Origin of the sequence: Pseudonocardia sp. Ae505_Ps2 (assembly GCF_001932425.1) — a bacterium.
Taxonomy (GTDB): Bacteria; Actinomycetota; Actinomycetes; order Mycobacteriales; family Pseudonocardiaceae; genus Pseudonocardia.
Map to the genome: position 1 here is coordinate 1,188,416 of NZ_MCIP01000001.1, position 55,417 is coordinate 1,243,832.

Sequence of the window (55,417 nt, forward strand, 5' to 3'; positions counted from 1 at the left end):
GCGTGCCCGCGGGATCGGCGCGGTCCTGGTCAGCCTGGGCGCCGGTGGCGCCCTGCTGGTCGACCGGTCCGGCGAGTACCACGCCCGGACCCCTCCGATCACCGTGCTCAGCACGGTGGGCGCCGGTGACTCCACCCTGGCCGGGTTCCTGGCTGCGGGCGGGGAGGGACCCGACGCCCTGCGCCACGCCGTGGCCTACGGCGCCGCCGCCTGCCGACTGCCCGGCTCCGCCACGCCGGGTCCGGCCGACATCCGAATCGACGACGTCGAACTGGCACCCACGCCGGACGTCACCCTCGCTCTCACCGGAGATGCCGCATGACCGCACTGATCACCGCTGATCTGGTCGACCTCGACGTGCCGTCGGCCGACAGGAAGACCGCCGTCACCGCCCTCGCCGAGCGCCTCGTGCGGGCGGGCCGGGTCACCGACCTGGACACCTTCCTCGCCGACATCGAGGCCCGCGAGGCACAGATGCCGACCGGCCTGGAGGGCGGCATCGGCATCCCGCACTGCCGCTCCGCGGCCGTCACCGAGCCGACCCTGGCCTTCGGCCGGGCTCCGTCGGGTGTCGACTTCGGCGCCGAGGACGGCCCCGCCGACCTCATCTTCATGATCGCCGCCCCGGAGGGCGGGAACACCGACCACATGACGGTGCTCGCCGCGCTGGCCCGTCGCCTGGTCCGTGCCTCGTTCAAGAACGAGCTCCGCAACGCCACCGACCCGGCCGCCGTCGCGACCTTCATCCAGCAGGAGGTGGGAGCATGAAGCTCCTCGCCGTCACCGCGTGCCCGACGGGCATCGCCCACACCTACATGGCCGCCGAAGCCCTCGAGGTCGCCGCCGAGGAGGCGGGGCACGAGATCGTCGTCGAGACCCAGGGTTCGGCGGGCTCGACACCCTTCACCCAGGCCCAGCTCGACGAGGCCGAGGCGATCATCCTCGCCGCCGACGTCGAGGTGCGGGACAAGGAGCGCTTCGCGCACCTGCCGACGGTCACCTCCCCGGTCAAGAAGGCCATCGGCGGCGCGCCGGGCCTGATCGAGCAGGCCGTCGCGAAGGCCACCGCGCAGCCGAAGGGCTCGGCCGCGGCCGCCGTCCCGGCCCAGCGCGACGGGTCCGACCTGGACACCAAGAACTTCGGCTCGGGCTTCGGTTCCAAGCTCCGCGGCTGGCTGATGACCGGTGTCTCCTACGTCATCCCGTTCGTCGCGGCCGGCGGTCTGCTGATCGCGCTGGGCTTCGCGCTCGGCGGCTACCAGATCAACGAGGCCCCCGACGTCGTCTCCTTCGACGACAACGGCGTCGCCTCGGTCGTGTTCGACCCGGGTGCGGTGCAGTCCTGGGCCGCGCTGTTCTTCCAGGTCGGCGGCCTGGCGTTCGGCTTCCTCGTCCCGGTCCTGGCCGGCTTCATCGCCTACGCCATCGCCGACCGCCCGGCACTGGTGCCCGGCTTCGTCGGCGGCATGATCGCCGTCCAGACCCATGCCGGGTTCCTCGGCGGCCTGGTCGCCGGCCTGCTCGCCGGTGCGGTCGTCTACGGCCTCAAGCTGTGGCAGCCGCCGCGCGCCCTGGCCGGGATCATGCCGGTGCTGGTGCTGCCGCTGATCGGCACCGCCGTCGTCGGCGCGATCATGTTCCTGGTCGTCGGCACGCCGCTCGCGGCCGCCACGACCGGCCTGACCAACTGGCTCAACGGTCTGTCGGGCACCAACGCGATCCTGCTCGGCGCCCTGCTCGGCCTGATGATGGCCTTCGACATGGGTGGTCCGGTCAACAAGGCCGCCTACGCCTTCGCCGTCGCCGGGCTGTCCACCGGGTCGGAGACCGCGCTGATGATCATGGCCGCGGTGATGGCGGCCGGCATGACCCCGCCGCTGGCGCTGGCCCTGGCCACGACCGTCCGCAAGAACCTGTTCACGAAGGTCGAGCAGGAGAACGGCCGCGCCGCCTGGCTGCTGGGCGCCTCGTTCATCACCGAGGGCGCGATCCCGTTCGCCGCGGGCGACCCGCTGCGGGTCATCCCGTCGCTGATGGCCGGGTCCGCGGTCGCGGGCTCGCTGTCGATGGCCTTCGGCGCGACGCTGCGCGCCCCGCACGGCGGCATCTTCGTGGTCCCGCTGATCGGCAACCCGTTCGCCTACCTGCTGGCGATCGTCGCGGGCACCCTGGTCTCCGCCGCCCTGGTCGTCGGCCTGAAGTCGGCCCGCCGCACCCCGGCCCCGGCCGCCGTCGAGCAGCCCGCCGCCGCCCCGGCCGCCGCGCCGGTCGCCGGCTGACACCCACCACCCACATCGAGAGGAACACCGACATGGCCGAGCGCCGCGTGAAGGTGGGGTCGTCCGTCGGGCTGCACGCCCGCCCCGCCAACCTGTTCGTCACCGCCGCCAAGGAGCAGGGGGTGAAGGTGCAGATCGGGACCGCCGACGGTGAGCGTGGACCGGTCGACGCCGCCTCCATCCTGTCCGTGATGGGCCTGGGCGTGCAGTCCGGCGAGGAGGTCGTGCTGACCTCCTCCGACGACGAGCAGGGCGAGGCCGCCGTCGCCGCCCTGGCCGAGCTGCTGGAGCAGGACCTCGACGCGAGCTGACCCCGCGTCACCTCGTACGACCCGGACGCCCCGCCACGCCTCCCGCGCGGCGGGGCGTCCGGTCGTCCGCGGCCTGCTCCTGCCGCTGACGCTGCCGCCGAGAGGCACGTTTCCGCCCTCCCAGGGGCAGGAACGTGCGGTTCAGTCCCGGAGGACGGTCACCCCGCGCGGAGGCAGGGTTCCGGCCGGGCCGGCGAGCACCTCCGCCGCGCCGAGCGGCCCCAGGTCGACGGGGGCGTCGGTCCGGTTGACGACGAACCGGAACCCCTCGCGGCGGACCAGCTCCACCCGTCCCACCAGCTCGCCGGGCAGCTCGGACCCGATCCCGGCGGCGGCCAGCAGGCGTCGCAGCAGCGGGGCGCGGTCGGCGAGCCGGGTCGGGACGTAGGTCGCCGACCCGTCCCCGACCGGACGACGGGTCACCGCGGGCAGCCCGGCCAGGTCACCCGCGGCCGGGTCGGTGCCACCGCCGGTCCAGCGGGCGAGCACCTCGACGGCCGGGTCCACCACCTGCACGGCCTCGCTCCACAGGTCGCCGGTGGTGCCGTCGTCGAGCTCGACGACGGCGCCCGGGTCGAGCGGGGCGAACTCCTCGACCCGGATGCCCAGCAGGTCGCGCAGCGCGCCCGGGTAGCCGCCGAGGACGGCGTGCGCGTCGTCGTCGACGGTGCCCGAGAAGTAGGTGGCGACCAGGTGCCCGCCGGCCTCGACGTAGGCGGTCAGCGCGGCCGCGCGGTCCGGGCCGACCACGTGCAGCACCGGGGCGACGACCAGCCCGTAGCCGGACAGGTCGGCGTCGGCCGGCACGACGTCGGCGCGGACCCCGGCGTCGAGGAACGCCCGGTACCAGCCGAGCGCCTCGGCCTTGTAGCGCAGCTCGGTGGTCGGGGTGAACGGCTGCTCGGCGGCCCACCACGACGGCCAGTCCCACAGCACCGCGGCCGGCGCCGGGATCCGCCGCGCTCCGGCGACCGGGGCCAGCTCACGCAGTGTCGCCCCGAGCGCGGTGACGTCGCGGAACAGCGCCGAGGCCGGCCCGGCGTGCGGCACCATCGCCGAGTGGAACTTCTCCGCGCCCGCCGCGGACTGGCGCCACTGGAAGAAGCAGAGCGCGTCGGCGCCGTGCGCGAGGTGGGTCAGCGCGTCGCGGGCGAGCTCCCCGGGGCGCTTCGCGCGGTTGACCGGCTGCCAGTTCACCGCCGACGTCGAGTGCTCCATCAGCCACCACGGGTGTCCGCCGGCGAGGTTGCCGGTGAGGTTGGCCGAGAACGACAGCTCGTCGCGGGCCTCCGGGCCGGGGAACACGTAGTGGTCGTTGGCGACGACGTCGACGTGCGGCGCCCACGTCGCGTAGTCCATGCCGTTCGTCTCGCCCATCACCATGAAGTTGGTCGTCACGGGCACATCCGGGGTGAGCTCGCGCAGCAGGTCCCGCTCGGCACGCAGGTGGTCGAGCAGGGCGTCGGAGGAGAAGCGGGCGAAGTCGAGCTGCTGGGTCGGGTTCGGGTGGGTGCCCGGGCCGGTGCGGCGCGGGGTGCCGATCTCGTCCCACTCGCCGTAGTGCTGGGACCAGAACGCGGTGCCCCAGGCCTGGTTGAGCCGGTCGAGGTCGTCGTAGCGGCGCTGCAGCCAGGCCCGGAACGCGCGCTGCGCGTCCTCGGAGTGGTCGTGGACGTCGTGGCAGCCCAGCTCGTTGGACACGTGCCAGGCGGCGAGCGCGGGATGGTCGCCGTAGCGGCGGGCGAGGCGCTGGACCAGGGCGAGTGCGTGGCGGCGGAACACCGGGGAGGTCGGGCGGTGGTGCTGGCGCCCGCCCGGGGCGAGGATCCGGCCATCGGCGTCGACAGCAAGGATCTCCGGGTGCCGGTGGTGCAGCCACGGCGGAGGTGAGGCCGTCGCCGTCGCGAGGTCGACGGCGATCCCGCCCGCGTGCAGCAGGTCCAGCACGTCGTCGAACCAGTCGAGGTCCCAGCGGTCCGGTGCGGGCTGCAGCAGCGCCCAGGAGAAGACGCCGACGGTCACGATCGTCACCCCGGCCTCGCGCATGAGCGCGACGTCGGACTCCCACACCGCGCGCGGCCACTGCTCGGGGTTGTAGTCGGCCCCGAACTCGATGCGAGGACGGGAGGCACCGGGGGTGCGACGCAGCCAGCGGGTCATGCACACAGTGTGTCCGTGGCGATGTGCGATGTCGTGCGGATGTGTCCGACTTCGTGCAGATCAGGTTTCCCCGCGGTTACGGGCGGCGCCAGAGATGGCCCCGCCCCACGACGGCGGGGGACGATGCCGGGGCCCGACCCCCGTTCCCGACGACGCGAGCGGCCCGTCCCGAACCGCGTCACCGCGCGGAGAACCGGAGAGCCTGCGTGAGCCCCTCGGAGACCACCGCACTCGCCCCCGACTCGCTGGCCGCGCACTCGGGCGTCGTCAGCGAGAGTGAGCAGAAGGCGCTGCGCGCCGACATCCGGCGGTTGTCCACGATGCTCGGTCGGACGCTGTCCGACGAGGCCGGTCCCGAGGTCCTGGAGCTGGTCGAGAAGGTGCGACGGGCGGCCCGGGACTCCGCACGCGGCGAGGCGGGGCCGGACGTCGTCGCGGCCCTGCTCGACGGGATCGACACCGGCACCGCGGTGCTGCTGGCGCGGGCGTTCTCCCAGTACTTCCAGCTGGCCAACGTCGCCGAGCAGCTGCACCGGTCACGGGAGCTGCGGGAGCTGCGGCCGGCCGACGCGCGGCCGCTGCGGGCGGTGCTGCGCCGCCTGGCGACCGAGGCCGACCCGGACGAGGTCGCCGACGTGCTGGCCAGGGCCGAGCTGCGCCCGGTGTTCACCGCGCACCCGACCGAGTCGACCCGGCAGTCGGTGCTGGGCATCCTGCGCCGGGTCGTGGACGCGCTCGACGCCCGGGCGCCCGACGAGGAGCTCGCCGCCCTGGTCGACCTGCTGTGGCAGACCGACGACATCCGCCCCGGCAAGCCGATGGTGATCGACGAGGCACGCAACGTCGCCTGGTTCGCGGCCCGGCTCGGCGAGCGGACCGTCCCGGACCTGCTGGGCGAGTTCGCCAGGGAGGCCGCCGACGCCGGGCTGGAGATCCCCGCCGACGCGCGTCCGCTCGTGCTGGGGTCGTGGGTCGGCGGCGACCGCGACGGCAACCCCAACGTCACCCCGGCGGTGACCCGTGAGGTGCTGGAGCTCAACGCCGACCGGGCGATCCGGATCCACACCGCGCTGGTGGAGAAGCTGGTCTTCGAGCTGTCGGTGTCGACGCGGGTGATGGGGGTGTCGGAGGAGCTGCGCGGCTCGCTGGCCCGGGACCGGCGCGCGCTGCCCGCGGTGCACGACCGCTTCATCCGGCTCAACGCGCACGAGCCGTACCGGCTCAAGCTGTCCTACGTCGCGGCCCGGTTGGAGAACACCCGCCGGCGGATCGCGACCGGCGCCGCGCACGAGGCGGGCGTCGACTACCTGGGGTCGGCCGGCTACCTGGAGGACCTGCTGGTCGTGGACCGGTCGCTGCGCGGCCACCACGGGGCCCGGATCGCCGGTGGCACCCTGGCCAGGGCGATCCGCTCGGCCCGCGCGCTGGGCCTGCACCTGGTCGAGCTGGACGTGCGCGAGCACTCGCAGAAGCACCACGACGCGCTCGGAGCGGTGTTCGACGGACTCGGCGAGCTGGACCGGCCCTACGCCGAGCTGACCCGCGACGAGCGGCGGGAGCTCCTGTCGGCGGAGCTGCGGAACAAGCGGCCGCTGTTCCGTCGCCACTACGGCGTGCCCGAGGCCGCCGCACCGGTGCTGGACCTGTTCGACACGGTGCACGCGCTGCAGCACGAGTTCGGCGAGGAGGTCGTGCGGACCTACATCGTCTCGATGGCCCGCGACGTCGACGACCTGCTCGCCGTCGCCGTGCTGGCCCGCGAGGCGTACATGGTCGAGATCGGCGACGACCCGCGCTCCTCGATCGACCTCGTGCCGCTGTTCGAGACGGTCGAGGAGCTGTCCCGGGCCGGGGAGCTGCTGGAGGGGCTGCTGTCGGACCCGGGGTACCGCCAGCAGGTCCGCAACCGCGGTGACCTGCAGGAGATCATGCTGGGGTACTCCGACTCCAACAAGGGCGCAGGGATCACCGCGTCGCAGTGGCAGATCCACCGGGCCCAGCGCCAGCTGCGTGACGTGGCCGCCGAGCACGGGGTGCGGCTGCGGCTGTTCCACGGCCGCGGCGGGTCGGTCGGGCGCGGTGGCGGTCCGGCCGGCGAGGCGATCGCGTCGGCGCCGTTCGGGTCGGTCGACGCCACGATGAAGCTCACCGAGCAGGGCGAGGTCATCTCCGACAAGTACTCGCTGCCCAGCCTGGCGCACGACAACCTGGAGATCCTGCTGGCGTCGATGCTGGACGCGTCGCTGCTGCACCAGGCGTCCCGCTGGCCCGCCGAGACCCTGAAGCACTGGGACGAGGTCATGGACTGCGTGTCGGAGGCCGCCACCGCCACCTACCGGACCCTCGTCGACGACCCGGCCCTGCCGCTGTTCTTCACCGCGGCGACGCCGGTGGAGGAGCTGGGGCGGCTCAACGTCGGGTCGCGGCCGTCGAAGCGGCCGGGGCAGGGCGAGCCGACGCTCGACGACCTGCGCGCGATCCCGTGGGTGTTCGGCTGGACGCAGACCCGGATGGTGGTGCCCGGCTGGTACGGCCTGGGCTCGGGCCTGCGGGCGGCCCGCGAGGCGGGCTACGCCGAGGAGCTGGCCGAGATGCGGGAGTGGGCGTTCTTCCGGAACCTGATCGGCAACGTGGAGATGACGCTGGCCAAGACCGACCTGCGGATCGCGTCGAACTACGTCGCGACGCTGGTCGACCCGGAGCAGCAGGGACTGTTCGCGCAGATCCGCGCCGAGCACGAGCTGACCCGCCGCGAGCTGCTCGCGGTGACCGGCGAGGACCAGCTGCTCGCCCGGCACCCGGTGCTGCGCGGCACGCTGTCGGTGCGCGACGCCTACCTGGAGCCGCTGCACCACCTGCAGGTCGAGCTGCTCGCCCAGCGCCGGGCCGCGGGGAACGACCCGGACCCCGACCTGGAGCGCGCCCTGCTCCTGACCATCAACGGGATCGCGGCCGGGATGAAGAACACCGGCTGAGCCGCATCCCGCAGCACCGGAGGTGGCCGGGTACGTTCCGGACATGGAGCACGATCGGAACACACCCGGCCCCGAGGGCCCCGCGACCCGCCGGGTGGTGGCGTGGGTGCTGATCATCGCGCTGGCCGGGCTCCCGCTCAGCTACCTGGCCGGGACTGCCGGACCGCAGGTCGTCGGCGCGCTGGTGGTCGTCGCGCTGCTGGTCGGCGGCGTGGCGTTCTGGCTGCACCGCCGCACCCGCTGACCGGCCACCCGCCGGAACCGGTGCGGCCGCGGGCTGCTGGACTTCCCGGGTGCAGTACCGCCACGCCCCGGCCGCGAACCATGCGGCGCTCGACGCGGTGCTGGCGTCGGCACCGGGCCGCCCGACCCTCCCGGTCCGCCTGACCGTCGAGCTCGCCGGTCGCGCCCGCGCCCATCTGCCCGCCGACGCGCCGCTCACCGTGTGGGACCCGTGCTGCGGCGCCGGGGTGACCCTCACCGTGCTGGGCCTGCTCGTGCCCGGCATCACGCGTCTGGTGGGCACCGACGCCGACCCCGAGCCGCTCGACCTGGCCCGCCGCAACCTCGCCCTGCTCGACCCCGGCGGTCTCGCCGCCCGCGCCGCGGACCTCGACGCCCTCGCCGCCCGGCACGACAAGCCGTCCTACGCCGACGCCGCGACCGCCGCCCGGACCCTGGTCCCGGCGAGCACCCCGGCCTGGTCGGTCGCCGTCGCCGACGCCAGGGACACCGCCGCCGTCCGCGGTGTCCTCGCCGAGGCGTCCCCGGACGACGCCGGCCCGGACCTCGTCCTGGCCGACCTGCCGCACGGGATCCGGACGACCTGGGCCGCCGCCCCCACCCGGCCCGCCGGCGCGGCCGCCGACACCCCGGCCCCCGACGCCGGGCCCGCCCGCGCCGCCGCCGCCGACCAGGCCCAGGACCAGGCCCCCGGGGTCGAGTTCCTGCGCGCGGTCGCGACCGTGCTCCGCCCGGACGCCGTGGTCGTGGCCGTCGGACGTGGACGGACGGTGGCGTTGCCGCCGGGGGTCCGTCCTCTCGAACGGGTCCGTGTGGGACACCGGGCCGCCGTCCTGGTGCGGGCGGGCGCGCTGCGGGACGACTGAGCTGGACAGGGGCTGCTCGCCACCCTCGCGCCGGGGCCGGGCCGCACGACAGGGGTGCCGGCGGGGCGACGCGTCTCCGTGCCGGCGCGAACCGGTCCGCCGGCACCCTCCTTTCGAACTCGCTTACCGGGTAAGCGAGTTCGGAGAACCAGCACCCCGCGCGGCGCCGAGCGGGGCCACCGCCCCGCAGGCTCGGAGGCCGCCGGCGCGTGCCCGTCCGGGGCGCGCCCCGGACGGCGGCGGTCCGGGCGTGGCGACCCGATCCCGGTCACACTGGACCCCGACCCGACCCGACCCGAGGACGCATCCGTGAGCACGATCGACCTGAACGCCGACCTCGGCGAGTCCTGGGGCCGGTGGACCCTCGGCGACGACGAGGCGATGCTCGGGCTCGTCACCTCGGCGAACGTCGCGTGCGGGTTCCACGCCGGGGATCCCTCGACGCTGCGGGGCACGACCGCGGGGGCTGCCGGGGCGGGGGTCGTCGTCGGGGCGCAGGTGTCCTATCCGGACCTGCGCGGGTTCGGGCGCCGGTTCCTCGACATCGAGCCCGACGCGCTGACCGACGACGTGCTCTACCAGATCGGCGGGCTCGAGGCGCTGTGCCGGGCCGCGGGCACCCGGGTCCGCTACGTCAAGCCGCACGGCGCGCTCTACAACGCCACGCGGACGCACACCGCGCAGGCTCGCGCGGTCGTCCGGGCGGTGCTGGCGTACGACCCGTCGCTGCCGGTGCTCGGCCTGCCCGGGTCCGCGCTGCTCGCGGAGGCCGAGCGCGCCGGGCTGCGCGCGGTGGGCGAGTTCTTCGTCGACCGCGGCTACACCCCCGAGGGCGGGCTCGTCCCGCGTGGCGAGCCGGGCGCACTGCTCGACGACGCCACGGAGGCGGCCGAACGACTCGTCCGCATGGTCGGGACGGGGACGGTGCGCGCGGTCGACGGCAGCGAGGTCGCCGGCCGCGCCGAGTCCGCCTGCCTGCACGGCGACTCCCCCGGTGCCGTCGCGACCGCCCGGCGGGTCCGTGACGAGCTCGCCCGGACCGGGATCGCCGTCGCACCGTTCGTGTGAGCGATGATCGGGCCATGACGAACGACCCGCACGCCTGGCTCGAGGACGTCACCGGCACCGAGGCCCTGGAGTGGGTGGCCCGGCGCAACGCCCGCACCGAGGCGCGACTGACCGGCACCCCGCTGTTCACCGAGCTGGAGTCGGGGATCCGCGAGGTCCTCGACTCCCGCGACCGGATCCCGTTCGTCACCGCCCGCGGCGGGTACTACTACAACTTCTGGACCGACGAGCAGCACCCGCGCGGCCTGTGGCGGCGCACCACACCGGAGTCCTACCGGAGCGCCGACACCGAGTGGGAGGTGCTGCTCGACGTCGACGCGCTCAACGAGGCCGAGGGCGAGAACTGGGTCTGGCACGGCGCCCGGTTCCTGCGCCCGGACCTCGACCGCGCCCTGGTCGACCTGTCCCGCGGCGGCGCCGACGCCGACGTCACCCGCGAGTTCGACCTGCCGACCCGCACCTTCGTCGAGGACGGGTTCTCCCGCCCCGAGGCGAAGGGCGGGATGAGCTGGATCGACCGCGACACCGTCTACCTGTCCACCGACCTCGGTCCGGGCACCATGACGACGTCGGGCTACCCGCGCACGGTGCGCCGGCTGCGCCGCGGCGAGGCCCTGGAGTCCGCCGAGCTGGTCTACGCCGGCGAGGAGACCGACCTCAGCATCTCGGCGTTCCGCGACCACACCCCGGGCTTCGAGCGGGACTTCCTGCGCCGGGCCCTGGCCTTCTACGCCGACGAGCTGCACCTGATCGGCGCGGACGGGAGCCTCACCAAGATCGACGTCCCGGACTCCGCGACGACCGACGTGCACCGCGAGTGGTGCACCGTCGAGCTGCGCGAGGACTGGGGGTCGTTCACCGCGGGCTCGCTGCTCGCCGCCCGCTTCGACGACGTCCTGACCGGCACCCCGGACTGGGAGGTGCTGTTCGAACCCACCGACTCCTCCTCGCTGGCCGGGTACACCTGGACCCGCCACCACCTCGTGCTCGACGTGCTGGAACACGTCGTCGACCGGCTCGTCGTGCTCACTCCCGGCGAGCAGGGCTGGGAGCGGTCACCGTTCGTCGGGGCGCCGGAGTTCGGGAGCGTCACGGTCGCCGCGGTCGACGCCGACGAGAGCGACGACGTCTGGCTGATCGTCACCGACTACCTGACCCCCTCGACGCTGTCGATCGCCACGGTCGGCGAGGCACCCCGGCCGCTGCGCAGCGCGCCCGCGTTCTTCGACGCGTCCCGCCACGTCATCGAGCAGCACTTCGTGACCAGCGACGACGGCACCCGCGTCCCCTACTTCCTGGTCCGGCCCACGGACCTGCCCTTCGACGGCTCCGCCCCGACCCTGCTCTACGGCTACGGCGGCTTCGAGATCCCCCTGACACCCGGCTACTCCGGCGCGACCGGCCGGTCCTGGCTGGAGCGCGGCGGTGTGTACGCGGTCGCGAACCTGCGCGGCGGCGGCGAGTACGGGCCGCGCTGGCACCGGGCGGCGCTGCGGGAGAAGCGCCCGCGCGCCTACGAGGACATGGCCGCCGTCGCACGGGACCTGATCGACCGCGGCATCACCTCACGCGCGCACCTCGCCGTGCAGGGCGGCAGCAACGGCGGACTGATGGCGGGGAACATGCTGGTCCGCTACCCCGAGCTGTTCGGTGCGGTGGTGATCCAGGTGCCGCTGCTGGACATGAAGCGCTACAGCCACCTGCTCGCCGGCGCCTCCTGGATGGCCGAGTACGGCGATCCGGACACCGACGACTGGGAGTTCATCCGGACGCTCTCGCCGTACCACCTGATCGACCCGGACGCCGACTACCCACCGACGATCCTGCTGACCTCCACCCGCGACGACCGGGTGCACCCCGGCCACGCCCGCAAGTTCACCGCCGCGCTGGAGGCCGCCGGCCACGACGTCACCTACTACGAGAACATCGAGGGCGGGCACGGCGGCGCCGCGGACAACGCGCAGGCCGCGAGGATGGCCGCACTGGCCTACGGATTCCTGTGGGAGAAGCTGGCATGAGCGACGTCGTGATCCGGGTGCGGGGCGAGCACGAGCGGCAGGTCCCCGCCGAGCGGGGTACCGCGCAGGTCGTCGTGGAGGCGCAGGGGCCCGAGGCCGCGGCGGTGCGGTCCGAGGTCGAGCAGGGCACCGCGGCGCTCGTCGCCGACGTGCGCACCCTGCACGACCCCGGCGCGGGTCCGGTCCGGCGCTACGTCGTCGACCAGGCCCGCAGCTGGGTCGAGCAGCCGTCGTTCGAGGGCCGGCCGCAGCCGCCGGTGCACCACGCGTCGGTGTCGGTGTCGGTGGAGTTCGACGACGTCGCCCGGCTCGGCGCCTGGCTGTCCGGGGTGGGCCGGTTCGCCGGCGCGCAGGTGCAGGGGATCTCCTGGGACCTGGCTCGGGAGCACCGCCGCGAGATCGAGCGGTCGGCCCGCCAGGACGCGCTGCGCCAGGCCGTCGAGCGCGCCCAGGACTACGCCGACGCCCTCGACCTGGGCCCCGTCGCGCCGCGCTCGGTCGCCGACACGGGCATGCTCGGCGCGCACCAGCCGGTGGGGGTGAGCTTCAGTGCCCGCGCGATGTCCGCGCCGGGCGGGTTCGCCGAGGCCGACGGTGCTCTCGGCACGCTCCTCGCCCCGGACGACATCACCGTCCGGGCCGAGGTCGAGGCCGAGTTCGTCGTGCGCCGGGAGGGCTGAGCCCCGCTCAGCCCTCCCGGGCCGCGATCTCGCCGTGCTCGGTGCGCAGCTCCCGCTTGAGGATCTTGCCGCTGGGGTTCTTCGGCAGCGCGTCGGCGAACACCACGTACTTGGGCCGCTTGTAGCCGGCGAGCTTCTCGCGGGCGTGCGCGTCGACCTGCTCGCGGGTCAGCGTCACGCCCTGCTTCGGCACCACGACCGCGGTGACGGCCTCGATCCAGTGCGGGTGGCTGACGCCGAACACGGCGACCTCGGCGACACCCTCGAGCAGGTAGAGCGCTTCCTCCACCTCGCGGGAGGCGACGTTCTCCCCACCGGTCTTGATCATGTCCTTCTTGCGGTCGACGACGGACAGGTACCCGTCGGCGGTCATCACGCCCAGGTCACCGGAGTGGAACCAGCCACCGGCGAACGCCTCGGCGGTCTTCTCCTCGTTCTCGTAGTACCCCAACGTCACGTGCGGGCTGCGGTGCACGATCTCGCCGACCTCTCCCGGACCGACCTCGTTGCCCTCGTCGGCGACGACGCGCGTCTCGACGTTCAGCGACGCCCGCCCGGCCGACCCAGCGTGGCTGAGCTGCTCGTCCGGGCCGAGCAGGGTGGCCAGCGGGGAGGTCTCGGTCTGGCCGTAGAAGTTCCACAGCCGCACCTCGGGGAGCCGCCGGGACAGCTCCTGCAGCACCTCGACCGGCATCGCCGCGGCACCGTAGTAGCCCTTGCGCAGGCTCGACAGGTCCCGGGTGTCGAAGTCCGGGTGGCGCAGCAGCGAGATCCAGACCGTCGGCGGGCAGAAGAGCTTGGTGACCTTCTCCCGCTCGATCGTCTCCAGCAGCCGGGCCGGGTCCGGTGCCGGGAGGATGATGCTGGTGGCGCCGAGGTAGACGTCGACGGACAGGAAGCAGTCCAGCTGCGCGCAGTGGTAGAGCGGCAGCGAGTGCAGCTCGACGTCGTCGTGCTCCATGCCGCCGTCGACGACGCACGACACGTACTGGGCGATCAGCGATCGGCTGGGCAGCATGACGCCCTTGGGCCGCGACTCGGTGCCGGAGGTGTACATGAGGCGCAGCGGGTCGTCGTCGGCGATGTGCACGTCCGGCTCGCCGGGGTCGCCGTCACCGTCGATCCAGGCGTCCAGGTCGGCCCAGTCCCCGGTCGGCGCCTGCCCGGACAGCCCGATCCAGGCCCGGACCGACGCCGGCTCCGAGGACTGCGCGAGCGCCTTCTCCCCGGTCGCGGCCAGCGCGTCCTCGACGACGAACGCCGTCGCCCCGGAGTGGTCGAGGATGAACGCGATCTCCTCGGCGTTCAGCATGAAGTTGATCGGCACGAGCACGACGCCGAGCCGCGCGGTGGCGTAGACGAGCACCGCGAACTGGCGGCAGTTGTGCGACAGCAGCGCGAGCCGGTCGCCCTTGACCAGGCCCTGCCCGGCCAGTGCGGCGGCGCAGCGGTTCACCGCGGCGTCGAACTCGGCGAAGGTCCAGCGGGTCTCACCGTCGACGACCGCGGTCTTGCCCGGGTACCGGACGGCCGTCCGGTGCAGCAGGTCCCCGAGCGTGTGCCGGCGCACCCGCCGGATCGACGCCGCGGTCAGCTCACTGAACTCGGTAGCACCGTTGCCCATGGGCGCATCCTGCCCGAGGACACCCCCGTCGTCACCTACGACCGTTCTCCGCGGACCCGACGACGTCGGCGGGGTCCGTGGCTTCCGCGCTGTCTTTGCCGTCCGCGCTGTCTGTGCCGTCCGCGGCGTCCCGATCGTGCCCGGCCGGGACCCAGATCCCGGTCGGCTCGTCCCGCCCGCGCAGCGTCACCGACTCCGATGCCCGCCACCGCGCGGCCTCGCTCCCGGCGGCGTCGACGGCCCGGGCGGCCGCGACGACCCGCCCCGGCACCGACTTCGCCAGCTCGGTGAGCCGCGCCGCCTCGTTCACCGGGTCGCCGATCACGGTGTACTCGAAACGGCGCGGGTCGCCGATGTTGCCGGCCACCGCGTCGCCCGCGGAGACACCGATGCCGGCCTCGATCTCAGGCATCTCCTCGGCGAGGCGGGCGCCCAGGCAGCGGGCGGCGCTGAGCGCGGCGCCGGGGGCGTCGTCGAGGTCGAGCGGGGCGCCGAACACGGCGAGCGCGGCGTCGCCCTCGAACTTGTTGATCCACCCGCCGGCCTGCTCGACGCACTCGACGACCACCCCGAAGAAGCGGTTCAGCACCGCCACGACCTCCTCCGGCGGTCGGCGGGCGGCCATCGTCGTCGAACCGACGAGATCGACGAACAGCACCGCGACTGGCCGCACCTCGCCGCCGAGCCGGATGCCGTCACCGCGCGCCGACGCGGCCTCGGCGACGTCGCGGCCGACGTGGCGGCCGAACAGGTCACGGATCCGCTCCCGCTCGCGCAGCCCCTCGACCATGCTGTTCGTCCCGGCCTGGAGCTGCCCGAGCTCGGTGTTGTCGTAGACGGGCAGGCTCACGTCGAGATCACCGTCCTGCACACGGGCCAGTGCACGGCGCACGGCCAGCACCGGGTCGGCGATGGCGCGGGCGGCCCCGAGCGTCGTGATCAGTCCGACCCCGATCGCCGTGCCCCCCAGCGCGAGCATGGTGACCGCGAGCTGGGTGGGCGAGGAGTCCCCGAACACCAGGGCGACGAGCCCTGCCAGCATGATCCCGGAGATCGGGACCGCGGTGCCGAGCGCCCAGAACCCGACCGAGCGCAGCATGACCCCGGTGATCAGGCGACGCCGCTTCGGCGGCCGCCCGGACAGCACTCGGGCCGCGGCGCGGCGCAGGATCCGCTCGACCAGCAGGTAGGACAGGGCCGAGGTGGTCACGCCGCCGATCAGCACGGTGGCGGTGACCGAGAAGCCCAGCCGCCCGGAGTAGCGCAGGTTGAGGAAGCAGAACAGGACCGCGCCGACCACCCACAGCAGGGCGACCATCGACGAGATGCGGGCGGGTGCCCGCAGCACCAGCTGCCGCTCGTCGGCCTGGGGGTCCCGCGAGGAGCGACGCACGGTCAGCTTCCGGCGGCCGAACCAGATCCCGACCGGGACCGCGACGAGCAGGTAGATCGCGAGCACGACGAGGTTGACCAGCCGGATCTCGACGGCGTCGAGCAGCTGTTCCCGGGGCAGCACGAAGGCCGCGATGACCAGCACCACGGCCGCGCCGATGACGTTCGCCGACGCCACGACGAGGGCCAGCAGCGCTCGTACCGGCAGGCCGACGACCTGGCGGCCCGGCCGCGTCGCGGGTCGCTGCGCATCCATGCGGCGAGTCTAGGCCGATCGAGTGAGCCCGGTCGCCGGAGACGGGAGGACGCCCGCCACCACGGTGCTGCGCAACAGGATGGCCGCCCACCCTCCGCACTCCTCCCACTGGGCCGAACATGCGACATCCCCTCCCCGATCGCGTGCTCCCGCCGGGCCGACGTTGTGGCCCGCACCTCACGGGTACTGGCTCCGGGTAGGACGCACGTCACCGACGGCCCGGCTCGCGCCGGGTCGTCACACAGAGGGGAACACCGGATGACCAGCACGTACGGCAGGACCGCGGGCGGACCGGCGGAGCACGCGGGCGCGGTCGCCCCCGGGCACGCCGACCCCGCGCACACCGACACCCTGCACACCGAGCACCGGCACGAGCACTCGACCGTGGACCCCCGTACGGGCGGTGTCCACCACGCGGGCGGTGTCCCGATCGCCGGCGGCCCGCGGCTGGACCGCATCCGCTGGGGCGCGGTGTGGATCGGCGCGCTGACCACGTTCGCGGTCAACATCGTCCTGCAGCTGCTGTTCTTCGCCTTCGGCTGGCTCACCATCGGTGGCGCCCCCGGCACGACGACGGCGGCCGTGGTCTCGGTGGTGATCGGCCTGCTCGCGTTCTTCCTCGGCGGGATGGCGACCGGCTCGTCGACGGTCTGGGACAACCCGGCCGACGGCGTGGTCAACGCCCTGGCCGTCTGGGTCCTGACCACGATGCTGCTGGTCGGGCTGGCCCTGGCCGGGGGCTGGTCGGTCCTGGCGATGGGCGTCTCGGCCGTCGCCGCGGCGATCGGTGGCGCCGTCGGTGCCCGCATGTGGCCGGGCGCCGCGCAGCGGACCGCCCGCGTCTGACCCGCCGGTCGCCCTCCGCGGCGGCCCAGGCACGTCGACCGCCCCCGCCACCGTCGCACCGCGACGGGGACGGGGGCGTCGTCGTGTCCGGGCGGCGAGGTGGAGCCCGGATCTCCACCCGGGGTCGATCCCGGGGTGGATCCGGCGGGGGCCCTCGCGCGGGAGTGTCGGAGAGGTCCGACCCCCGCGACGGCAGGAGCCATCCGATGACCACGACCACTCCCCCGACCGCGCCTGCGCCCGCCGCGGGCCGTGGCACCGTGCTGCGGCAGACGGCGATCTCGCTGCTGGTGGACGCGGGGCTGCCGTACCTGGTCTACGTGGTGCTGACCGAACAGGGCATGTCCGACGTCGCCGCGCTGGCCTGGTCCGCGCTGCCGCCCGCGCTGAACGTCCTGGTGCAGGCGGTGCGGCACCGCCGGCTCAACCCGGTCGGGGTGATCGTGCTAATCACCATCGCGGCCGGGCTGGTGACGTCGCTGCTCAGCGGCGACGCCCGGTTCGCCGTCGCCCGCGACGCGATCCAGAGCGTCGCGTTCGGACTCCTGCTCGCCGGGTCGCTGGTGGTCGGGCGTCGCCCGCTGATGTTCCACGTGTGCCGGTTCTTCGGCGGCGCCCAGCGCCCCGACCTGCCCGCGCTGATGGAGCGCCAGTGGGACGCCAACCCGGTGTTCCGCCGGACGCTGCGCCGCGCGACGGGGGCCGGCGCCCTGGTCATGGCGCTGGAGGCGGCCCTGCGGATCACGCTGGCCTACACACTGGCGCCGGTGGTGGCGCTGCCGATCCTGTCGGTGCAGTCGGTCGTGGTGTGGACGGCGCTGTCGGCGCTGCTGGTCCTCAGCGTGAAGCGGGCGGTGCGGGCGGGTCGCTGACCGGCCGAGCGGGCAGCTCACCGCCGGAGACGGCGGCGCTCACGGCCGGAGCCCCGCGAGCCGCTCGGCGGCCTGCTCCAGCACCTCGTCGCGCTTGCAGAAGGCGAACCGCACGTACGGCCGGTGCGCCGCGGCGGCCTGCGGCGACGGGCAGAACACCGACACCGGGACGGCCGCGACCCCGCACAGGCCGGGGAGCTTCCAGGCCAGGTCGACGCCGTCGTCGTAGCCGAGCGGGCGCGGGTCCGCGGTCACGAAGTAGGTGCCGCGCGGGGTGAGCACGTCGAACCCGGCCGCCCGCAGCCCGTCGGCCAGCAGGTCGCGCTTGCGGGTGAGATCGGCCGCGAGGCCGGTGTAGAAGTCGTCACCGAGGCCGAGAGCGTGCGCGACGGCCGGCTGGAACGGCGCCCCGCCGTGGAAGGTGAGGAACTGCTTGACCGCGCGCGGGGCGGCGACCAGCTCGGACGGGCCGTGCACCCAGCCGACCTTCCAGCCGGTCACCGAGAAGGTCTTCCCGGCCGAGGAGATCGTGAGGGTGCGGTCGGCGAGGCCGGGCAGCGACGCCATCGGGACGTGCTGCGCGTCGTCGAAGACCATGTGCTCGTACACCTCGTCGGTGACGACCACCGCGTCGTGGGCGACCGCGAGCTCCCCTACCCGGGTCAGCTGGTCGCGGGTGAGCACCGCGCCGGTCGGGTTGTGCGGGGTGTTGACCAGCACCACCCGGGTGCGGTCGGAGAACGCGGCGGCCAGCGCGTCGTCGTCGAAGCCGAACCCGGGCGGGAGCAGCGGCACGGTGCGCAGCGTGGCGCCGGCCAGCGCGACGGCCGCGGCGTAGGAGTCGTAGGCCGGCTCGAACGCGACGACCTCGTCGCCGGGTCCGCAGAGTCCGAGCAGGGTCGCGGCGATCGCCTCGGTCGCACCCGTGGTGACGACGACGTCGGCCGGGTCGACCTCGAGGCCGTACCAGCGGTGCTGGTGCGCCGCGACGGCCTCGCGCAGCGCGGGTACGCCCGGACCGGGCGGGTACTGGTTGCGGCCGCGCTCGGTGATGTTGGCGGCCGCGTCGGCGAGCAGCGATGCCGGACCGTCGGTGTCCGGGAAGCCCTGGCCGAGGTTGATCGCACCGGTCTCGACCGCGAGGCGGGAGATCTCGGTGAAGATCGTCGAGGTGAACGGGCGCATGCGCTCGACCAGCATGGGCCCGACACTATCCGGGTGTGCGGGTGGCGCAGCTCCTGATCGAGGTTCTGCGCGAACCCGTGCCGGTCCACGGACGCCGGTGGGTTCCACCGCGCCGGGAGGAGCTCCTCCGGTGACCCGGTCGAGTCCGGCTCAGTCGAGTCCGCGGACGATGTGGGACTCGTCGTCGTGCTGCTCGTCGTTCTCGATCGAGATGTCGTCGTTCATCGCATGGCCTCCTCACGGATGTCGGGTGAAGAATGATGGACACACGGGGAGACGTTCGTCATCGGGGAGACGTTGCTGAACCGGCCTGTGGACCGATCCAGAGCCACCCGATCGGGTGAGCAGACCTGCCCACCCGATCGGGTCGTCCCGCGTCGTCGTCCCGCGTCCATGCCTCCGGTCTACCCGCTGATGCGGCCGACCAGGTGCAGCTTTTCCGCGTCCTTGGCGCTGCGCAGCGCCAGACCCCACGCCCCCTTGGCGTCGGACCCGGTCACGAGCTCGACCTTCGCCGGGAGCAGCACCGGCTTGCGGAACACGACGTCGTAGGTGCAGGCGTCGGGGATCCGGCCCTCCAGCGCGGCGACGGCGTGCGCCGCGGTCCACATGCCGTGCGCGATCGCCCGCGGGAAGCCCATCGCCTTCGCGGTGAGCGAGTGCAGGTGGATCGGGTTCACGTCACCGGAGACGGCCGCGTAGCGGCGTCCGATGTCGCCCGGGACCCGCCACAGCGCGTTCGCCGGCCCGGTGGGCACCGGCGGCTCGGCGATGTCCGCCGTGCCGGCCGTGTCGGCCGTGTCGTTGCCGCCCGCCGGGCCGTCCGGGGCCTTCGCCCCGCGGGCCAGATAGGTGCTGCGGCCGGACCAGACGGTCTCCCCGTCCGCGGAGACCTCACCGACCAGGTCGACCTGCGCCCCCTTGGGGTGCCGGGTGAACCGCTGCGCCCACACCCGGACGTCGAGGGTCTCGGTCGGGGCGATCGCCCGGTGCACGGTGATCCGGTTGGCGATGTGCACCAGACCGGGCAGCGGCAGCGGGAACGACCGGCCGGCCATCAGCACGACCTGCAGCGGGAACGTCAGCATGTGCGGGTAGGTCACCGGCAGGGCGTTGCCGACCCGGAACCCGCAGACCCGGGCGTAGTCGGCGAGGTGTCCCTGCTCGACCGTGACGCCGCGGCGGACCAGCTCGGTCGCGGGCAGCGACCGGCCGGAGCCGCCGGGGAGCGCCGCCCGGGCGGCCGCGGAGGCGTAGTACTGCCCCAGCGACGGCGGCCCGGGCAGCTCCGTGACCTTCCGATCCTCGGTCACGGTCATCAGGCCCCCAGCATCGACTGGCCGCAGACCCGCACGGTCTGCCCGTTGAGCCCGCCGGACTCGGCGCGGCCGAACCAGCCGATGGCCTCGGCGACGTCCACCGGCAGCCCGCCCTGCTTGAGGGAGTTGATCCGGCGGCCGCCCTCGCGGGTGGCGACGGGCATCTTCGCGGTCATGTCGGTCTCGATGAACCCGGGTGCGACGGCGTTGATCGTCGCGCCGCGCTCGGCGAAGCGCGGGGCGAGCGCCCGGACCATGCCGATCACACCGGCCTTGGAGGCGGCGTAGTTGGTCTGGCCGCGGTTGCCCGCGATGCCCGACTGCGAGGACACGCAGACCACGCGGCCCGACTCGTGCAGCGGGGAGCCCTCGGCCAGCAGCGCCTCGTTGATCGTCAGCTGGGCGCCCAGGTTGACCGCGAGCACCGAGTTCCAGCGGTCGGCGGTCATGTTCGCGAGCAGCTTGTCGCGGGTGATGCCCGCGTTGTGCACCACGATGTCGACGCCGTCGTGCCGGTCGGCGAGGTGGCCGAGCAGCCGGTCGGCCGCGTCGGGGGCGGTGATGTCCAGCTGCAGCGCGGTGCCGCCGGTGCGGTTCGCGGTGCGGGCCAGTCCCTCACCGGCCGCCGGGATGTCGACGGCGACGATCGTCGCGCCGTCGCGGGCCAGGGTGTCGGCGATGGCCGCGCCGATGCCGCGTGCCGCGCCGGTGACCACCGCGATGCGCCCGGCGAGCGGCTGCTCCTCGGCACGCGGGTCGTCGACCTCGGCCGGCTCCTGCGGGGTCCCGACCGGCGCCGCGACGCGCGCGACCTGGCCGTCGACGTAGGCGGAGCGGGCCGACAGGAAGAACCGGACCGACGAGTCGATCGCGGCCGGGGTCACGTCGGAGGCCACGACGAGCAGGTTCGCCGTCGCGCCGAAGCGCAGCTCCTTGCCGATCGAGCGGACCAGGCCGTCGAGCGCCTGGGCGACGGCGGCCGCCTCCGCACCGGACGCCTCGCCCGGCTCGGCACCGATCAGCAGCACCCGGCCCGACGGGCCGAGCTTCTTCACCGCGGGGGTGAGGATCTGCTGGGCGGCGGCGAGGTCGGCCAGCGTCGTGGCACCGGACAGGTCCAGGACGACCCCGTACAGCCGGTCCTCGCCGGCCGCCGCGAGCGCGGGGACACCGTGGCTCTCGACGAACGCGGTGAGCGCCTTGGCGAACCGGCCCTCGCCGACGGCCGCGACGAGCACCGGGCCGGCCAGCAGCGGGTCCCCGGGGCGGTGCCGGCGCAGCGTCGGCACCGTGGGCAGCCCGAGCTGCTTGGCGATCGGGGTGTTGGACAGGGTCGCGAGCAGGTCGCTCATGCCGTTGCCTCCAGGATCGCGACGACGCCCTGGCCGCCGGCGGCGCAGATCGAGATCAGGCCGCGCTGGTTCTTCTTCTCGGTGTCGGCCTTCTCCCGCAGGAGCTTGGCCAGGGTCGCGACGATCCGGCCGCCGGTCGCGGCGAACGGGTGCCCCGCGGCGAGCGAGGAGCCCGCGACGTTGAGCTTGTCGTCGTCGATCGCGCCCAGCGGCGCGTCGAGGCCCAGGCGCTCCTTGCAGAAGCGGGGGTCCTCCCAGGCCTTGCGCTGCACGAGGACGACCGAGGCGAAGGCCTCGTGGATCTCGTACAGGTCGAAGTCCTGCAGGGACAGCCCGTTGCGCTCCAGCAGCCGCGGCACGGCGAACACCGGCGCGGTGAGCAGCCCGTCCGGGCCGTGGACGTAGTCGACGCCCGCGGTCTCGGCGTCCACGACGTGCGCCAGCACCGGCAGCCTGTGCTCGGCGGCCCACTCGTCGGAGCCGAGCAGGACCAGGGCGGCACCGTCGGTGAGCGGGGTCGAGTTGCCCGCGGTCATCGTGGCGTCGGGGCCCTTGCCGAAGACCGGCTTGAGCTTCGCGAGCTTCTCCACCGAGGAGTCGGCGCGCAGGTTGTTGTCCCGGGTCAGCTTCAGGTACGGCGTGACCAGGTCGTCGAAGAAGCCGCGGTCGTAAGCGGCGGCCAGGTTGTGGTGGCTGCGCACGGTGAGCTCGTCCTGCTCGGTGCGGCCGATGCCCCACTCCAGGGCGGTGCGCGCGGCGTGCTCGCCCATCGACAGGCCGGTGCGCGGCTCGGAGTTCTCCGGGATGTCCGGCACGATCTGCCCCGGGCGCAGCTGCCCCACCAGCTTGAGCCGGTCCACCGTGGTCTTCGCCGCGTTGAGCTTGACCAGCACGCGCCGCAGGTCGTCGTTCAGGGCGATCGGCGCGTCGGACGCGGTGTCCACGCCACCGGCGACACCGGACTCGATCTGGCCGAGCGCGATCTTGTTGGCGACGGCGATGGTCGCCTCCAGACCGGTGCCGCAGGCCTGCTGCACGTCGTAGGCCGCGGTGGCGGGGCTCAGCCGGGAGCCGAGGACCGCCTCGCGGGTCAGGTTGAAGTCGCGGGAGTGCTTGAGCACGGCGCCGGCCACGACCTCACCCAGGCGCTCGCCGGCCAGCCCGAAGCGGGCCACCAGACCGTCGAGCGTCGTGGTGAGCATGTCGAGGTTCGAGGCGCCGGCGTAGGCACCGTTGGCCCGCGCGAACGGGATGCGGTTGCCACCGATGACGGCGGCGCGCCGGGTGCTGGCTGGCATGGGGATCGTCCCTCCTGGGTTCGGGTCCCGCCCCACCCGATCGGGGTGACCACGCTGCGCGCGGGCCCCGGTGGGCGGAGCATCGGGTCGTGGTTCGTCGTTACCACGGGGTAGCCGGTACTCAAGGTACACGGTACTATGGGTTTCGTGAAGGCCGGACGGGACAAGCGCGACAGCCGATGGGACGCCCACCGCGAGCAGCGGCGGGCCGCACTCGTGGGCTCTGCGATCGGTGCCATCCGCCGGCACGGCGCCGGCATCGGGATGGACGAGATCGCCGCGTCCGCCGCCACCAGCAAGACCGTGATCTACCGGCACTTCGGCGACCGGACCGGCCTCTACACCGCGATCTGCGAGTCGGTGGCCGGGGTCCTGCTCGCCGAGGTCCGCCGGGCCACCGCCGCGGCCCTGGCCGACTCCGGCCGTGGGCCGCGCGCCGCCGTCGCCGCCGGCATCGACGCCTACCTGAGACTCATCGAGATCGACCCGGAGCTGTACCGGTTCGTGGTACAGCGCCCGCTGCTCACCCAGGGAACCGCACGCCGCAGCCCCGCCACCGACGGCGGGCACGACCCGGTCAACGACCTCGTGACCGTGATCGGGGACGAGGTGGCCGCGGTCATCGCCGGCCACCTCGGCGACCCGGCCCCCGGGGAGACCGACCGGCGGGCCGCGGCCCGCATCTGGGGCCACGCGATCGTCGGACTGGTGCGCGGCGCCGCCGACGACTGGCTCGCCCGCCCCGACGGCACCCCGCGCGAGCAGCTCGCCACCCATCTCACCGACCTGGCCTGGTCCGGACTCTCCGGCCTGGCATCGCACGTGCAGGAGGTTCACCCGTGAACGCCCAGACCAGCACCCTGCCCACGCCCGACCGGATCCCCGCGGAGACCCTCCGCACGGTCGTCGACGGACGGTGGGCGCACGTCCGGCAGCAGACCCGCGAGCAGCTCGCGGCCAACGCCGACATGCGCGCGGACCCCGACCTGTCCTCGGCCGACTACCGCGGGCGCATCACCGACTCGCTCAAGTTCCTGACCTCCTCCGGCCGCCCACACACCGGCTTCGACCCGTCCGTCGGCGGCGAGGGCGACGTCGGCGGCGTGGTCACCGCGTTCGCCATGCTGGCCTACGGCGACCTGTCGCTGCTGGTCAAGGCCGGTGTCCAGTGGGGACTGTTCGGCGGCGCGGTCCAGGTACTCGGCACCGAGCGCCACCACGAGCAGTACCTCCGCAAGATCATCGACGGGGAGCTGCTCGGCTGCTTCGCGATGACCGAGTCCGGCCACGGCTCGGACGTGCAGCACCTGCACACCACGGCCACCTACGACGCCGCGGCGGGCGAGTTCGTCGTCCACACCCCGTACCCGCAGGCACGCAAGGAGTACATCGGCAACGCCGCGCGCGACGGCCGGATGGCCGTGGTGTTCGCCCAGCTGGTCACCGGCGACGAGAAGCCCGGCGTGCACGCCTTCCTCGTGCCGCTGCGCGACTCCGACGGCAACGCCCTGCCCGGCGTGACCATCGGCGACGACGGGCGCAAGGCCGGCCTGAACGGCGTCGACAACGGGCGGCTGACCTTCGACCACGTGCGCATCCCGCGCGAGAACCTGCTCAACCGCTTCGCCGACGTCGCCCCGGACGGGACGTACTCGTCGTCGATCGAGAACGAGACCGCCCGCTTCTTCACCATGCTCGGCACGCTGGTCCGCGGCCGGATCTCGGTCGCCGGCGGTGCCGGCGGGGCCGCGCAGAAGGCGCTCGCCCTGGCCGTGCGCTTCGGCGAGCGCCGCCGCCAGTTCGCCGACCCGGCGACCGGCGAGGAGATCGCCGTCCTCGACTACCTGGCCCACCAGCAGAAGCTGCTGCCCGCGCTGGCGACCACGTACGCGCTGCACTTCACCCAGGACGACCTGGTGAAGCGGATGCACGACATCCAGGCACCCGGTGCGGGCCCGGTCGGCGCGCGCGAGCAGCGCACCCTGGAGCAGTCCGCGGCGGGCATCAAGGCGATCGCCACCTGGCACGCCACGCACACCATCCAGACCTGCCGCGAGGCCTGCGGCGGCGCGGGCTACCTGGAGGAGAACCTGCTGCCCGCGCTCAAGGCGGACACCGACGTGTTCACCACCTTCGAGGGCGACAACACGGTCCTGCTGCAGCTGCTGGCCAAGGAGCTGCTGTCGGACTACGGCCGCACGATCAAGAAGGGCAACCCTCTCGAGATCGCGCCGCTGCTCGGGCGTCAGCTCGCCGGGGTGCTCGCCGAGCGGACCGGCGCCGCGTCGCTGACCCGGCGGATCCCGTTCCGCGGGATCGACCTGACCGACCGCAGGCGCCGCCGGGAGCTGTTGGAGATCCGCCGCGCGGACACCCTGGCCGCCGCGATCCGCAACCTCGCCCCCGCGATGCGCAAGGGCAACGACGAGTTCACCGTCTTCAACTCCGCGCAGGACCTGCTGCTCGTCGCCGCGCGGGCGCACGTGGACACCCTCGTCGAGCGCTCCTTCGCCGACAAGCTCGCCACGATCGACGACCCGGCGGTGCGGGCGCTGCTGGAGCGGGTCTACGACCTGCACGTGCTGAGCGTGATCGACCGCGAGCGCGCCTGGTACCTGGAGACCGGGCGGCTCACCGCCGCCGAGTCGCGCTCGATCCGGCCGCTGGTCAACGGCCTGTGCCAGGAGCTGCGGCCGTACGCCCGCACGCTGGTCGACGGCTTCGGCATCCCGGACGAGTGGCTGGCCTGCCCGATGCTGGACGACGAGGCCTGGGCCCCGGCCTCCGGGCGACCGGCCGAGCCGCTGACCGAGCAGGTCGAGGCGGGCTGACCCTCCCCCGACCCGACACGACGACGGCCGGCCCCGGTGACCCGGGGCCGGCCGTCCGTCGTCGGGCCTGGGTCAGGCCGCGAGGCCCAGGGCGTCGAGGACCGCGCCGAGGGTCGACGACAGGTCGGCGACGGTGCTGTCGACGACCTCGGCGATCGGGGTGATCTCGGCCGCGCTGGCGGTGCCGGTGAGACCCAGCATCAGCAGCGGGGCGGCGACGGCAGCAGCGGCCAGACCGGCGATACGACGCTTGTCCATGGTGGTTCCTTCCTTCGGGGGGCTTTCGTACGGACCGACAGTGAAAGACCGGTGCACCCGATTTCCAGGTTCGGGCGGTACCTGTAACTGACCGCTTACATCGATGCGTTTGCCGTCATCTGTCGGACACACTCGCCGAGACCATGATCACTTCGATTCCTGGACATCTCATATCCAGGATGTGTAGTGTCCAGATCATGCGGATGGGACAGGGCGTCGAATGGGCGCTGCACTGCTGCCTGAACCTGGCCTGGGTCGGCGACGCGGTGCCCGGCGCCCGGCTCGCCGGGTTCTACGACCTCCCGGCCGCGTACCTGAACAAGCAGCTGCAGACGCTGGTCCGGGCCGGGATCTGCGAGTCCGTCCCGGGCCCGCGCGGCGGCTTCCGGCTCGCCCGACCGACGGAGCAGGTGTCACTGCTCGACGTCGTCGTCGCGGTCGAGGGACCGGAGGACGCGTTCCGCTGCACCTCGATCCTCGGAGCGGCACCGGGCGGCGACCCGGCGCTCGACTACTCCGGCCACTGCGCGATCTCGCTGTCCATGCGCTCGGCCGAGCTGGCCTGGCGCCGGGAGCTGGCCGGCCGCTCGCTCGCCGACGTCGCCGCGGACGTCGTCCGCACCACCCCGGAGGCGCCGCAGCGCGTCCGGGCCGCACTCGCACCGTGACCGCACCGGCCACGGCCACCACCCACCCGGAGGAGACCCTCATGGAACCGCGCATCACCCGGCCCTACCGCCACGTCCCGGACGGCTACCGCGCGCTGCTCGCGCTGGAGTCCTCCACCCGCGACGACACCGTCCTCCCCCGCGCCCTGCAGGAGCTCGTGCGGCTGCGCGCCTCGCAGGTCAACGGCTGCGGGTTCTGCGTGGACATGCACTCCCACGACGCGCTCGACGCCGGGGAGAGCGTGGAGCGCCTGCTCTCCGTCGCCGCCTGGCGGGAGGCCCCGTGGTTCAGCAGGGCCGAGCGCGCCGCGCTCGCCCTGACCGAGGAGCTCACCCGGCTCGCCGACCGCACCGACGCCGTGCCGGACCCGGTGTGGGACGAGGCCGCCGCCGTCTTCGACGAGAAGGCCCTGACCCAGCTGGTCCTCTCCGTCGCGACCATCAACGCCTGGAACCGGATCAGCGTCGCCACCCGGCAGGTGGCGGGGAGCCACCGCCGCGCCGCGGCCGCGGCGCGGCCCTGACCTTTCCCGCGCATCCGCGGACCGGCTGGTCGTCACGTCCCACGGCGGGGCAGCATCGTTTCCCTGCCCCGCCTCCGTGGGTAATCTGGCCCGTTCCGCCGTCGTTGTGTTCCAGATGAGGTGCCCGTGTCCCCCACCCCGGTCAACAGCGCCCCGATCCACCCCCCGGTCGACACCGAGGAGTCCGATCTGCGCGTCTCGGAGCGGAAGACCTCCGCCGCCGGGGCGAAGGCCGTTGCCATCTCCATGAAGCGCTCCCTCGCCGAACAGGGCGTCGTGAAGTCCGCCAAGAACCTGCTCACGATGAACCAGGTCGACGGCTTCGACTGCATGAGCTGCGCCTGGCCGGACCCGGCTCCCGGCGAGCGGCACACCGCCGAGTTCTGCGAGAACGGCGCGAAGGCCGTGGCCTGGGAGGGCGACAACCGTCGCGTCACCCCGGAGTTCTTCGCCGAGCACTCCATCGCCGACCTGCGGGAGCGCAGCGCGCACTGGCTGGAGAGCCAGGGCAGGCTGACCCATCCGATGGTCCGCCGGGCCGGCGGCACGCACTACGAGCCCATCTCGTGGGACGACGCGTTCGACCTGGTGGGGACGCACCTGCGCGGCCTGTCGAGCCCGGACGAGGCGCTGTTCTACACCTCCGGCCGGGCCTCGAACGAGGCCGCGTTCGTCTACCAGCTGTTCGCCCGTGCCTACGGCACGAACAACCTGCCCGACTGCTCGAACATGTGCCACGAGTCGACCTCGGTCGGGCTGGCCGAGGCGATCGGCATCGGGAAGGGCTCGGTCTCGCTGCAGGACCTGCACGACGCCGACCTGATCGTCATCTCCGGGCAGAACCCGGGCACCAACCACCCGCGCATGCTCTCGGCACTGGAGATCGCCAAGAAGAACGGCGCGCGGATCCTCGCCGTCAACCCGCTGCCCGAGGCCGGGCTGTTCAAGTTCGACAACCCGCAGACCGTGCGGGGCATGAGCGGCATCGGCACCCACCTGGCCGACGAGTTCCTGCAGATCCGCTCGGGCGGCGACCTCGCGCTGTGGCAGGCGTTCGGGCACCTGCTCCTCGCCGCCGAGGACCGCAACCCGGGCAGCGTGCTGGACCGCGACTTCATCGAGCGCCACACCCACGGCTTCGAGGCCTACGCCGCGCACGTGAAGGACCTGGACCGCGACGCCGTCGTCGCCGCGACCGGGCTCACCTGGGGCGAGATCGAGAAGGCCGCGGAGATGCTCGCGACCTCGAAGCGGATCGTGAACTGCTGGGCCATGGGCATCACCCAGCACCGCAACGCCGTGGCCACCATCAAGGAGTTGGTGAACGTCGCCCTGCTCCAGGGCATGATCGGCAAGCCGGGCGCGGGCCTGTGCCCGGTCCGCGGCCACTCCAACGTGCAGGGCGACCGCACGATGGGCATCTGGGAACGGGTCGCGGACAGCTTCCTCGACGCGATCCGCGACGAGTTCGGCTTCGAGCCGCCCCGCGAGCACGGCTACGACTCGGTCGCCGCGGTGCAGGCGATGGCGGACGGGCGGGCGAGCGTCTTCGTCGGGCTGGGCGGCAACTTCTCCCAGGCGATGTCGGACACCGGCGTCACCGAGCCCGCGCTGGAGCGCTGCGCGCTGACCGTGCAGATCTCCACCAAGCTGAACCGGTCGCACGTCGTCGCCGGGACCGACGCGCTGATCCTGCCCACCCTCGGCCGCACCGAGAAGGACCTGACCGGCGGCCGGGCGCAGCGGGTCACCGTCGAGGACTCGATGTCGGCGGTGCACGCCTCGCACGGCCGCTCGGAGCCAGCCGGTGAGCTGCTGCGGTCCGAGGCCGACATCCTGTGCGGGATCGCGCGGGCCACCCTCGGCGCGGACCACCTCGTCCCGTGGGCCGACTTCGCCGCCGACTACGACCGCATCCGCGACCGGATCGGCCGGGTCGTCCCGGGCTGCGAGGCCTACACCGAGAAGGTCGCCCGCTCCGGCGGGTTCACCCTCCCCCACCCGCCCCGGGACAGCCGCACCTTCCCGACGGCGTCGGGCAAGGCGGAGTTCACCGTCAGCCCGCTGGAGGTGGTGACCCTGCCCGAGGGCCGCCTGGTCCTGCAGAGCCTGCGCAGCCACGACCAGTTCAACACCACGATCTACGGCCTGGACGACCGCTACCGCGGCATCCACTCCGGTCGCCGGGTCGTGTTCATCTCCGACGCCGACCTGCGCGAGCTGGGCTTCGCCGACGGTGACCGGGTGAACCTGGTCAGCGAGTGGACCGACGGCAGCGAGCGGCGCGCGGACGACTTCCGGCTGGTGTCCTACTCGACGCCGAAGGGCTGCATCGCCGCGTACTACCCGGAGACGAACCCGCTGATCCCGCTGGAGTCCTACGCGGAGTCGTCGCGGTGCCCGACGTCGAAGTGGGTCCAGGTCCGGCTGGAGCCCGCCACCCGGTGATCGACGTGTGAGCGCGCTCACCCGCCCGGTGACGCCCGGGCGGAATCGGCGTCACCCCTCGCGAGGTTGCACCGTGCGGCCACACGAGGGGGGACACACCGGTGACCACGACCGCAGTCACGGCGCCGAGCCGGTTACGGATCGCGCTGATCCTGGGTGCGTTGATCGCACTCGGCCCGCTCACGATCGACACCTACCTGCCCGCACTGCCCGACGTCGGGCGCGACCTCGTCGCGTCCGAGCCGGTCGTGCAGCTGACGCTGACCGGCACGCTCGCCGGGCTGGCGCTCGGCCAGCTGGTGATCGGCCCGCTGTCCGACGCCTACGGCCGCCGCAGGCTCCTGCTTGCCGGCACCGCCGTGCACGTGCTGGCCTCGGCGCTGGTCGCCCTCGCCCCGAGCATCGAGGTGCTGGCGGTGCTGCGGGTCCTGCAGGGCGTCGGCGCCTCGGCCGGCGCGGTGATCGGCCTCGCCGTGGTGCGCGACCTGTTCACCGGCCGGGCCGCGGCGACCATGCTCTCGCGGCTGATCCTGGTGATGGGCGCCTTCCCGGTGCTCGCCCCGACCCTCGGCGCGGCCCTGCTCAACTGGGTCTCCTGGCGCGGGGTGTTCCTGTTCCTGGCCGGCTACGGCCTGGTCATGCTGGCCGTGGTCACCTCGGGGCTGCCCGAGACCCTCCCCGTCTCCCGACGCCGGTCGGCCCGGTTCGGCGCCACCGTGGCGACCTACGGCGGGCTGCTGCGCGACCGGACCTTCGTCGGGCTGGTGCTCGTCGCCGGGCTCGCGATGGGCGCGCTGTTCAGCTACGTCTCCGGCGCCGCGTACGTCTACCAGCAGCAGTTCGGGATGGACCAGCAGACGTTCGGCATCGCCTTCGGCGCCGGTGCGATCTGGCTGGTCGTCGGCACCCAGCTCAACCCGGTGGTGCTGCGCCGGGTCGAGCCCCGCCGGGTGATGTCGATCGCCGTCGCCGCCGGGGTGCTCGTCGGGCTCGTGCTGGCCGTGCTCACCGCGACCGGCACCGGCGGGCTGCCCGCCGTGCTCGCCGGCGTGTGGGCACTGCTGCTGGCCTGCGGCTTCGTCCTGCCGAACGCGCCCGCGCTGGCGCTGGCCCGGCACGGCGAGTCCGCCGGGACGGCGTCGGCACTGCTGGGGTCGCTGCAGTTCGGGATCGGCGCGGCGACGTCCCCGGTCGTCGGGCTGCTCGGCAACGACGCGGCCGCGATGGGCACCGCGATGTTCGGCGCGATCGCGCTCGCCGGGATCGCGCTGGTCGCCGTCGCGCGGCCGTGGACGCTGCCGGACCTGAACGAGGAGCCCGAGCTCGCGACCGCCTGACGGCCGACTCTTGGCCTGAAGTCAGCTTCAGATCATAGCGTCCCGCACCATGGACGCGAGCACCTGGACGGCCCTGCGCACCGCGAGCACCGAACCTGGCAGGCGCACCCGCCCTGCGGGGGAGACGGCCCGCCGGATCCTGGACTTCGCCCGGCCGCACCGGCGGCGGATCGCGGCGTTCCTCGCCGTGAGCACCGCCGCCGCGGTGCTGACGGTGGCGGTGCCGCTGCTCGCCGGGCGGGCCACCGACGCGGTGACCCGCGGCGAGCCGCTGTCGGTGCTCGCGCTGCTGGCCGGTCTGATGGCGGCCGTCGCGCTGGTCGAGGCGGCGCTGTCGATGCTGACCCGCTGGTACTCGGCGAACCTCGGCGAGAGCCTGATCCACCAGCTGCGGACCACCGTGTTCGACCACGTGCAACGGATGCCGGTCGCGTTCTTCACCCGCACCCGCACCGGCGCCCTGGTGGCCCGGCTGAACTCCGACGTCCTCGGGGCGCAGCGGGCGTTCTCCGACACCCTCGCCGGGGTGGTGTCCAACGTCGTCGTGCTGGCGCTGACGCTCGCCGCGATGCTGGTGATCTCCTGGCCGGTGACCCTGCTGGTGACGCTGCTGCTGCCGGCGTTCCTGGTCCCGGCCCGGCTGATGGGACGGCGGCTGGCCGCGCTGGAACGGGCGGCCGCGGACCACAACGCGGCGATGAGCACCCGGATGACCGAGCGGTTCTCCGCGCCCGGCGCCACCCTGATCACGTTGTTCGGCCGCCCGGAGCAGGAGTCCGCGGAGTTCGCCGAGCGGGCCGACCGGGTCCGCGCGATCGGGGTGCGCTCGGCGATGCTGCAGTGGACGTTCGTGACGGCGCTGACGCTCGCGTCGTCGCTGGCCGTGGCCGTCGTCTACGGCGTCGGGGGCGGGTTCGCGCTGGCCGGGGCGCTGTCCGCGGGGAACGTCGTGGCGCTCGCGCTGCTGCTGACCCGGCTCTACCAGCCGCTGACCGCGCTGGCCGGGGCCCGGATGGAGATCATGACGGTGCTCGTGCGCTTCGAGCGGGTGCTCGAGGTCCTCGACCTGGAGCCGATGATCACCGACGCGCCGGGCGCGCGCCCGGTGCCCGACGGGCCGGTCGGCGTCGAGTTCGACCGGGTGTCGTTCGCCTACCCGAGGGCCGACCAGGTGTCGCTGGCGTCGCTGGAGGAGGTCGCGACGCTCGACACCCGCGGCGGTGAGCAGGTGCTGCACGACGTGTCGTTCACCGCGGCACCCGGGGCGATGGTGGCGGTCGTCGGGTCGTCGGGGGCCGGGAAGTCCACCGTCGCCCAGCTGCTCGCCCGGCTCTACGACGTCACCTCCGGGGCGGTCCGGATCGGCGGCGTCGACGTGCGGGAGCTGACCGCGGCGTCGGTGCACCGCGCGGTCGGGTTCGTGACCCAGGACGGGCACCTGCTGCACGACACGGTGGCGGCGAACCTGCGGATCGGGGCACCGGAGGCGACGGACGCCGAGCTGTGGGCGGCGCTGCGCCGGGCCCGGCTCGACGGCCTGGTCGCGTCGCTGCCCGACGGGCTCGCGACGGTCGTCGGGGAGCGGGGGTACCGGCTCTCCGGCGGGGAGCGCCAGCGGATGACGATCGCCCGGGTGCTGCTGGCACGCCCGCGGATCGTGGTGCTGGACGAGGCCACGGCGAGCCTGGACACGACGTCGGAGGCCGCGGTGCAGGCGGCGCTGGCCGAGGCGCTGGACGGGCGGACCGCGCTCGTCATCGCGCACCGGCTGTCCACCGTCCGCGACGCCGACGAGATCCTCGTGCTCGAACAGGGCCGGATCGTCGAGCGCGGGGGCCACACCGCGCTGCTGGCCCGGGGCGGGCGCTACGCCGAGCTGTGGGCCGGGGCGCCGGCATCGGCCGTCCAGGTGTGATGGCCGGGGTTGGACCACCCGGACCGTGGCCGTCCCGGTGACGGCAGGTGGGTCGGGCGGCGGAGGCGGTCGTGGTTCGTCCCGCCCCGGACCGAGCAGCTCACCCGGTGCGGGGAGGCGAGCCCCCCGCAGCCGCCGACCCGACCGCGGACGGGATGGCGGGCAGCACGATCTCGGTCCCGGCGAGGCCGGCGAGCACCTCTTCGAGCGAGTCCGAGGCGGACGGCGCGTAGCCGCGCGACCGGCGCAGATCGTCGCTGATGACGAGCACCTCCAGCGCGAACGCCGCCGTGAGCCGCACCGAGAGGTCGCTCGCGGGACGCCCCATCCGGGTCGCCAGGGCGGCCTCCAGCTGTGTCCGCGCGCTCAGCTGGAAGTCCCAGAGCCGCGCCCGGGGAACCGGGGCCACGTCCACCAGCTGCCGGATCTCCGGTATACGCAGGTCCGGCGCATCGAAGTCGGCCGCGGCCTCGCGCAGCACCGCGGTCAACGCCTCGCCGACCGGCTCGCCGGGGGGCCGTTCCCGCAGGCGCTCCCCGAGGTCCATGCCGCGCACGACCCGGTCGAGCAGCAGCAGGTCCTTGGTCGGGAAGTACCGGTAGAGCGTCGTGGTGCCGACCTCGGCACGCTCGGCGATCTGTTCCATCGTCGTGTCGTCGTAGCCCTGTTCGAGGAACAGCTCCACGGCGACGTCGATCATCCGCTGCCGGGCGCGCGCCGCCTTGATCTCCCGCAGACCCATGGTGCGATCGTACCCGGTTCGACTTCCGATCGGGCTTGACACCTGACAGGGTGTCACCACAATATGGTAGTTACTACCAATCAGTTCTCACTACTCATAGCTCGGCTCTGCACGGGGACTCGCCTGCAGCGAGCAGGCCGGCATGACGGGCCCCCACGAGAGGAAACCCGATGAGCATCCTGTCCGTGTCGTCCTTCAGCCTGCGTGAGCAGCTCGGACCGATCGACCTCACCGTCGTCGCTCCCGAGGGGCGCGAGATCCGGTTCAGCACCGACTTCCCGGCGCTGTTCGACATCGCCGAGTTCCCCCGTCTGGCGGCCGCCCGGTTCGGCGGCGCGGGGGTGGAGACGGTGGCGTTCCAGTTCACCGGCCCGGAGGACCCCCGGCTCGACCGGTTCGCCGCGGAGGCGGCGGCCGCCGGCACGCGGTTGCTCAACGTGGCCGTCGACGTCGGCGACCTGCTCACCGAGGACCCCGTCCGGCGTGCCGACGACGTCGCGACCCTGACGACCTGGATCGACCGGTGCGCGGCACTGGGCTCGACCTTCGTCCGGGTGAACCCCGGCTCGCCGCTGAGCCCGAACCACGGGATCACCCCGCCGGAGCACCTGGTCGACGCGCTGTCCGTGCTCGGCGCCCACGCCCGTGACCGGGGCGTGCGGCTGCTCGTGGAGAACCACGGCGGACCGTCCAGCAACGCCGTCTGGATGACCCGGCTGCTCGACGCCGTCGGGCAGGAGAACCTGGGCCTGCTGCTCGACCTGGGGAACTTCGACGTGATCACGGGGCCGATGACGGCCGCGCTCACCGGTGACCCGGACAGCCCGCCGCTGCCGCTGCGCGGGAGCGCCGCGCTCGAACCCGTGTACCGGGGGATCGAGGCGCTCGCCGGGCGTGCCGAGCTCGTCCACGTCAAGGCCCACGCCGTCGACGACGACGGGTCCGTCGGGCTCGTCGACCTCCCGCGGGCGTTCGCGATCCTCGCCCGGCACGGCTACCGGGGCCCGTTGACGGTCGAGTACGAGGGCACCGGCGGCGACCCGTGGGCCAGGACCCGGCAGGTGCTCGACCTGACCGCCGCGGCGTTCGCCACCACCCGCTGACCCGCACCGGCCCACCCCACCGACCTCGCAGAGGACCGAGATGACCTCCATCGACGCCGACGACCCCCGGGTCGACGTGCTCGTGATCGGGAGCGGCCCTGCCGGCTCCACCTACGCCCGGACCATCGGGGACGCCGTCCCCACGGCTCGGATCCTGATGGTCGAGGTCGGACCGGCCGTCCCCGGCGCCCGCGGCGACCACACCCAGAACATGTCCGACGACGACCGGGCCGCGGCCCAGCTGCTCACCCAGGGCCCGGACACCGGCGTCGAGCGGGCGGCGGCGTTGTCCGACGTCGCCGACGGCATCGACCCCAGCCTGGAGTTCCGGCACACCATCCTGCCGGGCCTGTTCTTCGCCGACCCACGGCCGTCCCCCGCCCCGGGCGAGGTCGGGCTGCCCGCGGCCAGCATGGCCAGCGGGGTCGGGGGGATGGGGATCCACTGGGGCACCTCGAGCCCCCGCCCGCAGCAGTCCGAACGCATCCCGTTCGTGCCCGCCGCCGAGATGGACGCCGCCCTCGACCACGCCGAGCGGCTGCTGGGCGCCACGACCCCGCCGACGCCGGGCCACGGGCTGCCCGAAGCGGTCCGGTCGGCGCTGGCCGAGGAGTTCGACGGGCCAGGGCTGACCCCGACCGGGTTCATGCCGACCGCCACCCATTGGGAGGGCGACACGCTGCGGTTCAGCGGGACCGGCAGCATCCTGGGCGACCTCGAGGCCACGGTGCCCGGCTTCGAGCTGCGGACCGAGACCCTGGCTCGGCGGGTGCTCGTGGAGAACGGCACCGCGGTGGGCGCGGTGCTGGAGGACCGACGGTCGGGACGGACCTACGAGGTCCGGGCCCGGCACGTCGTCGTGTGTGCCGACGGGCTGCGCACGCCGCAGGTCCTGTACGCCTCGGGCATCCGCCCGGCCGCCCTCGGGCGCTACCTCAACGAGCACTTCCAGGTGACCTCGTTCGTGTCCCTGGCCGACGAGTTCGACCCGGCGCTGTTCCCGCCCGAGCCCCGCAACGTCCGCTCGGTGCTGACGCCGTTCTCCGACGCCCGCCCCATGCAGGGCGGGGTGATGCTGCTCGCGAACTCCGCCTACCGGATGAGCCTGGGCGGCGGCGACCCGACCGACGGCGCCGGCGCCTCCGCCCGGCTCGCGGTCCTGGCCTGGTACGGGGCGAAGGACCTCCGCGCCACCGACGCCGTCGAGTTCAGCGACACCGAGACCGACTTCTACGGCATGCCGCGGATGCGGATCCGCTACTCCCACACCGACCGGGACCGGGCGACGATCGAGCAGATGACGACCAACTCGGTCCGCGCGGCACGCCGGATCGGCACGCTGCACGAACCCCCGGCGCTCGCCGCCGGCGGGTCCTCACTGCACTACCAGGGGACCGTCCGGATGGGCGAGGCCGACGACGGCTCGTCGGTCTGCGACCCGTGGCTGCGGGTCTGGGGCGTCGACAACCTCCACGTCGGCGGCAACGGCGTCATCCCCACCTCGACCGCGTCCAACCCGACGCTGACGACGGTGGCGCTGGCGTGGCGGGCCGCGACCGCGATCGCCCGGAGCCTGACCTCGACCCGCAGCGCCACCCCCGCGGCCACGGCGTAGACCGGGCGACCCCGAACCACGAAGGAGCACGTCATGGCCACCCGTACGACACTGGGCGTCGGCATCGTCGGCGCCGGATTCATCGGCCGCTTCCACGTCCGGTCGTGGCAGGGCGTCCGCGACGGCGACGTCGTCGCCACCGCCTCACGCAGCCTCACCTCGGCCGAGGCGCTCGCCCGGGAGGCCGAGGTGCTCGGCGTCGGGTCCGCCGTCACCGCCTACGACGACGTCGCCGCACTCGTCCGGGACCCCCGGGTCGACGCAGTCTGGGTGCTGGTACCCAACCACGCCCGGCTCGAGGTCGTCCGCGCGATCTGCGAGGAGGTGAGCGCGGGGCGGGCGCAGCTGCGTGGGATCGCGATCGAGAAGCCGCTCGGGCGCACGGTGGCCGAGGCAGCCGAGGTGCTGGCGCTCGTGACCGGCGCCGGTCTGCTGCACGGCTACCTGGAGAACCAGGTGTTCGCACCGGCCATCGTCCGCTCGCACGCGCTGGTCTGGGGCCGGGCGGTCCCGGCGGCGGGGACGCCCTACCTGGCACGCGCGGCCGAGGAGCACTCCGGCCCGCACAGCACCTGGTTCTGGAACGGCGAGCAGGAGGGGGGCGGCGTGCTCAGCGACATGATGTGCCACTCCGTCGAGGCCGGCCGCTACCTGCTCACCCCGCCCGGGACCGACCCGGCGACATGGCTCACCCCGGTCTCGGTGTCGGCCTCGATCGCCTCCCTCAAGTGGGGCCGCGCCCGCTACGCCACCGAGCTGCTGGAGCGGTACCCGGGCGTCCCCGACTACCGGCATACGCCGTCGGAGGACTACGCGCACGCCGTCTTCGAGTTCCGCAACGGTGACGGCGAGCCCGTGGTCGTCGAGGCCACCACCTCGTGGAGCTACGTCGGCGCGGGGCTGCGGCTGTCGTTCGAGATGCTCGGCCCCGAGTACTCGATGTCCGCCGACACCCTCGACACCGAGGCCAAGGTCTTCCTGTCCCGCAGGCTGGAGCAGGACCGCGGCGAGGACCTGCTGGAGAAGCAGAACGCTGAGCAGGGTCTCATGCCGATCGTCCCCGACGAGTCGGCGAGCTACGGCTACACCGCGGAGAACGCGACCTTCGCGACGGCGTTCCTGCGCGGCGAGCAGCCCCCGGAGTCCCTCGCCAACGGACTGGAGGTCGTGCGACTGCTGATGGCGGCCTACGCCTCGGCCGAACAGGGCCGCACCGTCTCGCTGGAGGACGACCTCGCGGACTTCGTCCCCGCCGTCGCCCGCGGGGCATGGAACCCGCGGGCCGCCGCGTCCCGGGACGCGGGATCGTGAGCCCGGCCTGGACCGCGAGCTGGACGCAGGCCGTCACCGACGTGGGGGTGGCCGACCTCGAGCTCCGCGACGTGACGGTGCGGATCGTGGTGGAGGCGGGCGTCGGTGGTGACCGGCTTCGGGTGAGCCTGAGCAACCGCTTCGGGACGGCCCCCCTGCACATCGGCCGGGCCGCGGTGCGGGTGGCCGGGCGCGCCGGCCCGATGCGTTTCGGCGGGCAGCCCGCGGTGGAGGTCCCCGCCGGGGAGGACCTCACCTGCGATCCCGTGGATCTCGCGGTCCTCGCCGGCGACACGGTCGAGGTGGACCTGTACCTGCCGGACACCTGGCGGTACGCGACCGCGAACGTGTCCACCGCGACGTGGCGTCCGTCCGCGCCCGGCAACCACGCGGGGGCCGACGAGTTCCCCGGCCGGGACACCCCGGTGCTGGCGCTGCCCGACGGTTCCGAGATGGACCTGCCCGCGCCGTTGCTGCGCGGCGTCGACGTGCTCCGCACCGTCCCCGCACCGGTCGTGGTCTGTCTGGGGGACTCGATCACCGCCGCGGGATGGCCCGAGCGCACGGCACGACGGCTGCGGGACCGGCAGGTCGCGGTCGTCAACCGGGGCATCGCCGGGAACCGGCTCCGGCTCGACGGGGCCGGTCCCTTCGGGCCGCTCTTCGGGGCGGCCGGCCGGACCCGGTTCGACCGGGACGTGCTCGCGACCGCCGGCCGGACCCACCTCGTCGTCGCACTCGGGGTCAACGATCTCGGCCATCCGGGGACGATGGCCCCCGCGGACCAGCTGCCGACCGCCGGGCAGCTGATCCGGGCGCTGGACGGGATCGCGAGCCGCGCCGACGACGCGGGCCTGCCGGTGGTGCTGGCGACACTGACGCCGTTCGACGGCGCCGAGGGTTTCGACCGCCGGCGTGAGCTGTGCCGTGCCGAGGTGAACGCGTGGATCCGTGGCCCCGGCAGCGGGCGCACCGTGGTCGACTTCGACGCCGCACTGAGCGCCGGGCCGGGTTCGGTCGCGCTCGACCCGCGCTTCGACAGCGGGGACCACCTGCACCCCGGCGACGAGGGCCTGGACCGTATGGCGGTGGCCGCGGCCGAGGTACTCGGCCGGCTCGTGTGACGCCCGCCCCGCAGGTGTCGCGCCGCATCGTCACCCGACCACGCGCGCGGTGACGCGCCCTAGCGGAAGTCCTCCGGAGACACCTCGTCGATGAACTCCCGGAACTCCTGCATCTGCTGCTCCGGTGGGGCGTCCGCCGGACCGGCGGTGGCGGCGCGGGCCTGTGCGGCGGCGCCGGTGGTGTCGTCGCCGTCGGGGGGCAGGACGTCGTCGACGGCCTGGCCGACCTCGTCGAGGACGTGCTCGGCCATCCCGATCGGCAGCCCCTCGCGCACGGCCAGCGCCAACGCGTCCGAGGGGCGCACCACCAGCCTGGTGTCGCCGTCGAAGACCAGCTCGGCGGTGTAGACGCCGTCGACGAGGTCGGAGATCTCCACCCGTTCCAGGGTGCGCCCGAGCGCCTCGACGACCGGGAGCAGCACGTCCTGGGTGAGGGGGGTGCCCTCGTCGTCCCGCGGACCGACGGCGATGACCTCGGCCTGCGGCGGCCGCAGGAACACCGGCACGCAGCGGTCGCCGTCGGCCTCGCCGAGCAGCAGCACCGGCTGGCGTGATCTGGCGTGCACGATCAGGCGCAGGACGTGCATCGTCCGGGTCATCTGCCCAGTGTCCCCCGCGACACGGGGTGACGGAAGTCTCAGAACGAGACGATCCTCAGCCGCGGGCGAGCCAGGGCATCGTCGTCGCGGCGATCGTCAGGAACTGCACGTTCGCCTCCAGGGGGAGGCCGGCCATGGAGACCACGGCGTCGGCGACGTGCCGGACGTCGAAGGTGGGCTCGGGCCGGACCGAGCCGTCGGCCTGCTTCGCGCCGGTGGCGATGCCCGCGGTCATCTCGGTGGCCGCGTTGCCGATGTCGATCTGCCCGCAGGCGATGCCGAACGGACGGCCGTCGAGGGAGAGCGACTTGGTCAGCCCGGTGATCGCGTGCTTGGTGGCGGTGTAGGGCGCGCTGCCCGGCCGGGGGACGTGCGCGGAGATCGAGCCGTTGTTGATGATCCGGCCGCCCTGCGGGTCCTGTCCGCGCATCGCCCCGAACGCCGCCCGGGCGCAGAGGAACGAGCCGGTGAGGTTGACCGCGACGGCCGCGTTCCAGTCGTCGACGGAGATCTCGTCGACGGTGCCGCCCGCGCCGAACGTGCCGGCGTTGTTGACCAGCAGGTCGACCCGACCCCAGCGCTCGTGCACCGCCGCGAACAGGGCCTCGACCGACCGGGGGTCGGTGACGTCGGTGGGGACGACGAGCGTCCCGTCGCGGCCCGCCGCGACCTCGGTCAGTGCCTCGCGCCGACGACCGGCCAGCGCGACCCGCCAGCCGGCGTCGAGCAGACCGCGGGTCACCGCCTTGCCGATGCCCGACCCGGCCCCGGTCACCACCGCCACACCGCTCATGGGCCCACCCTGCCACGGCCCCGGCCGGTGCCCCCGGACGCAGATCGTCACGCGGCCGGCTCGGTCGACGCCACCTCGGGCTCTCTCCGGTCGTCTCGCGCCCGCACTAGAGAGCCGCAGACGACCCGAGCGCGCGGGCACACGTAGCGCCCTCTAGCCCTGTCTCGGATCAGTCCGAGAGAAGCGCAGACGAGCACATCGACCGTCGATCCAACTCTGTACCGCTCTCTCGTCCATGAGCTAGACAGCCCCATACGGCGGCATCGACACGCGCACATGCCACCGCATACCGCCGTCTAGGACGGTCGCGAGAGATCCGGATACGAGACGATCGACTCGATGCACTGCTCCTCTCCTGGCGGCGTCGTCGCAGCGTAGCAGGCCTGTGTCGAACGTGTGTGCGAGGGTCCGGGGTCAGGTTCGGAAAGCGGCCAGGGCATCGGCCGTGCCTGCGAGCCCGTGTCGGCGCACCCGTCCGGCGGGTTCCCCCACGACGCGGGCGAAGGCCCGCGCGAACGCCGCCTCGGAGCGGTAGCCGAACCGGTGGGCCGCCTGCGCCACCGTCCCACTCCCCCCTGACAGGAATTCGGCGGCCGCGTGCATCCGCCACCGGGTCACGTAGCTCATCGCGGGCTCGCCGACGAGCTCGGTGAACCGGGCGGAGAACGCCGAGCGCGACATGGCCGCCGTCGCGGCGAGCGCGGCGACGGTCCAGTCCCGCTCCGGCTCGCGGTGCACCGCGGCGAGCGCGCGACCGATCCGGTCGTCGGCGAGCGCCCCGAGCCAGCCGGTGCGGGTGGCCGCGTCGGCCTGCAGCCGGCCGCGCACCGCCTGCAGGACCAGGACGTCGGCCAGCCGGGTGATCACCGCGTCGCTGCCGGGGCCACCGTGCTCGACCTCCGCGGCCAGCAGCCGCAGCGTGTCCTGCACCCGGTCCCCGATCGGCGACGGCTCGACCCGGACGAGGTCGGGCAGGCTCGCGACGAGGTCGCCCGCGGCGGGGTGGGAGAACCGGACCGCGCCGCACACCATCCGGGTCACCGGACCGTCGCCGCCGTGCCGGAGCAGGGCGTAGCGCCCGTCGAGCATCGGGTGCGGGATCGACCGGATGTCCGGAGCGAGCACGCCGGGCGCGCTGCGCAGCGCGTGCCCGGTCCCCCGCGGCACGACGACGAGCTCACCGGGCCGCAGCTCGCGGTCGGTCCCGCCCGCCGTCCCGCCGGCAGCGCCGTCGGCAGCGCCGTCGACGGTCAGCCGGCATCCGCCGGAGGTGACGACGTGGAACCAGAGACAGCCCGGCGTCGCCGGCAGCGTCATCCCCCACGGTTCGCCGAGCTCGGAGCGGCAGTAGAAGACGCCGTCCATGCGCAGCACGTGCAGCGCCTCCCCGAGCGGGTCGGCGGCCGGGAACGGCGGCGCGGTGGACACGGTGCACAGCATGACAGTTCGTCCACAGCTCATCCCCAGCTGTGGACGGATGAGCATCATCTGTGGACACACAGCCATTCTGCGTCCGCTCGTCGGCGGTAATCGTGGACGGACACCGACGAGAGGAGTTCGACATGATCACCGTGCTGGGGGCGACCGGGAACGTGGGAGCACAGGTCGTCCGGGAGCTGACCGCGGCCGGGGTGGACGTCCGTGCCGTCGCCCGCCGCCCGGCCGTCGCCGCGCCGGGGGTGCGGCCGTGGCCGGGCGACCTCGGCGACCGGGCGTTCCTGCGCCGGGCGTTCGACGGAGCGGCCGCCGCCTTCGTGCTGCTGCCCTTCGAGGTCACCGCGCCCGACCACGCCGCCCACCAGGCCCGGCTCGGGGAGTCCGTCGTCGCCGCGCTGCGCGACGCGGCCGTGCCCCGGGTCGTCGCGCTGAGCTCGCTCGGGGCGGAGGTCCCGGGCGGCCCGGACCTCGCCGTGACCGGCTACCTGGGCAGCCTGCACGACCAGGAGGCCCGGGTGGCGACGCTCGACGCCCACGTCACCCGGGTCCGGCCGGGCCTGTTCCTGGAGTCGTTCCTGTGGTCGCTCGCCGCCATGCGGGCGCACGGGGTGCACGCGGACTCCGTGGACCCCGACGTCGCGCTGCCGATGGTCGCCACCCGCGACGTCGGACGGGCCACCGCCGCGGCGCTGCTCGCCCCGGACGCACCGGAGGTCGTCGAAGTGCAGGGCGCGGCGGACCGGACGGTGCCCGAGGTCGTCGCCGCGCTCGGGCCCGCGCTGGGCCTGCCCGACCTGACCTACGTGCGCGTCCCGGACGAGGAGATGGAGCAGCTGCTGCGCGGGGCCGGGATGCCGGCGGACGGGGCGCGGCTGCACGTCGCGATGAACCGGGCGTTCAACCGCGGGGAGATCCGCGCGCACGAGCCGCGGGGCGCCGTCGACGACGTGCTGACCGTCGAGCAGTGGGCGGCGGGGGTGGCGGGATGACCGGGTTCCTCGACGGCGCCGCCGCCACCGGGGCGGGTCTGCTCGGCGGGATCTACCTGGCGTTCTCGGTCGCGGTGCTGCCCGCCCTGCGCCGTCGTCCCGCGGCGGAGGCGGTCGCGGTGATGCGCGGGGTGAACCGGGCGATCGTGAATCCGCTGTTCGGGACACTGTTCGCCGGCACAGCGCTGCTCGCCTGCGCGGTGACGGTGGCCGGGGTGCTCGGCGGGCAGCCGCTGCGGATCGCCGGCGGGGTCGCGGTGCTGGCCGGCTTCGTCGTGACCGCCGCGGTGAACATCCCGCTCAACAACGCCCTGGAGCGCGACGGCGACTGGGCCGCCTTCGCCCCGCGCTGGAGCGCCGCGAACCACCTCCGGGGAGCGGTCTCGACACTCGGCGTGGCCCTGCTGCTGCTCTGAGTCGAACGTGTGTGCGACATCTCGGGGACCCGCCTGGCGCCGGCCGGGGAGGGCGGGGCACGCTGGTCGCCGCGCCCGCTCCCCCGGGTGCGGACCGGCCGTCGTCCGCGACGGCTCCGCGACGACGACCGGGGGAGCATGAACATCCACGAACGACAGCGACTGGCCGCCCTGCGCACCGACCGCGAGACGGTGCTCGCCGCCGCGGCGGCCCTGCGACACGAGGCCGTGCAGGCGCACTACGCCGGGCTCAGCCGTCCCGAGATCGCGTTCGGGCTGGCCTCGGTGCTGGAGATGCTGGCGCTGCGGATCGCCGACCAGCCCCCGGACATCCGCGCGCACGTCGTGCGGATCGCCCGGGAGATGGCCGGCGACACGATGGACTCACCGACGGTCCGGCGCACCCGTCGTCGGTGACCCACCGGAGTTGTCCACAGGGCTGTGCACAGCTGGGGACGGATCGAACCGGTGTTCGATCAGGACCTAGCGGACGCCCTCCATCAGCACCTTCAGCTTCGGCACGAGCGCGACGACGACGAGGCCGACCACGATCGCCGTCACGCCGGTGATGCCGAAGTAGGCCGCCTCGGCGGCCTCGCTGTAGAGCTCGGCCAGCAGGCCGGAGAGCACCGTGCCCATCGAGACCGACAGGAAGAACAGCGCCACCATCTGGGTCTGGAACGCCTGCGGCGCCAGCTTGGTCGACAGCGACTGCCCGACCGGGGAGGTGAACAGCTCCGCCAGGCAGAACACCAGCAGGATCCCGACGAGCGCGAGCAGCGGCGTGCCGTTCGCCCCGGTGCCCGCGAACGGCACGAACAGCAGGACCGCGAAGCCGATGACGACGGTGCCGATCGCCATCTTCATCGGCGACGACGGCTGGCGCGGCCCGAGCACGGTCCACACCGTCGCGTAGACACCGGCGAGCAGGATCACGAAGACCGGCTCGATCGACTGGGCCCAGGTCACCGGCATCTCCCAGCCGAGGATCGTGCGGTCCAGACGCTTGTCGGCGTAGATGGTGAGCACGGTGAAGATCTGCTGGAAGATCGCCCAGAACATCACCGAGGCGAGCCACATCGGCACGAACGCCAGCACCCTGCGGCGCTCGACGCGGTCCACCTTGGGACTGGTCAGCATCAACGTGAAGTAGGAGACGGTCGCGACCAGGACGATTCCGAACACGATCCACTTCAGCCGGTCGGCGGTGATCACGTCGGTGGCGATCAGGACACCGATGACGACCAGCAGCACGACCGCGCCGATCCCGGCCCGGGTCCGGGTGGCGGCCGGGAGCGGGTTCGGGACGACCCAGCCCGACGCCGGGAGCGCGCGCCGGGTGAACCAGTACTGGACCAGTCCGATCGCCATGCCGATCGCGGCGGCGCCGAAGCCGATGTGGAAGCCCCACGTCGACTGCAGCACGCCGGTGAGCAGCGGCCCGCTGAAGGCGCCGATGTTGACGCCCAGGTAGAAGATCGAGAACCCGGCGTCGCGACGGTCGTCGCCCGGGCCGTAGAGCGAGGCCAGGATCGTCGAGGCGTTCGCCTTGATCCCGCCGCTGCCGAACGCGACCAGCACCAGGCCGACCGCGAGCCCGGCCGCACCGGGGACCAGGGCCAGCGCGATGTGTCCCGCCATCACCGAGACGGCGCTGCCGAACAGCACCCGCTCGGGCCCGAAGAGCCGGTCGGCGGACCAGGCCGCGAGGATCGTCGAGAGGTAGACGGTGCCGCCGTAGGCGCCGACGATGCCCGCCGCCACCCCTTCGTCCAGCCCCAGGCCGCCCTGGGTGGCCGAGTAGTACATGTAGATGAGCAGGATCCCCTGCATGCCGTAGAAGGAGAACCGCTCGAACATCTCGACGCCGAAGAGCGTCGCGAGCTGGACGGGGTGGCCGAGAAAGGTCCTCTCCCGGCGCTGGGGGGTGGTCGTGGTGTCGGACACGCCGTTCGGTCTACTCCGCGGCGCAACGATCGTAAAGCGCGTGACCGGTGACCGTCACCGCATCGCGACCCGTCAGAGGGACGCCGGCCCCTCTTCCGGGATCATCCCGATCCGGTCCGCCACGGCGGCCATGACGTCCTGGACGGCGACGGTGTCCGCCAGCGGCATGACCGGGCTCTCCGTCTCCCCCGCCGCGACCCGCCGGGTCACCTCCTCGATCTCGTGGCTGTAGCCACGCCCGGTGGCCGGCAGCACGAGCTCCTCCGGCTCGGCGCCGTGCCGGTGCACCACGATCCGGTCCGGGTGGTGGAACCGCGGCGGCACCTCGATCCAGCCCTCGGTGCCGATCACCCGGGCCGAGCCGGGCATCGCGCACTGCAGGCTGACCTGCAGCGCGGCGCTGCGGCCGTCGGGCCAGCCGAGCAGGATCGACTCCTCCAGGTCCACACCGGACGGGGTGAGCGCGCCGCTCGCGGCGACCGTGCTCGGGCTGCCGAGCATCATCTGGGCGAAGGAGACCACGTAGACGCCGAGGTCGAACAGGGCACCGCCGCCCAGCTCCGGGGAGAAGAAGCGGTCGTCGTCGGCGGTGCGGTTGCGCACCCCGAGGTCGGCCTGCACGGAGCGGACCTCACCGATCGCGCCCTCGGCGACGAGCTCACGCAGCCGGACGACGGCGGGGAAGAACCGCGTCCACATCGCCTCCATCACGAACACCCCCCGGTTGCGGGCGGCCGCGGCGATCTCGCGGGTCGCGACGGAGCTGACGGTGAACGCCTTCTCCACCATCAGCGCCTTGCCCGCCTCGATCGCGGCCAGGGCGATCGCCCGGTGCTGCGGGTGCGGGGTCGCGACGTAGAGGACGTCGACGTCCGGGTCGTCGAGGATCGCCCGGTACCCGGTGTGCACCCGCTCGATCCCGTGCCGGCGGGCGAACTCCGCGCCGCGTTCCGCGGAACGTGACGCGACGGCGACGAGCTCGGCGCCGGGCACGTGCGCGAAGTCCGGCGCGACGGCGTCGGCGATGCGGCCCGGACCGATGATTCCCCACTTCACGCTCATGGCCCCGATCCTGCCCGGCCCCGGCGGGAAGTTCCCGGCGGCCGACCGATGAGTCCGGTCACCGCGCGCGGTCCACCCCTTCGAACGGCACCGGAACCCCCGGAGCCAGATCCACACAGGAGCCCGCGATGCCGAACATGATCTTCGTCAACCTGCCGGTCGCCGACCTCGCCGCGGCGAAGGCCTTCTACTCCGCGCTCGGTTTCGGGCTGAACGAGCAGTTCTCCGACGAGCGCACCGCCTCGTTCGTCGTCAGCGACGCCATCGTCGTGATGGTGATGACCCAGGACCGGTTCCGGGAGTTCACCGAGCAGCCCGGCGTCGCCGACCCGCGGACCGCCCGTGAGGTCATCAACGCCTTCGGCGTGGACAGCCGCGACGAGGTCGACCGGCTGATCGAGGCCGGTCTGGCCGCCGGCGGCACCCTGTCCGGCAAGACCGAGGACCACGGCTTCATGTACGGCCGCGGCATCGACGACCCGGACGGCCACCACCTCGAGTTCGTGTGGATGGACCCGTCGGCCGTCGCCGGGGAGTGAGCCCGGTCGGTCCTCCGCCGCGCGCGGGGTGCGGCGGCAGACCAACCAGCACGAGTCAGACCGCGCGCAGCGGGCGCACCTTGCGGACGAGTCCGTCGATCGCGAGCGCGTAGCCGTCGATGCCGAACCCGACGACGATCCCGGCCGCCACCGGCGAGACGAACGAGTGGTGCCGGAAGGTCTCACGACCGTGCACGTTGGAGATGTGCACCTCGACCGTGGGGAGCTCGGCGCCCTCGATCGCGTCGTGCAGCGCGACCGAGGTGTGGGTGTAGGCGGCGGCGTTGAGGACCAGGCCGATCGCGTCGCCGCGCTTCACCGCGGTACCGGCCTCGTGGATCCAGTCGACGAGGACGCCCTCGTGGTTGGTCTGGCGGAAGTCCAGCTCGAGGTGGTGCGCGGCGGCCGACTCCCGGCACAGCGCCTCGACGTCGGTGAGCACGGTCGTCCCGTACACCTCCGGCTTGCGGGTCCCGAGCAGGTTGAGGTTCGGGCCGTTGAACACGAAGACGGTGGTCACACCCGTGATCCTCTCAGCCGCGCCAGCCGGGGCGGACCAGGCCCGACTCGTAGGCCAGGACGACCAGCTGCGCGCGGTCCCGCGCACCCAGCTTGGTCATCGTGCGGCTGACGTGGGTCTTCGCCGTCGTCGGACTCATGTGCAGGCGGGCGGCGATCTCGTCGTTGGACAGCCCGGCCGCGACCTCGGCGAGGACCTCCCGCTCGCGGTCGGTGAGCTCGTCGAGCCGGACGGTGCCGTCGGGGCCGCCCCGCGAGCGCGCCGCGAACTCGGCGATCAGGGTGCGGGTGACCGCCGGGGCGAGCAGGGCATCCCCGCTGTGGACGACCCGGATGGCGTGGATGAGGTCGGCCGGTTCGGAGTCCTTGACCAGGAAGCCGCTGGCACCGCCGCGGATCGCGTCGAAGACGTAGGAGTCGTCGGTGAACGTGGTCAGGACGACGACCCGGGTGCCGGCGAGGTCCGGGTCGCCGGTGATCTCCCGGGTCGCGGTGATGCCGTCGGTGCCGGGCATCCGGATGTCCATGAGCACGACGTCCGGGTGGTGGTCGCGGACCGCGGCGACGGCCTGCGCGCCGTCGGCGGCCTCGGCGACCACGTCCAGATCGGGCTGGGAGCCGAGCAGCGCGCGGAACCCGGAGCGGACGAGCGCCTGGTCGTCGGCGAGCAGGACACGGATCACCTGTCGGCTCCCGGGGTCGTGGGGTGGTCGGCGGCGGGGCCGGCCGGGGGTGCGGGCAGGTGGGCGTGCACCCGGAACCCCTGCTCCGGGCCCGGCCCCGCCGCCAACGCCCCGCCGACCGAACGCGCACGCTCGCGCATGCCGGTCAGCCCCGTGCCGTCCACTGCGCCGGGGGCGGGGCCGGCACCGTCGTCGTCGACGGTCAGGTCCAGCGCGTCGTCGCCGAACCGCAGCGTGACCACCGCGGTGCCCGCCCCCGCGTGCCGACGCGTGTTGGTCAGCGACTCCTGCACGATCCGGTACGCGGCCAGGTCGACCCCCGTGGGCAACGGCCGCGGGGTCCCCTCGGTGGCGCGCCGCACCGGCAGCCCCGCGGCACGCACCTCGTCGAGCAGCGCGTCGAGCCGGTCCAGACCGGGGGTGGGCGCACGCGGGGCCTGCTCGTCGACCCCACGCAGCACCCCGAGGGTGGAGCGCATCTCGCGCAGCAGGTCGCGGCTGGCCCGCTTGATCTCGGTGAGCGCGGTGCGGGCCTGCTCCGGATCGTCGTCCATCAGGTAGAGCGCGACCCCGGCCTGCACGTTGATCAGGGAGACGTGGTGGCCCAGCACGTCGTGCAGCTCCTGGGCGATGCGCAGCCGTTCGGCGTCGGCGTTGCGCCGACGTTCGGCCTCGGCGGCCCGCCGGGCCTGCGCCGTGCGCTCGCGCCGCACCCGCCACAGGGCACCGGCCGCGACGAGCGCCGCCAGCCAGGCCAGCACCGGGGCGGTCGCCGGCCACGGGATCGGCCGCCCGGTCACGAGCAGCCACCCGGCCAGCACCGCCGCCGCGACGACCACCACCGCGAGGGCCCGATGGTGGTGCCCCGCGGCGACCGCGGACACCAGCGCCACGGCGAACGCGAACCCCAGCGGCCCGATCAGCGGGTACCCCAGACCCAGGTAGACGACGACGGCGGCCGCGCACACCGCGAGCGCCACGACCCGGTCCAGGTGCCGCAACAGCAGCGCGACCGGCCCCGCCGCGAGGAGCACGACGGCGAGCACGTCGAGCGGGAGCGCCGTCGTGCCCGGGTCCGGGTACCGCGCGTTGCGGGCGACGGTGAACGCCGTCCCGCCCGCGGTGAGCAGGCCGACGACCAGGGCAGGGACGAGGACCCGCGCGATCGGACCCCACCTCGGACGTCGGTCGGCGGGCACGCGGGACACCGTAGACCGGGGAACCGACAGCGGGCGTCGTCCGGACGATGACCGGTGCCCTACCCCCGAGGGAGTACGCGGAGGGGCGCTCCTCCCCCTGTGGGGGCAGCGGGATCGGCGACCGCGGGGGGACGCGCGCGCCCCCCGGCACGGCGACGCTGGCCGTCATGACAGCGACTCCGGACACCCGTCCCGCACCCGGACCGGACACCACCCCGGCACCGGCCACACCGGCCACGCAGGGCCCGGCGACTCCGCTCCGGTCGGACGCCGTGCTCGCCTCCGACTCCGAGCGCGAGCACGTCACCGCCCGGCTGCGGACCGCCGCCGTCGAGGGGCGGCTGACCCTCGCCGAGTCCGACGAGCGGCAGGCCGCCGCCTACGCCGCCCGCACCCGCGACGAGCTCGTCCCGCTGCTCGCCGGGCTGCCCCGCCCGCCGCGGCCGCGGCACCCCCGGCGTGGTCCGCTCACCCCCCGCGCACGGCGCAACCTGCGAATCCACGCCGGGGTGACCGTCGTCGTGCTGCTCCTGCTGGTCCTGGGCGCGGCGCTCGGGCCGGCGCCGCTGTTCGCGCCGATCGGGCCGGCGTTCTGGCTGGGACTGATCCTGTTCGTGCACTCCCGGCGGGCCGAGCGGGAGGTCTCACCGGACGAGGAGCTGCCCGAGGAACTGCGGTGACCGCCGTCGCCGAGCAGGCCGGGCGGGCGGTGCACGTACTGCTCGCGGTCGCCTGGACCGACGACGATTGACAGGCAACCAAATAGTTGCATAATTGGTCGCGTGGCCGACCTGGACGCCGTCTTCCGCGCACTCGCGGACCCGACGCGACGGCGCATCCTCGACCGGTTGCACGAGCAGGGTGAGTCGACGCTCGGCGCGCTGTGCGAGGGGTTGGACATGAGCCGGCAGGCCGTGTCCAAGCACCTCGCGCAGCTGGAGGCCGCCGGACTGGTGACGACCCTGCGGCGCGGCCGGGAGAAGCTCCACCACCTCGACCCGGTCCCCATCCAGGAGATCCACGACCGGTGGATCGGGAAGTTCGAGCGCAGCCGGGTGCAGGCGGTCACCGCCCTGCGCGCGGCGCTGGAGGAGAACGATGAGTGAGCGTCGCTACGTCTACACGACCTACATCCGCAGCACCGCCGAGCAGGTGTTCCGGGCGCTGACCACGCCGGAGTTCACCATGCAGTACTGGGGCGGCGCGGAGCTGACCTCGGACTGGCGCGTCGGGAGCCCGCTGGAGGCGGTCCACCCCGACCACGACGACTTCATCGGCGAGATCCTCGCCGTCGAGCCGCCGCACCGGCTGTCCTACACCTTCACCGGCCGCGCCGAACGGGCCGCGGGGCGGCCGCCGACCGTCGTCGAGTTCGCGCTCTCCCCGTTCGGCGACGAGGCGGTGAAGCTGCAGGTCGTCCACACCGGTTTCACCGACGACGAGCAGGGCGCACGGGACGCCCGCGACGTCGGCGAGGGCTGGCCCGCGATCCTGTCCGCGCTCAAGACGCTGCTGGAGACCGGCCGTCCGCTGGCCTCCCCCGGCCACTTCGCACCACGGACACCGGCGGCGCCTGCCCGGTGAGGCCGCGCCCGGACCTGCTCACCGTCGGCCCGGACCGCCGACCGGGCCCGGCGACGGCCCGGTCCCGGTGGCCGACGGGCGCCGTGAGCGACGGTCTCAGCGGCCGAACAGGCGGGCCCACCAGCCGCGGGACCGTCTTCCGGGCTCCGACCCGGTGCCGGGCCCCACCGTGGCGGGCCGGGCGGCGGCGCGGCGGCGCTCCCGGGCCGCGTGCCACCGCGCGACGACCTCGTCGGCGTCGAGCCTGCGGATCGGGACGCGCGGGCCCATCGGGTGGCGCATGTGGTCGACGACCCGGGAGTTGACCTCCTCGACGTGCTCGCGCACGCGGCGCTCGTCGACGAAGCGGGTGACGGTCTCGTCGATCCGGTCCAGCTCCTTGCGCAGCTGGAGCGACGGCGGGAGCAGCGCGTCACCCGGGACGCCCTCCCGCTCCAGGTAGCCGCGGATCCACCAGTTCTCGTCGACCGGGCCGATCCGTCCCGCGCCGGGCAACGGCTTGCCCTTGCCGGGCAGGTCGTCGAAGTCGCCCCGCTCGACGGCCTCCCGGATCGCCCGGTCGACCGGCGACTCGAACCGCGGGTCCACACCGTTCATGGCTGCACCACCCCACCGCGACGGTACCGGCGGGCACCAATTCCTGTCGGTGCCCGGGTGCACACTCCCGGCCATGACGACGACCTCCTCGACGACACCCACCACCGATCGTTCCCGCGCCCTCGACCTGGCGCGCCACTACCCCGGCCGGCGGGCCGGGCACGTCGCGGCGCAGCAGCGGAGCGCGGGGTTCCCCGACCGCAACTGGCGCCTCGGAGCCGACGGGGAGCAGCGCACCGCGCACCTGCTGACCGCGCTGACCGGGCGGACCCGACGGGACCGGCTGCTCGGCAGGCCCGCGGCGTGGCAGGTCCTGCACTCGGTCCCGCTCGACGGCGGCGCCGCCGATCTCGACCACGTCCTGATCGGACCGCCCGGCATCTGCGTCATCGACACCCGCCACCACCGGGGCCGCTCCCTGCTGCTCGACGGCGAGCGGCTGGTCGTCGCCGGGACGGCCACGGACGCCGTCCCGCGGGCCCGGGCCGAGGCGCAGCGGGTCCGTGAGCTGCTGCTCCCCCGTCTCGGGCCTGCCGCCGCCTCGACGCCGGTCCGCCCGGTGGTCGCGCTGGTCGGGGCGCCGATCCGGGTGCGCCGCTGGCCCGACGACGTCGTGGTCGCCACCGAGGGCGCGCTGGTGCACGCCCTGCGCGGGCTGACACCGGTCCTCGACCCGTGGGAGGTGGACCGGATCCACGCCGTGGCACGGCGCCCGGAGAGCTGGGGGTGAGGCGTGCGCCGGGTCACGGCACCTTCCCCGCGCGGGGGCGGATCAGCATGCTCTCCCGGTGACCTCGACCGCACCGGCCCGGACCGGGCTGCACCGTGTCCCGATCCCGGCGGACGTCGCGCCGTCCGGGGTGGCGGCGGCGGTGCGCCGGCTCGCCCACCGGCCGCGGCTGGTGGCCTTCGGCGGGAGCTGGTCCTGGGGGGCGCTCGTCGCCACCGACCCCGTGCTCACCGCGCCGGCCGGGGCCGACCCGTTCGCCGTGCTCGACGCGCCGCCGCGGTCCGCGAGTCCGCAGGCGACCCCGGGCGCGCCCCGGGACGCGGGGGCGGACACCGGAACCGGCACCGGGACCGACGCAGGGATCGACGCAAGCATCGACACGGCTGTCGGGGGCGGCTGGTTCGGGCTGGTGGACCACGCCCCGCCCGGCGTGCGACCGACGGCGGCGCTGTCCTGGTACCGCGACGTGCTGCGCCACGACGGCGAGCGCTGGTGGTTCGAGGCGCTGGTCGCCTGCGGCGCCCCGCTGCCGGGCCTGCCCGACCACCCGCGCGCGGTGCACCCCGACACCTGCTCGGCCGAGCGCCGGTACGCGCGGCTGTGCGCCGACCTCGCCCGACCGGCGCCGGAACGGACGGCCCGGATCGCGGTCACCCGGTGGCCCGACCGGGACGCGCACCTGGCCGCGGTCGAGCGGTGCGTCACCGAGATCCGGCGCGGCGAGATCTTCCAGGCCAACATCGCGACCCGGCTGGAGGTCCGGCTCGACGGCGACCCGCACGAGGCGTGGGCCCGGCTCGTCGAGCCGGTCGCGCCCGCCCGCGCCGCGCTCGTCGTGACGCCGGAGCGGGCGGCGGTGGGCGCGAGCCCGGAGCTGTTCCTGCGCCGTGCCCGCGGCCGGGTCACCACCGCACCGATCAAGGGCACCCGACCGCGCACCGGCGGCGACGCCGACGACGCCGAACGTGCCCGGCTCGGCGCCTCGGTGAAGGACGCGGCGGAGAACGTCATGATCGTCGACCTGATGCGCAACGACCTCGCCCGGGTGGCGCGGCCCGGCGGGGTGCGGCCGGGGCGGCTGCTCGCCGTCGAACCGCACCCGGGGGTGTGGCACCTGGTGTCGCGGGTGCACGCGACCCTGCGCGAGGACGTCACCGACGCCGACCTGCTCACCGCCACGTTCCCGCCGGGTTCGGTCACCGGGGCGCCGAAGATCCGGGCCTGCGAGGTGATCGCCGACTGCGAGGACGGCGACCGCGGACTGTTCACCGGCGCCGTCGGCGGGGTGAGCCCGCTGGCCGGACTGGAGCTGAACGTCGCGATCCGCACCCTCGACCTCGGCCCCGCCGGGCCCGACGGCAGCCGCACCGGCCGGCTCGGGGTCGGTGGGGGCATCACCGTCGACTCCGACCCGGCGGAGGAGTTCGGCGAGGTCCTGACCAAGGCCGCCCCGGTCCTGGCCGCGCTCGACGGCCCGCCACGGCCGGTCCGGCCGCACGTCGGACGGCCCGCCGACCGGGCCGCGGGCCTGTTCGAGACGCTGGCCTGCGTCGACGGCCGGGCCCACCGGGTCGGCGAGCACGCGGCCCGGCTGCGTCGCTCCTACCTCGCGGTCACCGGCCGCCCCCTCGACGCGCGGGTCGAGGCCGAGGTCGCCGCGGCCGTCGCGGGGGCTGCCGGGCACCACCGGGTCCGGGTCGAGGCGGCGCCGGACGACCCGTCGCGGGTCACGGTGCGCGCGGTCCCCTGGCCCGGGCCGGTCCCGCTCGACGCGCAGGGCGGTGTGGTCGCCGTCGTCGGGCGCAGCGCCGACGGCGAGTCCCACAAGTTCGCCGACCGGCGGTGGCTCGACGCCCACGAGGCCACGACGGCGGGTGGGGACGGCACGCCGCTGCTGTGCGACCCGACGGGGCTGGTGCTGGAGACGACGCGGTCCGCCGTCGCCGCCGTACACCGGGGGCGGCTGTGGGTCCCCCCGCTCGACGGCCGCATCCTCCCGGGCACCGGCCGACGCGCGTTGCTCGACCTGGTGGGCCCCGACGCCGTGCGCATCGCGCGGCTGCCCCTGGCCGCGCTCGCCGAGGCCGACGGGTTCCTGCTGGTCAACGCGCTGCGCGGGGTGCAGTGGGTGCGCCGGGTCGACGGCGACGGCCGCACCGTCGCGCGCTGGGACGGCCCGGACCCGCTGACCCGCCGCCTCGCCGAGGCCCTGCCGGGCTGACCGCCCCGCCCGACCTCGCACGCGTTCCGGACACCTCGTAGCCCCGCGGACCGTGCGAGTCACCACGAGGTGTGCGAGGCCGGCCCGCACCGGCAGGATCGGGTCGTGAGCACCGACCGGATCGCCACCGAGCTGCGCCGCCCCCTGCGCTGGGTCCCGCCGCTCCCGCTGCACCGCCCCCGGTTCCTGCGCCTGCTGCAGCGACTGTCCCGGCGCGGCAGGCCCGCCGCCGTCGACGGGGTCCGGTCGACCACGCATCCGGGCCCGCCGCTGCTGCGCGTGCACGTCCCCGACCACCGCACGACGCCCGCGGCGCTGCTGTGGTTCCACGGCGGCGGCCTCGTGCTGGGCTCCCCCATGATCGACGACGAGCGGTGCGGCGAGCTCGCCGCGGAGCTGGGGATCGTCGTCGTCTCGGTGGACTACCGGCTCGCCCCCGGTGACCCGTTCCCGGCCGCGCTCGACGACTGCCACGCCGGCTGGACCTGGTTGCGCGACGCCGCCGGCCGGCTGGGGATCGACCCGGCGCGGATCGCCGTCGGCGGGGCGAGCGCCGGGGGCTGCCTGGCCGCCGCGCTGGTCCAGCGCCTGCACGACGAGGGCGGCCCGCAGCCGGTCGCGCAGTGGCTGGTCTACCCGATGCTCGACGATCGCACCGCCGCCCGCCGCGAGCTCGACCGGCCCCCGCACCGGGTGTGGAACAACCGCAACAACGAGGTCGGCTGGCACGCCTACCTGGGGCGCCCACCCGGGACCGGCGAGCCCGCCCCGTACGCGGTGCCCGCCCGTCGCCCCGACCTGTCGGGGCTGCCGCCCGGTTGGATCGGCGTCGGCGACGTCGACCTGTTCCACGACGAGGACGTCACCTACGCGCGACGGCTGCGCGAGGCCGGGGTGCCGGTCGAGCTCGACGTCGTCCCCGGCGCCCCGCACGGCTTCGACGGCTGGGGCAAGGGCATCGCGATCGCCGACGACTTCACGGCGCGCTCGGTCGCCTGGCTGCGTGGCGCGCTCGGCGGCTGACCACCCGGCCAGGTCCGGCAGCAGCGCGACCGGCTCGCGGACCGGTTCCGCGGGACCAGACGCCTACCGGCCGAGGAACTCGCCCAGCGCCCGGGCGAACTCCGCAGGACGCTCCATGTTCGGGTAGTGGGCGGTGCCCGGCACCGTCACGAGCCGCCCGTCGGGGACCCGTTCGACGGTGTCGGTGACGATCCGCAGGTGGTCGTCGGAGTCCAGCTCGCCGACGACGCCGAGCAGCGGCACGGCCAGGGCCGGGGCCCGGTCCAGGGCGTCGTCGAGGAAGCCGATCGGCGGCGGCGCGGCCGGGTCCGTGGGCAGGTGGTGGGCGAGCATGTCGACGGCCATCAGCCGGACCTCGGCGAGCACCTCCGGGTCGACCTCGGCCGCCGTCCGGTGCGGTCCGGGCACGAACTCCAGGAAGACCGAGATCCAGCGCTCGGCGTCGAGGTCGAGGCGGGC

The 55,417-nt window shown here is 74.2% G+C and carries 52 protein-coding genes (2 of these 52 cut by a window edge); 33 read left to right on the forward strand and 19 right to left on the reverse strand.

The window, feature by feature from the left end:
• The 4 genes in view from pfkB to Ae505Ps2_RS05505 are tightly spaced (at most 32 nt apart) and all read left to right on the forward strand, a layout consistent with a single transcriptional unit that may run on beyond the window.
• Window positions 1-322, forward strand: partial view of a 1-phosphofructokinase gene (pfkB, locus tag Ae505Ps2_RS05490; protein WP_020621687.1) — the end only. It extends 626 nt beyond the left edge of the window; 322 of the gene's 948 nt are visible here — the last part of the coding sequence; its start codon lies beyond the left edge, outside the window; the stop codon is at window positions 320-322.
• Window positions 319-768 (forward strand): fructose PTS transporter subunit IIA, encoded by a 450-nt coding sequence (locus Ae505Ps2_RS05495; RefSeq protein WP_060714010.1) that lies wholly within the window; start codon window positions 319-321, stop codon window positions 766-768. Before pfkB ends, Ae505Ps2_RS05495 begins: the two co-directional genes overlap by 4 nt.
• Window positions 765-2,279 (forward strand): fructose-specific PTS transporter subunit EIIC, encoded by a 1,515-nt coding sequence (locus Ae505Ps2_RS05500; protein WP_020621689.1) that lies wholly within the window; start codon window positions 765-767, stop codon window positions 2,277-2,279. The genes Ae505Ps2_RS05495 and Ae505Ps2_RS05500 overlap by 4 nt, the downstream gene beginning before the upstream one ends.
• 32 nt (window positions 2,280-2,311) lie before the next feature.
• Window positions 2,312-2,590: an HPr family phosphocarrier protein gene (locus Ae505Ps2_RS05505; protein WP_020621690.1), complete on the forward strand. Its 279-nt coding sequence runs from the start codon at window positions 2,312-2,314 to the stop codon at window positions 2,588-2,590.
• 141 nt (window positions 2,591-2,731) lie between these two features.
• Here the strand turns inward: Ae505Ps2_RS05505 and Ae505Ps2_RS05510 are convergent, their stop codons facing one another.
• Window positions 2,732-4,750: a beta-galactosidase gene (locus Ae505Ps2_RS05510; RefSeq protein ID WP_075309621.1), complete on the reverse strand. Its 2,019-nt coding sequence runs from the start codon at window positions 4,748-4,750 to the stop codon at window positions 2,732-2,734.
• Window positions 4,751-4,956: 206 nt separating this feature from the next.
• Between Ae505Ps2_RS05510 and ppc the strand changes: the two genes are divergently transcribed.
• The 6 genes from ppc (at window position 4,957) to Ae505Ps2_RS05540 (ending at window position 12,600) form a co-directional block, all read left to right on the forward strand.
• A complete protein-coding gene (gene ppc / locus Ae505Ps2_RS05515; protein WP_084786208.1) occupies window positions 4,957-7,725 on the forward strand; it encodes a phosphoenolpyruvate carboxylase in 2,769 nt (922 codons plus the stop codon).
• Between the two features lie 43 nt (window positions 7,726-7,768).
• A complete protein-coding gene (locus Ae505Ps2_RS05520) occupies window positions 7,769-7,969 on the forward strand; it encodes a hypothetical protein (protein ID WP_075309619.1) in 201 nt (66 codons plus the stop codon).
• Window positions 7,970-8,018: 49 nt separating this feature from the next.
• Window positions 8,019-8,834 carry a hypothetical protein gene (locus Ae505Ps2_RS33960; RefSeq protein ID WP_075333976.1) on the forward strand — a complete coding sequence of 272 codons (816 nt, stop codon included), beginning with the start codon at window positions 8,019-8,021 and terminating at the stop codon, window positions 8,832-8,834.
• Between the two features lie 309 nt (window positions 8,835-9,143).
• Window positions 9,144-9,902, forward strand: a complete 759-nt coding sequence (locus Ae505Ps2_RS05530) for a 5-oxoprolinase subunit PxpA (RefSeq protein ID WP_075553459.1) — start codon at window positions 9,144-9,146, stop codon at window positions 9,900-9,902.
• Window positions 9,903-9,916: 14 nt separating this feature from the next.
• Window positions 9,917-11,920 (forward strand): prolyl oligopeptidase family serine peptidase, encoded by a 2,004-nt coding sequence (locus tag Ae505Ps2_RS05535; RefSeq protein WP_083702497.1) that lies wholly within the window; start codon window positions 9,917-9,919, stop codon window positions 11,918-11,920.
• Complete coding sequence (locus Ae505Ps2_RS05540; protein ID WP_075309613.1) at window positions 11,917-12,600, forward strand: SIMPL domain-containing protein; 684 nt, start codon at window positions 11,917-11,919, stop codon at window positions 12,598-12,600. Before Ae505Ps2_RS05535 ends, Ae505Ps2_RS05540 begins: the two co-directional genes overlap by 4 nt.
• Window positions 12,601-12,607: 7 nt before the next feature.
• Here the strand turns inward: Ae505Ps2_RS05540 and Ae505Ps2_RS05545 are convergent, their stop codons facing one another.
• Together Ae505Ps2_RS05545 and Ae505Ps2_RS05550 are read right to left on the reverse strand one after the other, a co-directional pair.
• Entirely contained in the window at window positions 12,608-14,224 is a 1,617-nt protein-coding gene (locus Ae505Ps2_RS05545) for an acyl-CoA synthetase (protein ID WP_075553460.1), read from the reverse strand.
• A gap of 31 nt (window positions 14,225-14,255) precedes the next feature.
• Entirely contained in the window at window positions 14,256-15,872 is a 1,617-nt protein-coding gene (locus tag Ae505Ps2_RS05550; protein WP_083695366.1) for a mononucleotidyl cyclase, read from the reverse strand.
• Window positions 15,873-16,130: 258 nt separating this feature from the next.
• On the opposite strand from Ae505Ps2_RS05550, the gene Ae505Ps2_RS05555 reads away from it, so the two are divergent.
• On the forward strand, window positions 16,131-16,718 hold the full coding sequence (locus Ae505Ps2_RS05555) for a hypothetical protein (protein WP_075553461.1): 588 nt from the start codon (window positions 16,131-16,133) through the stop codon (window positions 16,716-16,718).
• 206 nt (window positions 16,719-16,924) lie between these two features.
• Entirely contained in the window at window positions 16,925-17,590 is a 666-nt protein-coding gene (locus Ae505Ps2_RS05560) for a VC0807 family protein (RefSeq protein WP_075553462.1), read from the forward strand.
• Window positions 17,591-17,629: 39 nt separating this feature from the next.
• Here the strand turns inward: Ae505Ps2_RS05560 and Ae505Ps2_RS05565 are convergent, their stop codons facing one another.
• The 4 genes from Ae505Ps2_RS05565 to Ae505Ps2_RS05580 form a co-directional block, all read right to left on the reverse strand.
• On the reverse strand, window positions 17,630-18,790 hold the full coding sequence (locus Ae505Ps2_RS05565) for a pyridoxal phosphate-dependent aminotransferase (protein ID WP_075553463.1): 1,161 nt from the start codon (window positions 18,788-18,790) through the stop codon (window positions 17,630-17,632).
• Between the two features lie 389 nt (window positions 18,791-19,179).
• Window positions 19,180-20,094 (reverse strand): MaoC/PaaZ C-terminal domain-containing protein, encoded by a 915-nt coding sequence (locus Ae505Ps2_RS05570; protein ID WP_075309605.1) that lies wholly within the window; start codon window positions 20,092-20,094, stop codon window positions 19,180-19,182.
• Window positions 20,094-21,446, reverse strand: a complete 1,353-nt coding sequence (locus Ae505Ps2_RS05575; protein WP_075553464.1) for a 3-oxoacyl-ACP reductase — start codon at window positions 21,444-21,446, stop codon at window positions 20,094-20,096. Before Ae505Ps2_RS05575 ends, Ae505Ps2_RS05570 begins: the two co-directional genes overlap by 1 nt.
• Window positions 21,443-22,744 (reverse strand): acetyl-CoA C-acetyltransferase, encoded by a 1,302-nt coding sequence (locus Ae505Ps2_RS05580; protein ID WP_075333980.1) that lies wholly within the window; start codon window positions 22,742-22,744, stop codon window positions 21,443-21,445. The genes Ae505Ps2_RS05575 and Ae505Ps2_RS05580 overlap by 4 nt, the downstream gene beginning before the upstream one ends.
• A gap of 138 nt (window positions 22,745-22,882) precedes the next feature.
• Between Ae505Ps2_RS05580 and Ae505Ps2_RS05585 the strand changes: the two genes are divergently transcribed.
• Both Ae505Ps2_RS05585 and Ae505Ps2_RS05590 read left to right on the forward strand, forming a co-directional pair.
• Entirely contained in the window at window positions 22,883-23,587 is a 705-nt protein-coding gene (locus Ae505Ps2_RS05585) for a TetR family transcriptional regulator (protein ID WP_075309599.1), read from the forward strand.
• Window positions 23,584-25,575, forward strand: a complete 1,992-nt coding sequence (locus Ae505Ps2_RS05590) for an acyl-CoA dehydrogenase (RefSeq protein ID WP_075553465.1) — start codon at window positions 23,584-23,586, stop codon at window positions 25,573-25,575. Before Ae505Ps2_RS05585 ends, Ae505Ps2_RS05590 begins: the two co-directional genes overlap by 4 nt.
• Window positions 25,576-25,647: 72 nt before the next feature.
• Here Ae505Ps2_RS05590 and Ae505Ps2_RS05595 read toward each other — a convergent pair whose 3' ends face one another.
• Entirely contained in the window at window positions 25,648-25,833 is a 186-nt protein-coding gene (locus Ae505Ps2_RS05595; RefSeq protein ID WP_020622302.1) for a hypothetical protein, read from the reverse strand.
• 197 nt (window positions 25,834-26,030) lie between these two features.
• Here Ae505Ps2_RS05595 and Ae505Ps2_RS05600 point away from each other — a divergent pair, with 197 nt between their 5' ends.
• From Ae505Ps2_RS05600 to Ae505Ps2_RS05620, 5 genes are all read left to right on the forward strand, one after another.
• Complete coding sequence (locus Ae505Ps2_RS05600; RefSeq protein WP_075333981.1) at window positions 26,031-26,501, forward strand: Rrf2 family transcriptional regulator; 471 nt, start codon at window positions 26,031-26,033, stop codon at window positions 26,499-26,501.
• Window positions 26,502-26,542: 41 nt separating this feature from the next.
• Window positions 26,543-27,025, forward strand: coding sequence for a carboxymuconolactone decarboxylase family protein (locus tag Ae505Ps2_RS05605; RefSeq protein WP_043276520.1), 483 nt, complete (start codon window positions 26,543-26,545; stop codon window positions 27,023-27,025).
• 126 nt (window positions 27,026-27,151) lie between these two features.
• Complete coding sequence (locus tag Ae505Ps2_RS05610; protein WP_084786209.1) at window positions 27,152-29,473, forward strand: FdhF/YdeP family oxidoreductase; 2,322 nt, start codon at window positions 27,152-27,154, stop codon at window positions 29,471-29,473.
• A gap of 101 nt (window positions 29,474-29,574) precedes the next feature.
• On the forward strand, window positions 29,575-30,810 hold the full coding sequence (locus tag Ae505Ps2_RS05615; protein WP_075309593.1) for a multidrug effflux MFS transporter: 1,236 nt from the start codon (window positions 29,575-29,577) through the stop codon (window positions 30,808-30,810).
• A gap of 49 nt (window positions 30,811-30,859) precedes the next feature.
• Window positions 30,860-32,725, forward strand: a complete 1,866-nt coding sequence (locus Ae505Ps2_RS05620) for an ABC transporter ATP-binding protein (protein WP_075553466.1) — start codon at window positions 30,860-30,862, stop codon at window positions 32,723-32,725.
• A gap of 100 nt (window positions 32,726-32,825) precedes the next feature.
• Here the strand turns inward: Ae505Ps2_RS05620 and Ae505Ps2_RS31790 are convergent, their stop codons facing one another.
• Window positions 32,826-33,467, reverse strand: a complete 642-nt coding sequence (locus Ae505Ps2_RS31790) for a TetR/AcrR family transcriptional regulator (protein WP_020622308.1) — start codon at window positions 33,465-33,467, stop codon at window positions 32,826-32,828.
• 170 nt (window positions 33,468-33,637) lie between these two features.
• Here Ae505Ps2_RS31790 and Ae505Ps2_RS05630 point away from each other — a divergent pair, with 170 nt between their 5' ends.
• From Ae505Ps2_RS05630 to Ae505Ps2_RS05645, 4 genes are read left to right on the forward strand one after another with little or no spacing between them, the layout of a single operon-like run.
• Window positions 33,638-34,570: a TIM barrel protein gene (locus Ae505Ps2_RS05630; RefSeq protein WP_075553467.1), complete on the forward strand. Its 933-nt coding sequence runs from the start codon at window positions 33,638-33,640 to the stop codon at window positions 34,568-34,570.
• Between the two features lie 40 nt (window positions 34,571-34,610).
• Window positions 34,611-36,185: a GMC oxidoreductase gene (locus Ae505Ps2_RS05635; RefSeq protein ID WP_075333983.1), complete on the forward strand. Its 1,575-nt coding sequence runs from the start codon at window positions 34,611-34,613 to the stop codon at window positions 36,183-36,185.
• A gap of 33 nt (window positions 36,186-36,218) precedes the next feature.
• Window positions 36,219-37,496: a Gfo/Idh/MocA family oxidoreductase gene (locus tag Ae505Ps2_RS05640; RefSeq protein WP_075309585.1), complete on the forward strand. Its 1,278-nt coding sequence runs from the start codon at window positions 36,219-36,221 to the stop codon at window positions 37,494-37,496.
• On the forward strand, window positions 37,493-38,620 hold the full coding sequence (locus tag Ae505Ps2_RS05645) for a GDSL-type esterase/lipase family protein (RefSeq protein WP_075312675.1): 1,128 nt from the start codon (window positions 37,493-37,495) through the stop codon (window positions 38,618-38,620). Before Ae505Ps2_RS05640 ends, Ae505Ps2_RS05645 begins: the two co-directional genes overlap by 4 nt.
• A gap of 59 nt (window positions 38,621-38,679) precedes the next feature.
• Here the strand turns inward: Ae505Ps2_RS05645 and Ae505Ps2_RS05650 are convergent, their stop codons facing one another.
• From Ae505Ps2_RS05650 to Ae505Ps2_RS05660, 3 genes are all read right to left on the reverse strand, one after another.
• Window positions 38,680-39,219, reverse strand: a complete 540-nt coding sequence (locus tag Ae505Ps2_RS05650) for a bifunctional nuclease family protein (protein WP_060713990.1) — start codon at window positions 39,217-39,219, stop codon at window positions 38,680-38,682.
• 55 nt (window positions 39,220-39,274) lie between these two features.
• On the reverse strand, window positions 39,275-40,012 hold the full coding sequence (locus tag Ae505Ps2_RS05655; protein WP_075309583.1) for an SDR family oxidoreductase: 738 nt from the start codon (window positions 40,010-40,012) through the stop codon (window positions 39,275-39,277).
• Between the two features lie 414 nt (window positions 40,013-40,426).
• Window positions 40,427-41,440, reverse strand: coding sequence for an AraC family transcriptional regulator (locus tag Ae505Ps2_RS05660; protein ID WP_083696222.1), 1,014 nt, complete (start codon window positions 41,438-41,440; stop codon window positions 40,427-40,429).
• A gap of 134 nt (window positions 41,441-41,574) precedes the next feature.
• Here Ae505Ps2_RS05660 and Ae505Ps2_RS05665 point away from each other — a divergent pair, with 134 nt between their 5' ends.
• From Ae505Ps2_RS05665 to Ae505Ps2_RS05675, 3 genes are read left to right on the forward strand one after another with little or no spacing between them, the layout of a single operon-like run.
• Window positions 41,575-42,438: an NmrA family NAD(P)-binding protein gene (locus tag Ae505Ps2_RS05665; RefSeq protein WP_075309579.1), complete on the forward strand. Its 864-nt coding sequence runs from the start codon at window positions 41,575-41,577 to the stop codon at window positions 42,436-42,438.
• Window positions 42,435-42,854: an anthrone oxygenase family protein gene (locus tag Ae505Ps2_RS05670; RefSeq protein ID WP_075312671.1), complete on the forward strand. Its 420-nt coding sequence runs from the start codon at window positions 42,435-42,437 to the stop codon at window positions 42,852-42,854. The genes Ae505Ps2_RS05665 and Ae505Ps2_RS05670 overlap by 4 nt, the downstream gene beginning before the upstream one ends.
• Before the next feature lie 9 nt (window positions 42,855-42,863).
• Window positions 42,864-43,271, forward strand: a complete 408-nt coding sequence (locus Ae505Ps2_RS05675; RefSeq protein ID WP_060713987.1) for a hypothetical protein — start codon at window positions 42,864-42,866, stop codon at window positions 43,269-43,271.
• 66 nt (window positions 43,272-43,337) lie between these two features.
• On the opposite strand, the gene Ae505Ps2_RS05680 is transcribed toward Ae505Ps2_RS05675, so the two are convergent.
• A complete protein-coding gene (locus tag Ae505Ps2_RS05680) occupies window positions 43,338-44,801 on the reverse strand; it encodes an oligopeptide:H+ symporter (protein WP_020622318.1) in 1,464 nt (487 codons plus the stop codon).
• Between the two features lie 72 nt (window positions 44,802-44,873).
• Window positions 44,874-45,863: a Gfo/Idh/MocA family oxidoreductase gene (locus tag Ae505Ps2_RS05685; protein WP_075309577.1), complete on the reverse strand. Its 990-nt coding sequence runs from the start codon at window positions 45,861-45,863 to the stop codon at window positions 44,874-44,876.
• Between the two features lie 128 nt (window positions 45,864-45,991).
• Here Ae505Ps2_RS05685 and Ae505Ps2_RS05690 point away from each other — a divergent pair, with 128 nt between their 5' ends.
• A complete protein-coding gene (locus tag Ae505Ps2_RS05690) occupies window positions 45,992-46,402 on the forward strand; it encodes a VOC family protein (protein ID WP_020622320.1) in 411 nt (136 codons plus the stop codon).
• Between the two features lie 55 nt (window positions 46,403-46,457).
• On the opposite strand, the gene aroQ is transcribed toward Ae505Ps2_RS05690, so the two are convergent.
• Genes aroQ through Ae505Ps2_RS05705 form a run of 3 tightly spaced genes read right to left on the reverse strand, consistent with a single transcriptional unit; the run spans window position 46,458 to window position 48,803 of the window.
• Window positions 46,458-46,931 carry a type II 3-dehydroquinate dehydratase gene (gene aroQ / locus Ae505Ps2_RS05695; RefSeq protein WP_198932352.1) on the reverse strand — a complete coding sequence of 158 codons (474 nt, stop codon included), beginning with the start codon at window positions 46,929-46,931 and terminating at the stop codon, window positions 46,458-46,460.
• A 4-nt stretch (window positions 46,932-46,935) separates the two neighbouring features.
• Window positions 46,936-47,604 carry a response regulator transcription factor gene (locus Ae505Ps2_RS05700; RefSeq protein ID WP_075309575.1) on the reverse strand — a complete coding sequence of 223 codons (669 nt, stop codon included), beginning with the start codon at window positions 47,602-47,604 and terminating at the stop codon, window positions 46,936-46,938.
• Window positions 47,601-48,803, reverse strand: coding sequence for a sensor histidine kinase (locus Ae505Ps2_RS05705; RefSeq protein ID WP_158071544.1), 1,203 nt, complete (start codon window positions 48,801-48,803; stop codon window positions 47,601-47,603). Before Ae505Ps2_RS05705 ends, Ae505Ps2_RS05700 begins: the two co-directional genes overlap by 4 nt.
• Window positions 48,804-48,970: 167 nt before the next feature.
• On the opposite strand from Ae505Ps2_RS05705, the gene Ae505Ps2_RS05710 reads away from it, so the two are divergent.
• The 3 genes from Ae505Ps2_RS05710 to Ae505Ps2_RS34180 all read left to right on the forward strand — a co-directional run bounded on the left by Ae505Ps2_RS05710 (window position 48,971) and on the right by Ae505Ps2_RS34180 (window position 50,387).
• The gene (locus tag Ae505Ps2_RS05710) at window positions 48,971-49,483 is read left to right on the forward strand and encodes a DUF1707 domain-containing protein (protein WP_084786210.1); all 513 of its coding nucleotides are present in this window, start codon (window positions 48,971-48,973) and stop codon (window positions 49,481-49,483) included.
• A 102-nt stretch (window positions 49,484-49,585) separates the two neighbouring features.
• Window positions 49,586-49,909: a metalloregulator ArsR/SmtB family transcription factor gene (locus Ae505Ps2_RS34175; RefSeq protein WP_075309571.1), complete on the forward strand. Its 324-nt coding sequence runs from the start codon at window positions 49,586-49,588 to the stop codon at window positions 49,907-49,909.
• Window positions 49,902-50,387: an SRPBCC family protein gene (locus tag Ae505Ps2_RS34180; protein WP_075309569.1), complete on the forward strand. Its 486-nt coding sequence runs from the start codon at window positions 49,902-49,904 to the stop codon at window positions 50,385-50,387. The genes Ae505Ps2_RS34175 and Ae505Ps2_RS34180 overlap by 8 nt, the downstream gene beginning before the upstream one ends.
• A 96-nt stretch (window positions 50,388-50,483) precedes the next feature.
• Here the strand turns inward: Ae505Ps2_RS34180 and Ae505Ps2_RS05725 are convergent, their stop codons facing one another.
• Entirely contained in the window at window positions 50,484-50,984 is a 501-nt protein-coding gene (locus tag Ae505Ps2_RS05725; protein ID WP_075309567.1) for a DUF1992 domain-containing protein, read from the reverse strand.
• 73 nt (window positions 50,985-51,057) lie between these two features.
• On the opposite strand from Ae505Ps2_RS05725, the gene Ae505Ps2_RS05730 reads away from it, so the two are divergent.
• The 3 genes from Ae505Ps2_RS05730 to Ae505Ps2_RS05740 all read left to right on the forward strand — a co-directional run bounded on the left by Ae505Ps2_RS05730 (window position 51,058) and on the right by Ae505Ps2_RS05740 (window position 54,958).
• On the forward strand, window positions 51,058-51,714 hold the full coding sequence (locus Ae505Ps2_RS05730; protein WP_075309565.1) for a nuclease-related domain-containing protein: 657 nt from the start codon (window positions 51,058-51,060) through the stop codon (window positions 51,712-51,714).
• Window positions 51,715-51,772: 58 nt separating this feature from the next.
• On the forward strand, window positions 51,773-53,935 hold the full coding sequence (locus tag Ae505Ps2_RS05735) for a chorismate-binding protein (protein WP_083695373.1): 2,163 nt from the start codon (window positions 51,773-51,775) through the stop codon (window positions 53,933-53,935).
• A 105-nt stretch (window positions 53,936-54,040) separates the two neighbouring features.
• Window positions 54,041-54,958, forward strand: a complete 918-nt coding sequence (locus tag Ae505Ps2_RS05740; RefSeq protein ID WP_075312665.1) for an alpha/beta hydrolase — start codon at window positions 54,041-54,043, stop codon at window positions 54,956-54,958.
• 63 nt (window positions 54,959-55,021) lie between these two features.
• Here Ae505Ps2_RS05740 and Ae505Ps2_RS05745 read toward each other — a convergent pair whose 3' ends face one another.
• Window positions 55,022-55,417: the end of an alpha/beta hydrolase gene (locus Ae505Ps2_RS05745; protein ID WP_075553468.1), read on the reverse strand. Its footprint extends 453 nt past the window's final position; the window shows 396 of its 849 coding nt (coding positions 454-849); the start codon falls outside the window, past its right edge — the gene reads right to left on this strand; its stop codon occupies window positions 55,022-55,024.

What these genes read in the sequence shown, in the direction of transcription:
- Ae505Ps2_RS05670 (WP_075312671.1), top strand. Translation starts at nt 42,435, where the DNA reads ATGACCGGGTTCCTCGACGGCGCCGCCGCCACCGGGGCGGGTCTGCTC.
- Ae505Ps2_RS05580 (WP_075333980.1), bottom strand. Translation starts at nt 22,744, where the DNA reads ATGCCAGCCAGCACCCGGCGCGCCGCCGTCATCGGTGGCAACCGCATC.
- Ae505Ps2_RS05725 (WP_075309567.1), bottom strand. Translation starts at nt 50,984, where the DNA reads ATGAACGGTGTGGACCCGCGGTTCGAGTCGCCGGTCGACCGGGCGATC.
- Ae505Ps2_RS34180 (WP_075309569.1), top strand. Translation starts at nt 49,902, where the DNA reads ATGAGTGAGCGTCGCTACGTCTACACGACCTACATCCGCAGCACCGCC.
- Ae505Ps2_RS05600 (WP_075333981.1), top strand. Translation starts at nt 26,031, where the DNA reads ATGCGGATGGGACAGGGCGTCGAATGGGCGCTGCACTGCTGCCTGAAC.
- Ae505Ps2_RS05540 (WP_075309613.1), top strand. Translation starts at nt 11,917, where the DNA reads ATGAGCGACGTCGTGATCCGGGTGCGGGGCGAGCACGAGCGGCAGGTC.
- Ae505Ps2_RS05560 (WP_075553462.1), top strand. Translation starts at nt 16,925, where the DNA reads ATGACCACGACCACTCCCCCGACCGCGCCTGCGCCCGCCGCGGGCCGT.
- Ae505Ps2_RS05570 (WP_075309605.1), bottom strand. Translation starts at nt 20,094, where the DNA reads ATGACCGTGACCGAGGATCGGAAGGTCACGGAGCTGCCCGGGCCGCCG.
- Ae505Ps2_RS05585 (WP_075309599.1), top strand. Translation starts at nt 22,883, where the DNA reads ATGGGTTTCGTGAAGGCCGGACGGGACAAGCGCGACAGCCGATGGGAC.
- Ae505Ps2_RS05730 (WP_075309565.1), top strand. Translation starts at nt 51,058, where the DNA reads ATGACGACGACCTCCTCGACGACACCCACCACCGATCGTTCCCGCGCC.
- Ae505Ps2_RS05510 (WP_075309621.1), bottom strand. Translation starts at nt 4,750, where the DNA reads ATGACCCGCTGGCTGCGTCGCACCCCCGGTGCCTCCCGTCCTCGCATC.
- Ae505Ps2_RS05575 (WP_075553464.1), bottom strand. Translation starts at nt 21,446, where the DNA reads ATGAGCGACCTGCTCGCGACCCTGTCCAACACCCCGATCGCCAAGCAG.
- Ae505Ps2_RS05500 (WP_020621689.1), top strand. Translation starts at nt 765, where the DNA reads ATGAAGCTCCTCGCCGTCACCGCGTGCCCGACGGGCATCGCCCACACC.
- Ae505Ps2_RS05535 (WP_083702497.1), top strand. Translation starts at nt 9,917, where the DNA reads ATGACGAACGACCCGCACGCCTGGCTCGAGGACGTCACCGGCACCGAG.
- Ae505Ps2_RS05505 (WP_020621690.1), top strand. Translation starts at nt 2,312, where the DNA reads ATGGCCGAGCGCCGCGTGAAGGTGGGGTCGTCCGTCGGGCTGCACGCC.
- Ae505Ps2_RS05635 (WP_075333983.1), top strand. Translation starts at nt 34,611, where the DNA reads ATGACCTCCATCGACGCCGACGACCCCCGGGTCGACGTGCTCGTGATC.
- Ae505Ps2_RS05605 (WP_043276520.1), top strand. Translation starts at nt 26,543, where the DNA reads ATGGAACCGCGCATCACCCGGCCCTACCGCCACGTCCCGGACGGCTAC.
- Ae505Ps2_RS05550 (WP_083695366.1), bottom strand. Translation starts at nt 15,872, where the DNA reads ATGGATGCGCAGCGACCCGCGACGCGGCCGGGCCGCCAGGTCGTCGGC.
- Ae505Ps2_RS05555 (WP_075553461.1), top strand. Translation starts at nt 16,131, where the DNA reads ATGACCAGCACGTACGGCAGGACCGCGGGCGGACCGGCGGAGCACGCG.
- Ae505Ps2_RS31790 (WP_020622308.1), bottom strand. Translation starts at nt 33,467, where the DNA reads ATGGGTCTGCGGGAGATCAAGGCGGCGCGCGCCCGGCAGCGGATGATC.
- Ae505Ps2_RS05690 (WP_020622320.1), top strand. Translation starts at nt 45,992, where the DNA reads ATGCCGAACATGATCTTCGTCAACCTGCCGGTCGCCGACCTCGCCGCG.
- Ae505Ps2_RS05520 (WP_075309619.1), top strand. Translation starts at nt 7,769, where the DNA reads ATGGAGCACGATCGGAACACACCCGGCCCCGAGGGCCCCGCGACCCGC.
- Ae505Ps2_RS05710 (WP_084786210.1), top strand. Translation starts at nt 48,971, where the DNA reads ATGACAGCGACTCCGGACACCCGTCCCGCACCCGGACCGGACACCACC.
- Ae505Ps2_RS05640 (WP_075309585.1), top strand. Translation starts at nt 36,219, where the DNA reads ATGGCCACCCGTACGACACTGGGCGTCGGCATCGTCGGCGCCGGATTC.
- Ae505Ps2_RS05620 (WP_075553466.1), top strand. Translation starts at nt 30,860, where the DNA reads ATGGACGCGAGCACCTGGACGGCCCTGCGCACCGCGAGCACCGAACCT.
- Ae505Ps2_RS05655 (WP_075309583.1), bottom strand. Translation starts at nt 40,012, where the DNA reads ATGAGCGGTGTGGCGGTGGTGACCGGGGCCGGGTCGGGCATCGGCAAG.
- Ae505Ps2_RS05545 (WP_075553460.1), bottom strand. Translation starts at nt 14,224, where the DNA reads ATGGGCAACGGTGCTACCGAGTTCAGTGAGCTGACCGCGGCGTCGATC.
- Ae505Ps2_RS05595 (WP_020622302.1), bottom strand. Translation starts at nt 25,833, where the DNA reads ATGGACAAGCGTCGTATCGCCGGTCTGGCCGCTGCTGCCGTCGCCGCC.
- Ae505Ps2_RS05665 (WP_075309579.1), top strand. Translation starts at nt 41,575, where the DNA reads ATGATCACCGTGCTGGGGGCGACCGGGAACGTGGGAGCACAGGTCGTC.
- Ae505Ps2_RS05685 (WP_075309577.1), bottom strand. Translation starts at nt 45,863, where the DNA reads ATGAGCGTGAAGTGGGGAATCATCGGTCCGGGCCGCATCGCCGACGCC.
- Ae505Ps2_RS05630 (WP_075553467.1), top strand. Translation starts at nt 33,638, where the DNA reads ATGAGCATCCTGTCCGTGTCGTCCTTCAGCCTGCGTGAGCAGCTCGGA.
- Ae505Ps2_RS05495 (WP_060714010.1), top strand. Translation starts at nt 319, where the DNA reads ATGACCGCACTGATCACCGCTGATCTGGTCGACCTCGACGTGCCGTCG.
- Ae505Ps2_RS05565 (WP_075553463.1), bottom strand. Translation starts at nt 18,790, where the DNA reads ATGCTGGTCGAGCGCATGCGCCCGTTCACCTCGACGATCTTCACCGAG.
- Ae505Ps2_RS05650 (WP_060713990.1), bottom strand. Translation starts at nt 39,219, where the DNA reads ATGACCCGGACGATGCACGTCCTGCGCCTGATCGTGCACGCCAGATCA.